The following is a 45276-nucleotide window of genomic DNA, read 5'->3' on the forward strand; positions in this document are numbered from 1 at the left end:
GCATGTGTTAAGCATACCGCCAGCGTTCATCCTGAGCCAGGATCAAACTCTCCGTTTTGATGAATCGTTTGTTTAGCTCTTAAATATGAAAGACTGATTCTTTTTACACTCCAGTCAAGTGCTTTATTTTCTTGACGCTGACCACTTGCTGTATAATGGCTTTCAAACTATAATATTTTCAAGGTTCGGCGTCCCTCCCGGCGCCGCTCTGTCGCGCTCGCCTCTTGGGCACTTATCTAATATATCGACCGCTCCTAACTTTGTCAACTCCCTTTTTCTGAAAAAGTTGGAATTTGTTTTTTGCCTGATTAAAAGCTATGCCCAGTCTGGGTTTTAGGTAAAGGCTAAAAAATAGGATCCACTAATGACAAGTAAAAGTGATCAGTCATTTGCGTCTGAGGCTTACGGGTTATTAGCTAATATTCAGTAATGGAATGGTTTGTAATTTAAACGTCTATATAGACTAGATAGAAGCGATCGCTGACTTACATAATGTTGATGATATTTATCCACCTATCACTTTTTATTGCGATAATTCCCAAGGGGACGCGTTCTCCATTGGTTTAGTTAAAGGGGGATAGATGACCATCAAGCGGTTGGTTTTAATATTCGTGCTGACACCTATAGCAATCCTGTTGTCAGTTACATCTTTATTTAATAGTTGGCAAGAACCTCAATTTCAAAGTCGTCTAGAACTTTACCAAACCAACATTGCTCTGCAAGCCCAAGCTTGGCAACCTAAGAATAACAACAATGATAATTTCCAAGCAATTCGGGCAGCAATACTTGGTGAGCAACCTCTTGAAAGTGCTATAAATCAGTATCAACAAGCGCGTAATTCGGTTCAGGCTAATTTAGATAAAGCCAAAAAAAAACTTGCACAGGCACGTTCTCAACCCAAAACTCCTCCTGTACCCCCTAAACCATTACCAGAATCTCCTCCAGTTACTAATACCTCCGATAGAGATCAGCAGCAGAAGTTGCAGCAGTCCCTAAAGCAACTGCAAAAATTGCTAGCTGAATTAGACTTGCGTTTAGGTATTTTACAAGCACAGCAAGGGCATACGGATGCAGCCCTTAAAATTTGGAACGAATTACAAAAGCGATTAGAAACAGAGAAACCTGATATAAAATCATTACCTAATACTCCTCAATACGCTAATAGCAATGAATTTGCAGGAATGGCTGCTGTATTAAGTGGACTTTGGAGTGATCCTGCTCGTATTTTACCCAATGCCCAAAAGTTGATTCAAAAAAACTTAGAAGGCTGGTTTCGCTCTAGTGCTTTGGTTCAGTTGTACCAACTTCAACAACGACAAGAAGCTCTATCAGTAGTTCAAGCTACTCAACAAGAGGCGGCTACTCAAGCTGTATTAAAATTAGCACTTATTGGAACAATCCCAACCTTTGCAGCATTAGTTGGTATGGTAGTTCTGATTTCCTTATTTGTTCAGCGCTTTTTGAAGGGAAAAACCGCTTTATTAGCTCAAAATGCTGATGTACCTTGGTCAACGCCTTGGAATAGTGAAACAATTTTACAGGTTTTCATCCTAGGCTTTTTCTTTATGGGACAAGTTTTTGTTCCTCTGATGTTGTCGATTATTCCAATTCCACGTCCTGCTGGTAATGTCAGAATTCAGGCTGTGTACGTTTTGGTTAGTTACCTATTGGTAGCTTCAGGTGCGCTTTTAGTGCTGTATTTCTCTATTAAACGCTTTTTCCCACTCCCAGAATTATGGTTCCGCTTTCGTCTGCAGGATAGATGGTTTTTATGGGGGTTAGGAGGCTATTGTGCTGCTTTACCTATCGTGGTGTTGGTGTCATTGATTAATCAACAACTATGGCAAGGACAAGGTGGTAGCAATCCTTTATTGCAATTAGCACTGGAAAGTCAAGATGAGGTAGCACTAGGTATATTTTTCTTTACAGCTGCGATCGCAGCCCCATTCTTTGAAGAACTTCTATTTCGCGGCTTCCTATTGCCTTCCCTGACTCGCTATCTTCCTGTTTGGGGAGCAATTATTGCCAGTGGTTTATTGTTTGCGATCGCTCACTTGAGTTTGTCGGAAATTTTGCCATTAACGGCTTTAGGGATTGTATTAGGAGTAGTTTACACGCGATCGCGTAACCTTTTGGCTCCTATGCTTCTGCATAGTTTATGGAATAGTGGCACCTTACTGAGCCTATTTCTACTAGGTAGTGGTAATTAATAGAACGGTATGAACACGGTTGAAAACAATATAAATATTTGCTTTCATCTGCATATTATGAAGGCGATCAGCTAGTTATTGTACTAATTCAACACTCAAGTGTATTCACAGTAAATGCAAGTATGCCAGTAGTAAAGCTAATTTTGGCAGTTCTGTTAAATAGATTACAAATCCTCTAAGCAAACATTGGGTACCATCTGAATAAATTGAATTATTGAAAAAATTTCAACTCCCGTTTTCATCTGTAGGAGCGTTAAGCAACACTTAACTAGTTAGTATTAACAAACTTAAGTTATGACTAGATAGTTTCCTTGTTGACTGGATATACTCTCTGCGATGTCAACAGGTGTTATCAATCAGAGTCAACGTATCCACGTTTTTGTTGCAACCATCTCAAAAAAGTCCGGAAATAATACTGATGGACTTGTAGAAAGTGTTGTGGTAGTAACGTTGTTAGCGACTATATTGAACAAGTAAATATATTCGCTTGTTCTCATTACAATAAAAATTTAAATTTTATACGCATTCATCTAGGAGCAATATATAGTACATGGCAAATCTTAATCCTAGCCACCCAACCAAACAACTTCTAGCTGGTTACTGTGGAATCATTTTTGGAGGGTTCGGGGTGCATAAGTTTATTCTAGGATACGCCCCAGAAGGCTTTATTATGTTGTTTATATCGGTAGTAAGTGGTTCTTTCACCTACGGTATTACTTTTTTAATTATGCAACTTGTGGGTTTAGTTGAAGGCATGATTTACTTGAATAAGTCTCCTGAAGAATTTGTAAATACCTACTTTGTGAATAAACAAGGTTGGTTCTAAAAATTTTGATCTCACAATTTAACTCCTATTTTCAGCTATAAGTCCTAAATACATACTGATATTTATTTTTACTGACATGCTAGTCATTAAACGTAAACAACTTACCTGGGTAATGTTTCTACTGGTGGGCATAGGATATTTCAGTACTATGTCTAATTTAGAGATCAACTATTTTGGAAAAAGTTTGATTGCCCTCGTGCCAATACAGATGGGAGCTATTATCTACATGACTTATCTTCGCTGGAGCCGTAGTTAAAACTCGGCTTAGTGCAATAACTTAATAAAATTAATATTATTTACGTTCTGTCATAGTTCTGGATTTCGTCTACGCTCGAAGTAGAGACGCTTTGAATCAGGCGTTGAATCTTCGTAGCGAATCCAAACACTTGCCATGCAACTTGTTCCAAAAACTAAGCTGACCCCAGAACCTGTTCCTACTTCAGAAAAAATCATTTTCGATGTTGGAGGGATGAAATGTGCTGGATGTGTGAAAGCTGTAGAGCAACAGCTAACTCAACATCCAGGAGTTAAGAATGCCTGTGTAAATCTGGCAACAGAGGTAGCAGTCGTAGAGTCAGAAGTTGGTGCCATAGATTCAGATGCACTGGCAAAGCGATTAACAGCAGCAGGATTTCCAACTCAGCCCCGGAGGGCTGGCAATATAACAGGTGAGACACTTACCTCAGAAGACCCGGTAGAACAACAGCGCCAAGAAATGCGCTCTGCATTTAGGCAGTTAGTGATCGCTGGGATGTTATTGGTATTGTCAGGAATTGGGCATTTTGGCAATATTTTTGGTACAACATTACCCGTCTTAAATAACATCTGGTTTCATTGTGGACTGGCAACAGTGACATTACTAATTCCCGGTCGTCAAATTTTAGTAGATGGCTGGTTAGGCTGGCGGCGAAACGCACCTAATATGAATACTTTAGTGGGGTTAGGGACGCTGACAGCTTACATAGCGAGTTTGATCGCGCTACTGTTTCCCCAAATGGGTTGGGAGTGTTTCTTTGACGAGCCAGTGATGATGCTGGGTTTTATTCTACTGGGTAGAACATTAGAAAAACAAGCTAGAGGAAAGGCTGCGAACGCATTTAGACAATTGCTAGCACTCCAGCCACAGATAGCACGATTGATTCCTAATCCAGACCTGGAGAAAGTCGGAGTAGGATCAAATAGTATTGAAATTCCCGTTGAACATGTACGCGTGGGTGAATGGTTACAGGTACTACCTGGGGATAAAATTCCTGTTGATGGTGAAGTTCGCTTCGGGCATACAGCAGTGAATGAATCTATGCTAACTGGGGAAGCAGTACCAGTGATTAAACAACCAGGAGATTTGGTAGCAGCAGGAACCCTCAACCAGTCAGGAGCGATCGCTATCCAGGCAACACGTATTGGTAGTGATACCACCCTAGCTCAAATTGTTGCCTTAGTAGAAGATGCCCAAACCCGTAAAGCCCCAGTGCAAAAATTAGCTGATACAGTAGCTGGTTACTTTACCTACGGTGTGTTGAGTGCTGCTGTATTAACATTTGTTTTTTGGTACTTTTTCGGTACTCGCATTTGGCCTGATGTCACAGTTTCAGGTGGTATGGAAATGATCAACCATGCTGGACATAACGCCCTACATTCTCCATTACCTACTTCTTCCTCCCCGCTTTTAATTAGCTTAAAACTAGCGATCGCAGTTATGGTTGTCGCTTGTCCCTGTGCTTTAGGACTTGCCACACCAACAGCCATTATTGTCGGAACTGGCATAGGTGCAGAAAAAGGTCTGTTAATTAAAGGTGGTGATGTACTGGAAAAAGTACACCAGCTTGACACCATAGTATTTGATAAAACTGGTACTTTGACCACAGGTAATCCCACAGTTACAGATTGTTTACCGATTGGGGAACTGGATGAGCAAAATCCCCAATCCCTTATCCAACTAGCAGCAGCAGTAGAAAGCGGTACTTACCATCCACTAGCAAAAGCAATTCAGCAAGAAGCACAGCAACAACAGTTATCTATCCCTTATGCTGTAGATTTCCATACAGAACCAGGGCTAGGTGTATCTGCGGTAATAGAGGGTAAAACTGTGCTACTGGGTAACAGGGACTGGTTGAGTTGGCACGGAATTGATATCAATGAAACTGCCCAACAGGTGGCTCAAAAACTAGCAGTAGATGGAAAAACAGTCGTTTATGTAGCAGTTGGGGGAACTTTAGCCGGACTAATTGCTGTTCAAGATACCCTTAGAACAGATGCTCAAGCCACAGTAGAGAAGCTACGCCAGATGGGTTTACGGGTACTGATGCTCAGTGGTGATCAATTAGAAGCAGCTAGTGCTGTAGCCAAACAACTAGGATTAACTAACCTAGATGTCCTAGCAGGTGTTCCTCCGAGTAAAAAGGCTGCTGTTATTCAAGAATTACAAACGAAATCTGGTTCTAAAGTCGCAATGGTTGGAGATGGAATCAATGATGCTCCGGCTTTATCGCAAGCAGATGTCGGTATTGCTTTACATTCTGGGACGGATGTAGCTATGGAAACTGCTGAAATTGTCCTTATGCGCGATCGCTTAAATGACGTTGTTGAATCAATTCGGCTAAGTCGTGCCACTTTCAACAAAATCCGTCAGAATTTATTCTGGGCTTTTGCATATAATACAATCGGTATTCCTTTAGCAGCAGGTGTTTTGTTACCAAGTTTGGGTTTTGTTCTTAGCCCATCGGGTGCTGCTGCATTAATGGCTTTTAGCTCAGTTAGTGTAGTTACTAACTCAATTTTATTAAGGCGGCTAGCTCATCGCTTGTAAAAACCTCTGAAGGAATATTGCAAATCAAATGTTGGTTTCTGCCATCTCAGGTTAAACTAAATCGAGAGTTAGGTGTTGTCTATCTCATAAATCCTTTTAAGACTCCTTATAGAGGAACAGCAGTTAAAGAGTAGAACATGGTTGTTCTACTCTTGTGAGTAAATATGCAATTTTAATATTCATCAAAATAAATACTACAGACTGTAGTGCGCGAGAATGGCAGGAAACCATACTAAAAAAATCTTATCAACAGATTCTAGTAACAATGTATCAATGGCACCAGAAATCAATGAAAGCCATCTACTAATTCTTGAAGACGATCAAGGCCGTAAGGAATTTTCTTTGGAAAATCCTGTCTATTCTATTGGTAGAGACCGTGAATGCAATATCCGCTTGGTATCCCAATTTGTCTCTCGCCGCCATGCCACATTAGTGAGATTGCCACGAGAGCATAATAGTCAGAGCTATTATTACCGAATTGTAGATGGCGATGCCAAAGGCAAGCCTAGCGCTAACGGTATGATGATTAATGGGCGTAAAATGCCAGCCCACGATTTGAAAAATGAGGACGAAATAGTTTTTGGCCCTCAGGTACGTGCCATTTATTATCTATTAAAAAACACTCAGCGATCAGGCCAAACGGATTCTAGCGAGTACGACATTACCCTCATCAACCCCAGTATGACCGAAGAGGAGGATATAGAAGATTGAAAAAAATACCAAATTCAGTTGTTTTATGACTAAAATAAAGCAATTTTCAGATTTACAGTCCACATTTAGAACCATAATTGCTGTAGTTTCTAATAAATTTTAGTTAACCACAGCCAATACTGTGGCCAAAGGCATAAATAATTATTATCCAGCAAGACTTTCAATCAAATGCCAGTGACGACTTTCTTCGATAGTCTGCTTGATAAATTCAAACATTTGCCGACAGTGATTATGAACTTGTAGTGGTAATTCCTCGTTTTTAATTACAATACTCATCCGGGTTTCTGTTTCGGTAGCTGTTGATTTATCAATCAGCACTTCCGCTTTAACCAGCTTAGAGAAAGAAACATTACCAGGAATCTCACGAGCCATAATGTAATCAGCTGTGTAGTATTGAATTTCAAAATCGCATTCTTGTAGAAGATCTACAAGTAATGGATGGAGATCGTCAACAGGAATAGAAACAACAAACGAACAGGTATAGCGAGCCATAATAGCCCCACCCCTTACAACACGTCCATCCTATAATACCGAAGCATCTAAATGGTAAGTCATTTGCAGATTCATTAAATTCAAAAACCAAACTAGGGATTGGGAACAGTTTCCCAATAACCGCTACCAAATAGGGAAGCAACGTTGGTTCAAAGATTGATAAAAAACCTTAAAATAATGGTTTGGTGGAGGTGCATTATGAAATTAGCAATCACTGGAGCAACAGGATTTGTAGGTAGTCGTTTGGTAGTACGACTCCATAAAGAGGGTAACAGAGTACTGGTGTTAACGCGTAATAGTGCTTTTGCTCAAAAAGTTTTTCCATCTGAGGCTTTTCCCAATGTAGAAATCATTACCTACACACCAACTGTATCTGGTTCTTGGCAAAATGTAATCGCTGGTTGTGATGGTGTAGTGAATCTAGCAGGAGAACCAATTGCTGAAGAACGGTGGACACCAGAACACAAAAGAAAAATCCTTAGCAGCCGTCAATTAGGTACGCAGAAAATAGTTGAAGCAATAGCTAACGCCAATCCCAAACCAAGTGTGTTAGTCAACGCTTCGGCGATTGGCTACTACGGCACTAGTGAAATTACGACCTTTGATGAAAGTAGCCCTTCTGGTAGCGACTTTCTTGCCGAAGTTTGTCAAGCTTGGGAAGCAGAAGCAAGAAAAGTCAAAGATGCTGGAGTGCGCTTAGTCATTCTGCGTTTCGGTATTGTTTTGGGGCTGGGTGGTGCTTTGGGTAAAATGATTATGCCTTTCAGACTCTTCGCTGGTGGGCCTATCGGCAGTGGCCGTCAATGGTTTTCTTGGATTCACATTGACGATTTAGTGAACTTGATTTTAGAAGCTTTAACAAAACAAGAAATAGAAGGTGTATATAATGCCACAGCTCCTAACCCCGTCCGCATGGCAGATTTGTGCCAAACATTAGGACAAGTCATGCATCGTCCTTCTTGGTTGCCTGTCCCTGCTTTTGCTCTCGAAGCTTTGTTAGGAGATGGAGCAATAGTAGTTCTGGAAGGTCAAAAAGTTCTCCCTAAGCGTACCTTAGAAAGTGGTTTTGAATATCAGTATCCTAATTTACAACCAACGCTAAAACAAATTATTAAATAAGATTACTTACCAGTAGTGAGTTAGCAAGGTCTTCTCCTAAAGGATAGGTTAGCGCCAGGGGGGTTAACCGCCCAATGCAGTAAACCCCATCAGCTATCAATGCAAACTTTCTGTTTCTCAAAGGTAGACACATTCGCTTTAGCGATAGGCACCAATTAACTAATCAGTAAGAAATTTTTTCGAAACCCAACTCACAAGACCACTGAGAATAGCACCCCCCATTAAAATACCAATAGCCGGGTTAAACACAGGTTGCCAGAGTTGATGCCATAAATCAAGACCTAGGTTAACTCCCGCAGCATCACCGATCGCAGCAATTACTAACCAGCCAAACCCTAACAAAACTAAGAATACATCAGCGACTAAAACTAAGTTCAGCCAATTTAATAATTTATCTTTCATAAGGGGCTAGGAATTGGGGACTAGAATCTAGGGATTAGAGGGACTAGGGACTATTTTTGTTTAGCTCATCAATTAGCTAATATCTAGCCTTTAGTCCCTAGCCTTTAATTCTTACTGTTCAAACAGCCAGTTTTTGACTTTTGCCAAACTCTGCCAATCTGGTTTTCTATTTAAACCGTCTTCTATACTACTTATTATTTCATCTTGCCATTCTGGATTGACAAAAATTAACTGTTTGACAAAATCAATATGTTGGCGCAAACCTTTTTGGCCTGTTTCCAACATGGCTACAGCAAGATTAATTCTGGCTTGTGGATCTTGGGGACTTAATTTAACTGCTTTTTGTGCAGCTTTATAAGCCAAATGGGCTTGGTTATCGAGCAAATATAACCAAGCTAAACAAATCCAAGCTGAACTAGTTTTAGGAGCGCGATCGCAAACCTCTTTAAATACAGGGATTAGAGAGTCCACTGCTTCACCGGCTTTATAGCGTTCCAAACCTGTATCAAACAGGGATTCAATCGTTTGAGTCATAAAAAATACGTTATATAGTCACTAGTCAGTGGTCAGTAGTCAATAGCAACTAACAACTGACAACCAACAACTGACAATATTACACCCCAAATGACTTGCCGCAACCGCAGGTTTGAGAGGCATTGGGGTTGGTGAACTGAAAACCACCACCAATCATGGCATCGTTATAATCAAGCATTAAGCCATAAAGATAAAGTAAGCTTTTGCGATCGCTCACAATTTGGAAGCCATCATAATCAAAAACTTCATCTTCAGGGGTGATCTTGCTGGCATCTTCAAAGTCCATCATATAAGACATCCCAGAACAGCCGCCTTGTCTAACTCCTACCCGTAAGCAGAAGTCTGTACCTTGCTTGTCCCGGAGGAATTTTACTTGGCGTAAAGCTGCTTCGCTCAACAGAATGCCGCGTTGTTGAGACTGAGTTGCTTGTGTCATTTGCTTTTTAAACTCCTTAAATTCTCTGAATGAGTACCCTATCTAGAGCCAACGCTAAACCTTGCCCCTGAGTTGTTCTTGGGGTTTTTATATCTATTCTAGCGACAATTGATGTTACTAATGGCCAAATTGTAAACACTCGCTTCAAAGCAGGCCAAGGTTTTTATTCTAGAATTGAGAAACTCGGTGTGTTTAGAGATTCGGTATTCTTGGAGTTCCGGCTTTGTAGAAGCCTGAGTCGCAACTACTCTTCAGGTGCAGCCAGGAAAATTCTATCCGAGGCTAGTCATTCCCAAAACTCTACTTTCAAATAGCTTCTTTTGATTAACTTACTCTATGACAAGTTTTAATCGCTCTACCAGTCGTCGGTTGAAGAAACTAACTCAAATTCCTTCTGTATGGGAGGGCGATCGCCGTCCAATGTCATCGTCACAAACGCTGCATTCAGATTCAGAGGCAAAGGGCGAATGTATTCTTTGGGTGGATGGCTCACAAGGTATCGTTCGGGGAATGGACGTGGTAGCTCCAGAAACAGGCCCAGAGGCAATTGTTCGCACTTTAATGCGAGCAATGGAACATCCCCACAGTCCGGCCAAGGCGGCTAGACCCCAAAAAATTGTGGTGAAAGACCGTGAGATCCAATTTTATCTGCGTGGCGTACTGCAAGATTTGGATATCACTATTGACTATGCACCAGAATTGCCTTTAATTGATGAACTGTTTCGCGGGTTTGCCGAAATTCTCGACAGCCAAATTCCCGATTTACCTCCACAATACGCAGAAGCCTTGCGAGACAAAGCTTATGCCATTTGGCAAGCTGCTCCTTGGGAGTTTTTGGAAGAACATCAAATTTTATCAATAGAGATCAATAAGTGGGATGTTGGTACACTTTATGCCTCGGTTATGGGAATGCTGGGGATGGAGCATGGAATTTTATTTTATCGCTCAGAAGATTCTCTCAAGCGGTTTCGAGCAGCAGTTTTACAAGATGACGAATCTCAAGGGCGTTTAGAAGAAGCTTTTCTCAAACAAGATTGCCTATTTTTGACTTTTGAGCGTGCAGATGATACCGACGAGGATGAGGATGAAGCTGGCGATTTAGCAGATTTACCCTTAGCAGAGATTGACCCAACCTTCGGTAATATCCATCCCTTAGAAGGGCTAAGATCTGTTTTATACGATGAAGAGGCGCTAGTTATCTTTGTAGCTTTAGAAAGTCTTTGCCGCTTTATCCGCGATTATCGTCGCCAGCTTTACAAAGACGCATTCCCTGGTGTTAGCCGTCGTTATCGCATTTCTTCTCCTGAATTAGATCAAACAACCAAATTGGTGTCTGTAACTGTTTCTACCATGCCAAACTTGGCAGCGGAATTAGAAGAAATGGCAGGCTTTGGTACTCAAGAGCCAGAATTGGGGGAGGAGGTTTTCCCGATATCGCGTTCCTTACGAGATGACTTGATACCAGAAGACTCTTTCCTCAGCTTAGGAGTAGTGTCTTGGGAGATGCTGGAGTACTTGCGTAAAGGAGTTTCATCTCATCAAGTCTATGAAATTAAACCAGTGGGCGACGGATTGCCAGTAATTTTGATTCAAACCTCCCGTCCTAAAGCTAAAACTGTAATTGAAAATATTGAAGCAGCTGGTGGACTCAAAGCAATTTGCTTTAATCCAGGTGCTGATCCGTTTGACGGCGATCGCTATGATCTAGGTTTATTGCAAACTCAAAACGACGAGTTGTTTCTGTTCGGCGAATTTTTAGATGATGACCCCATTCATGTAGAAGCTCGCAAAAAATGGAATCAGCGGTGTAAAAATACTAAGGGCTGCTGTGGCTTAATCATCGCTAAAGGACTAACGGGAGCTTCCCGTGGAAATCCCCAACCACGAGATATGATGGCTCTGTTTGAAGCGCGATCGCTTTCACCCAAAGATTTAGGTCTCGGTACTCTCCAACTCATGCCTCAACTTTAATTAGCATAAAATCCATCCAAAACCACAGATTTGGGTAAATCTGTGGTTTTTTAGCACTAACAGCTTGCTTAGTAGGAAATTTTGAGCATTACAATCATCATTTTATTTGTATTTTCAAATTGCTGTAATCTTTGAACACAATTCATTTCAGATCTAGAAAGAAAATAGTATTTCGGTAATGTGCATAGACGATTTGGAGTAAATTGCCTATGCATTGCCTGTGATCCCAAAATTAATTTACTGAAAGTTCATGAAGTAAGTATATTTTTTATGATTGGCTCCTAACTATTTAGTTAAACTAAGTGAATCAAAAGCAGCACAATATCTAACAAACCAGAAGTAATTAATTATTTGTTTATCTTTATTGCAATCTAACTAAGTGGAATATATTATTTTTTGATGTTTATCTGATTGTCTATTCTTTTATTTGTCAATACTTTTAACAAAAACTTTAGACAAATAATTTTATTCTTCATGTTGTTATTATAAAAGACAAAATTCTACAGGTTTAGTCTTTAAATAAAGATTACTTAAAGCTTGTATTTTTTGGCTATAATAGCTTTACGCAAGAAATTTAGGCGAATATTTATTGGGCAAATGACTATATTAGGAGACTCACAAAAATTATTTTTGGTTAATTCTACTTTACAAATTACAAACACAATAAAATTTGTTCAAAAATAATAGACACAGTATTTATACAATTTCCCGTGACTGATTGTGATAATCAAACAAACTCACGCTGAGTTTTAAATTCTATAGTGTTTGCCACAAAATAAAAAACTACTCCTAGCATTTCATAATGTCAAATAAATCAGTATAAAAAATTGATGTAAGGCTAAACTAATACTATTATAAATACATGTATCTGGCCATAAATTGAGTGGATAAAAATAATTTAAAATAAGCACATAAACCTTGCAATATAAATAAAATAGCTATTATCCAGTTCTAAGTTAGGTAAGTATTACAGATATCCAAATGGTTAAAAGAAATACTCATTTTTAATCTGGGACGGAAACTCATGCATTTAGAAAGTTCTAATTTACATCAGTAGCGAGATTAAAAGTTCAGACTATTTTTGTTTTTTTAGAAAATTTTATTAAGAGACTTTAATAGTTGCAATATGGAGGTTGATGTATTTATTACCGAAAGTTAACTATTTTTACTGCCACAATAGCAATCCCTTTCTTATATTTAGTAAAAAATGATTAACAATTTGACAAATCAGGCATTTTTAGTATCAGTGGCATTACTTGTGTTATTGACACAAACTCTGATAATCTTATCGTCTTAATGTTGAGTTAATTGTTTTTTTGATAGTGTTAACATACAGCAAATAGCATAATAATGACTAATAAAAAGTGGGCCGTAAAACGTATCACTGTGAATTTAGCAGCACAGGAAGCAGAAAAACTGGATAAATATTGTCAGCAAACAGGTAGACCTGCAACTGATGTTATTCGTGAGCTAATTAGAGGATTACCTGTATCTGACGATAATAAGGAAGGAGATAGATAGAGAAGTAATTTTTACAGCGTCACGGTTCATGGTTTTTTTAACCAAGAAATATTTATGATGCTTTTTGAGTGTAGTTTAGCTGACTAGAGGTTGTGTCTCAATACACAAATTTGTTGCTAGTCAGCTGATTCAGTCATCAGGATTAAAAGGAGTCATAAAAGCAAATTTATAACCAGAAAACATACCACTTTTGTGAATCTACATATTTGTAGACTTAATTATGAGTAGCAAATTCCGACACTAACCCAGTTACAATCTGTAAAGAAACTGAAAAGGAAAGACGGAATGCGTGTTGCAATCGTGGGGGCGGGATTGGCTGGGCTAGCAACCGCTGTAGATTTAGCTGATGCTGGCTGTGAAGTCCACATTTTTGAGTCCCGTCCATTTGTAGGTGGTAAAGTCGGCAGTTGGATTGATGGAGATGGCAACCACATTGAAATGGGGTTGCACGTATTTTTTGGGTGCTACTACCAACTGTTTGACTTAATGGATAAAGTGGGGGCATTGTCGAATTTACGCCTTAAAGAACATACCCACACTTTTGTTAACAAAGGGGGGCGTACTGGTGCTTTAGATTTCCGCTTCTTCACAGGAGCGCCTTTTAATGGGTTAAAAGCATTTTTTACTACTTCTCAACTTTCTTTGCAAGATAAAATTCAAAATGCGATCGCCTTGGGTACTAGTCCCATAGTTCGAGGGTTGGTAGATTTCAAAGGCGCAATGAAAACTATTCGCGATTTAGATAAAATTAGCTTTGCTGATTGGTTTCGCAGTCATGGCGGTAGCGATGGTAGCATTAAACGCTTATGGAACCCCATTGCTTACGCTTTAGGATTTATCGATTGCGACAATATTTCTGCCCGTTGTATGTTGACAATATTTCAGTTTTTTGCGGTTAGAACTGAAGCTTCTATACTGCGAATGCTGGAAGGTTCCCCTGATGTATATTTACATAAGCCCATCCTGCAATATCTAGAAGCACGGGGCACTAAAATTTACACTCGCCGACAAGTGCGAGAAATTCAGTTTACTGAAGAAGGCGAAAAAACTCACGTGACTGGTATAGTAGTTGCGGAAGGTGACACGACAGAGATTATCACTGCTGATGCTTATGTATGCGCCTGTGATATCCCAGGAATCCAGCGTGTTTTACCCCAAGAATGGCGTAAGTGGTCAGAATTTGACAATATTTACAAGTTAGATGCCGTTCCAGTCGCTACAGTACAGTTGAGATTTGATGGTTGGGTGACGGAACTGCAAGATGGAGAGAAGCGCAAACAACTTGATCATGCGGTGGGAATAGATAATTTGCTGTATACCGCGGATGCAGACTTCTCTTGTTTTGCTGATCTGGCTTTGACTAGCCCCAGTAATTTTTATCGCCAAGGACAAGGCTCTTTGTTGCAATTGGTGTTGACACCAGGAGATCCATTTATTAAACAAAGTAATGAAGCGATCGCCCAGCATGTCCTCAAGCAAGTACATGAACTGTTCCCCTCATCGCGAGAACTGAATATGACTTGGTACAACGTGGTGAAATTAGCTCAGTCTCTCTACCGAGAAGCACCGGGAATGGATGTATACCGTCCTAATCAAAAAACACCAGTACCTAATTTCTTCTTAGCAGGTAGTTATACTCAGCAAGACTATATTGATAGTATGGAAGGGGCAACAATTTCGGGACGGCGTGCAGCAAAAGTCATCCTAGAGAATATCAAGCAATAGCACTAAAGGCTGCGATCGTTTATCCATACAATCTCAAATTTAAAATAGAATGGCAGACTGGTTAGAGCATAGTGTGCAGGTAGAAGTAGAAGCTCCTATAGAGTTAGTATGGAGCCTCTGGTCTGACTTGGAGCAAATGCCCCGTTGGATGAAGTGGATCGATTCAGTGAAGATTCCACCAGATAATCCAGAAATTTCTCTTTGGAAACTTAGTACTGGTGGGCTAGATTTTACCTGGAAATCTCGCATCCTCAAAGTTATTCCCAATCAAATTATTCAATGGAAATCGGTTGATGGTTTGCCAAATCAGGGAGCGATTCGCTTCTATGATCGCCACGGTAGTAGTATTGTCAAAATGACTATTTCTTATGCTATCCCTGGCTTTATTGGCAAACTCATGGATAACTTGTTTTTGGGACGGGTGGTGGAATCAACTCTTCTGGCTGACTTGGAAAGGTTTAAAGAATACGCTTTGAATATCAAGTCTAATAGCTAAGGCAGTTGTTTAACTACCGTCGGCAAGTTGGCATGACAAAAAAATTGAACTTATGCGGCGTTACACACTGTAAATTCGAGGAGTGGATCGCCTGCAAATTCATAAGCAATAATTATAGATTTAAGGCTTCAAATACTAGGTTTATCTCAACTAATTATTATTTTGCCTTGAGAAAGCTAATCAGCTGTTTTTAAAGTAATTAATGGATTCGCTTGCGATCGCTATTTTATCCTTTGATTTAGCGAGGCTACCCTTATATACATTAATTAGCATACTTGTCAAGTAAAAGTGGCAAGCTAATAATTAAAGCTATCAGCTATCAGCTGTCAGTTAAAAATTTTCAAGCTGACAACTGAACGCTGATAGCTACTTAGGCCATTTGATTTTCAATCGCCCACCGAGCTAATTCAGTGCGGTTGTGGAGATTGGTTTTGCCCAACATGTTGGACACATGGCTTTCAACTGTACGCTGACTGACATTTAATTCTTCAGCAATTTCTCGGTTAGCTAAACCCCTAGCTACAAACTGCACTACTTTCAGTTCGGTTGGGGTTAACTGCACATCAAAGGGTACTTGAATGCGGGAACCGTTTTCTCCTCCTTTAGCTTGGTGTTCTTTCCAGCGGATAGTTTGCTTCAGCGAAGATTCTACTTGTGCTACGAGTTCTTCAGGTTCAAAGGGCTTGACCATATATACATCAGCACCTTTATTCAGACCTTTAACTCGGTCTGCACTTTGTCCTTTGGCTGAAAGGAAGAGAACGGGAATCCAGCCGGTACGTTCGTTTTGCCGGACTTGTTCTACAAAAGTGTATCCGTCCATTTCCGGCATCATCACGTCACAGATGATCATGTCTGGAACGTCTTGTTCTAAAACTTCCAGAGCTTCTCGTCCATTTTCCGCAGTGATGACTTCATATCCTCTGAATTCTAAGTAGTCCTTCACCAGCAAGATGAGGTTAGGGTCATCATCAATCAATAGAAGTCGTTTGTGATCTTTCATGCTGGGCTCTTTCATAGCAGTGGCACTTGTCGCGCTTCGGTCCATCAAAGTCTTGAATGGTTATCCTTTATGGTGGATTATTGAGATGTTGTCCTTTTCCCCACTTAACTTGCCTTTGCGTCCTCGAAGTCTCAAAAGTGGTTATTACTTTCTATGAGACTACCAGATCATCGGCAAAAGTCCAGTAAGGATACGTAGAGCAGTAGTATTTACAATGCGTTATTATATATCCCTTTGAAAGTGTCGGGTGAAAAAACACTGATTAAATAATAATCCTTCTAGCTCACAAGTAAGTATTGGCTCAAGATGACCCTAGCTGCAAAACAACCCACACTTTCATTGGCTTACTGCTTTACCATATCCTTTGAATGTTAAGCCTCTAGCAAAGTTCACAAGCAAGTAAGGGAGTTTCCGGCAAAAGATGGGTAAAAATATGTATTCTTTAACCATCATTATGCCTATCAAGGTTCTTGGATAATCCGCTCAGTAACTTCCGGTTTTGCTTGGCGATACCAGACACCATCCGGGTAAACAACTATTATCGTTCCAGAACCACAAACTCGCAAGTAATTGGCTTGTTTCTCGGAATGCAAAGGGGAAAGCTGGCTTGCAGCTGACCGAGATCTAGCTTTTTCAGGATTCCCAGGATTCTAGACTAGCTTGCTTTAAACAGTTGTTAGTAAATGTCTGGTCAGGACAAATAAAAAGCAAGTTGCTGAATTTTTGCAATTCCTAAAGTTTCTACGCAATTACTTCAAGGCTTTGTCATTTAGGGATTTAGTAGTTTTAGGGATTTGACGGCTGCACTGGATCACTGTATTGTTACTCATCGAGCGGCTCCCTGATTACAGTTCTATAACAATTTCCCCGCTTTGCAAATAAAGTTGACCATATAAAAATATTCGTAACTTACGGAACAGAACCCGAAAATTATCAATAATTAAGTATTTGTACTTAAGTAGACCTGCGATCGCCTAGTTCGGGAACCCGTACACAAGCAATTATTGCTATTACATGCTGCTGTTAGGTAAATTAGCACTCAGGAGTTGAGAGTGCTAACTCTGGAGAAAAATTTTTATGGCAGCTGTATCTCTAAGCGTTTCTACAGTTAAACCTTTGGGCGATCGCGTTTTCGTGAAAGTGAGCGCCTCTGAGGAAAAGACCGCAGGTGGTTTGTATTTACCCGACACCGCTAAGGAAAAGCCCCAGGTAGGGGAAGTAGTCGCCCTTGGCCCTGGCAGACGTAACGACGACGGTAGCCGTCAGGAATTGGAAATTAAAGTCGGCGATAAGGTGTTGTACTCCAAGTACGCTGGCACCGACATTAAGCTCGGCACGGAAGAATATGTACTGCTTTCTGAAAAAGACATTTTGGCAGTCGTCATCTAATAGGGACTAGGGACTAGGGACTAGAAAAAAATTTCCCAATTTTCAATGCCCAATGCCCAATGCCCAATGCCCAATTCAAAACAAAATTGACTTACTCTCTGAATTAAGACACCTATGGCAAAGCGCATTATCTACAACGAAAACGCCCGTCGTGCTTTGGAACGAGGCATGGACATATTGGCTGAGGCTGTAGCTGTTACCCTTGGCCCTAAAGGTCGTAACGTAGTTCTAGAAAAGAAATTTGGCGCACCACAGATTGTGAATGATGGTGTAACCATTGCCAAAGAAATTGAATTAGAAGACCACATTGAAAACACTGGCGTAGCTCTGATTCGTCAAGCTGCTTCTAAGACTAATGATGCTGCGGGTGATGGTACTACAACTGCCACAGTTTTAGCTCACGCGATCGTCAAAGAAGGTTTACGGAACGTTGCAGCAGGTGCTAACGCAATTTCGCTGAAACGCGGTATTGATAAAGCCGCTAACTTCTTGGTAGACAAAATTGCTCAACACGCTCGCCCCGTAGAAGATTCTAAAGCTATTGCCCAAGTTGGTGCTATCTCAGCTGGTAACGACGAAGAAGTCGGTCAGATGATTGCTCAAGCAATGGATAAGGTAGGCAAGGAAGGCGTAATTTCCCTAGAAGAAGGGAAATCTATGTTTACCGAGTTAGAAATCACTGAAGGGATGCGCTTTGATAAAGGCTATATCTCTCCTTACTTCGCAACTGATCCTGAACGGATGGAAGCGGTTTTTGATGAGCCTTATCTGCTGCTGACCGATAAAAAAATTGCTTTAGTACAAGACCTAGTACCAGTGCTAGAACAAGTTGCTCGTGCTGGTCGTCCTTTGGTAATTATTGCCGAAGATATTGAAAAAGAAGCTTTAGCAACCTTAGTAGTGAACCGTTTGCGCGGTGTACTGAACGTTGCTGCTGTGAAAGCTCCTGGCTTTGGCGATCGCCGCAAAGCTATGCTAGAAGATATTGCCGTCTTGACTGGTGGTCAATTGATCACCGAAGACGCTGGTCTAAAGCTAGATAATACCAAGTTGGAAAGCTTGGGCAAAGCCCGTCGCATCACCATTACCAAAGACAACACCACAATTGTTGCTGAAGGTAACGAAGCTGGCGTTAAGGCTCGTGTCGAGCAAATTCGTCGTCAAATCGAAGAAACCGAATCTTCTTACGACAAAGAAAAACTTCAAGAGCGTCTTGCTAAACTTTCTGGTGGTGTCGCTGTAGTGAAAGTCGGTGCAGCGACCGAAACTGAAATGAAAGACAAGAAACTGCGCTTAGAAGACGCAATCAACGCTACTAAAGCTGCTGTGGAAGAAGGTATTGTTCCTGGCGGTGGTACAACTCTGGCTCACCTAGCTCCCGATTTGGAAGAATGGGCAAAGAGCAACCTCAAGGATGAAGAATTGATTGGTGCTTTGATTGTTGTTCGCGCCTTACCTGCACCTCTGAAGCGGATTGCTGAAAACGCTGGTCAGAATGGTGCTGTTATCGCTGAACGCGTTAAAGAGAAGGATTTCAACATTGGCTACAACGCTGCAACCAACGAATTTGTTGATTTGTTAGCTGCTGGTATTGTTGACCCTGCCAAAGTGACTCGTTCTGCTCTGCAAAACGCTGCCTCCATTGCTGGTATGGTGTTGACAACCGAATGTATCATAGTTGACAAGCCTGAACCTAAAGATGCTGCTCCTGCTGCTGGCGGTGGCATGGGTGGCGGCGACTTCGATTACTAATATTCTGTAGTCAGATAAGTTTTAAAAACAGCTGCCTTCCTTGTGGAAGCAGCTGTTTTTTTGTGGGAACCGGGAATATTGCAAAGGTATGAAAATAAAAGTCCTAGATTTGCTTGCGCTTACAATAATCCCTCAGTCCGAGTTCTGTACATATACCAACTATGATTGCTAGTTCTTCAGACAAAGGCTCAGGTAAATGAGATTTTGTTAAATAATTAGCTATGAGTCCTAAAGTAGAAGGTAAAGCCATTCTCAGGAATTCATTATCACATACAATTTTTTGATATTGCTCATCTACCAAATTTAAAACTAAAGTTGAATCTTGCCCACAACGATCCGCTAACTTTGTAATCGCCGCTTCTAAATTTCCTCCACACGACTCAAGAACATTAAGGACATCTAAAACACCAGGGTAATTTGAGTATTCACAGCGAAATTTTTTTATTTCTGCAACTGCGACTATAGTCATAGATTAATTTTTGACAAAGAGTTACTATGAAAGTCTAAATTGTATTTTTACAATCAACTTCAGCAATATCCCTTATTTATGTTTTTAAAATATTTTTACAAATGCACTGCATTAACTGTAAATTCTCCATTTTGGCGATCTTGATTTTCAACATTGGTTAAGAAAATCATCCGGCTGAATACCAGCTTGCTTTAAAATTGCACGTAATGTTCCCTCTGGCATATCACCAGAATGATTGGGAATAGTAGTATAACGATTAGTCTCAGGATTAAACCAGATTTCATGACTTCCTGCGGCTTGGCGATGAAAAACAAAGCCAAAGGTTTTTAAGATTTTAATAATCTGTCTGTAGCTAAATCCAGCGAGCCGACCCATGAATATACTACTGACCTACAACTAAAGGATAGTTAAATTGTTCAGCTATTGGTTGCAAATAATCTAGTTCTTGCTCCTGAGATTGTGCTTCGATTAACTTACATGCTACATCGCGCGCAATTTCTAAAGTTTCAGCAACAGTCTGTCCTTGAGCTACTAAACCTTGAAGTTCATCAGATGTTGCCAAATAAACGCCTTCTGGTAATTTTTCAATGTGGATGTTTAATAATCTTTCCATTTGCTATACAAAGTTGAAACATATTTAATTACTTTAATATTTATCATAACTCTTTTCTAAACTTAGGTTATCGCACCATTTTATCCTTCCATCTATCAAAAGTTTTTCTTTGCGTCTCTGCGCCTTTGCGTGAGATTATTATCCATTAGTTAAGTTAGCAAAAAAATAATGTTGACTTTATAAATGACCTGCAACTCTCAAACAGCAGAAGGCTGGCATGGCAAACTTAATTTAGTCTACGCCGATCGCCTAAATACCACCCAATTAATTTACAATCACCATCAAGCACCGCTAAAGGTACAACGCCCATTTTATCCAGAAGGTCGAAAAATTTGTCACAGCGTAATTTTACATACAGCTGGGGGAGTTGTGGGAGGCGATCGCCTATCCTCTAACATTCACCTCCAACCCGATGCACAAGCCTTAATCACCACAGCCACCGCCAGTAAAATATATCGCAGTAATGGTTTGCAAGCTAGACAAACCATCGAAATACAAGTTGATGCTGGTGCTTGTTTAGAATGGTTGCCACAGGAAACAATTTTATTTAATGGTGCGATTTATCGGCAAGATTTACGGGTAGAATTAGCAACCGGAGCTAATTATTTAGGCTGGGAAATTACTCGGTTTGGTCGCAGTGCTAGAGGAGAAAAATTCTTGCAGGGAGAATGGCGATCGCATACCGAAATTTGGCAGCAAGGCGTTCCCTTGTGGATAGATCGGCAATGGCTACCGGGTGGCGAAGATATTTTCCATAGTCCCCACGGTTTATTTAGAAAACCAATAGTGGGTAGCCTAGTTTGGGTTGGAAGTCCTGTTTCAGCAGAAATCATCGAAAAAACACGAAATTTGTGGAATGGTGAAGGCGAAGCAGGGGTTAGCCAATTACAAAATGGATTTTTGTGTCGATATCGTGGTTCTTCTACAAGTGAAGTGAGAAACTGGTTTATTGATGTTTGGCAAATGCTGCGAGTTGATTTTTTGAGTCGTGGTAATTGCATACCAAGAGTTTGGCAGGTTTGAACCGCAGAGGCGCAGCGAAAAGTTGTCAGTAGGAGCCACTGCTTTGGGCGGGTTCCCCGACTTGTAGCAAGTGGCGTTGGTTTCCCTCCGTAACAAACTTTTCAAGACAGAGAACACAGAGAAGGAGAGAATAATGCAACTTACGCCCCAGGAAAAAGATAAGCTGCTGATTTTTACTGCTGCACTATTAGCAGAAAGACGTAAAGAAAGAGGTTTGAAACTGAATTATCCAGAAGCAATTGCTTATATTTCTGCTGGTATTTTAGAAGGTGCAAGAGATGGGCAAACTGTAGCAGAATTGATGAATTACGGTACAACGTTATTAACACGCGATGATGTAATGGAAGGAATACCAGAAATGGTGCATGAAGTACAGGTAGAAGCAACTTTTCCTGATGGCACAAAGTTGGTAACAGTACATAATCCAATTCGTTAATTTGGAAATTTTTAATTTATTATGATTCCTGGGGAAATTATTACACCAACTGGTGAAATTGAATTAAATGTTGATCGTCCAACTATCAAATTACAAGTATCTAATACAGGCGATCGCCCGATTCAAGTCGGTTCTCATTTTCACTTTTATGAAGTCAACGCTGCTTTAAATTTTGATAGAGAACAAGCACGAGGAATGCGTCTTGATATCCCCGCCGGAACCGCAGTCCGTTTTGAACCAGGCGACGAAAAAGAAGTGACATTAGTTGCTTTAGTTGGTAGTCGTCAAGTCTATGGTTTCAACGGTAAAATTAATGGTTCTCTATAGCTATGGAAATGGAATGGTACAATGAACCACCTGTTTGGGAAGTAATAGATGAAGCGATCGCTATCACTTCTGGTGCAAAAACAGATTTTTGGCGGGAAACCCACTATGGCTTCATTAGAGATAATGGTCACTTTTTTTATCAACAAGTTCAAGGTGAGTTTATTGTTGAAGTAAAGGTCAGTGGTGAGTATCAAGAGTTGTACGATCAAGCTGGATTAATGGTACGTTTAGATGAATTTAATTGGTTAAAATGTGGAATTGAATTTGTCAATAATGTGCAACAAGTTAGCGCTGTGGTAACACGCGACTATTCAGATTGGTCTGTTGTACCGATGCCACATAATCCGCCTGCGATTTGGATGCGTGTAACTCGATGTGATACGGCTGTAGAGGTGCAATACTCTTTAGATGGCACTGATTACCAAATGCTGCGGCTAGCGTATCTAACTCCAGTGAAAACCGTAAGTGTAGGCATAATGTGTGCCTCACCTGAAGGAAATGGCTTTCCGATGAGGTTTGAAAAATTCCAAATTCGCAGTTTGTAAGGAGTAGTTATGAGTTACAGAATGGATCGCCGTGCCTATGCCGAAACCTATGGGCCAACAGTAGGCGATCGCGTCCGGCTTGCAGATACAGAATTATTTATAGAAGTTGAACAAGACTTTACTACCTACGGCGATGAAGTGAAATTTGGCGGCGGTAAAGTTATTAGGGATGGAATGGGACAATCACCTATTTCTAATGCTGATGGGGCGGTAGATTTAGTTATTACTAATGCCTTAATTCTTGATTGGTGGGGTGTTGTCAAAGCAGATATTGGCATTAAAGATGGCAAAATTTTCAAAATTGGTAAAGCTGGAAATCCTTATATTCAAAATAATGTAGATATTATTATTGGCCCTGGAACTGAAGCCTTAGCAGGAGAAGGAATGATTCTCACGGCTGGCGGAATTGATAGCCACATTCATTTTATTTGTCCCCAACAAATTGAAGTGGCGATCGCTTCTGGTATTACTACGATGATTGGCGGTGGTACTGGCCCCGCTACAGGTACAAATGCCACTACCTGCACTCCTGGCCCTTGGAATATTTACCGGATGTTACAAGCTGCGGATGCTTTTCCTGTGAACATAGGGTTTTTGGGCAAAGGCAATACTAGTCAACCCCAAGGACTTGTAGAACAAGTGCAAGCTGGTGCAATGGGTTTAAAATTGCATGAAGACTGGGGAACTACATCCGCAACAATTGATACTTGTCTTAGTGTTGCCGATGAGTATGATGTACAGGTAGCGATTCATACAGACACCCTCAACGAAGCTGGATTTGTGGAAAATACGATCGCCGCTTTCAAAAATCGTGCCATCCACACTTACCATACTGAAGGTGCAGGCGGCGGACACGCGCCAGACATTATCAAAGTTTGCAGCCAAACTAACGTTTTGCCATCTTCCACCAACCCCACGCGCCCTTATACTGTCAACACTTTAGAAGAACACCTGGATATGTTGATGGTATGCCATCACCTCGATTCGGGGATTCCTGAAGATGTCGCCTTTGCCGAATCCCGTATCCGCCGGGAAACCATTGCCGCCGAAGACATTTTGCACGACTTAGGCGCATTTAGTATGATTGCTTCTGATTCTCAAGCAATGGGACGAGTAGGTGAGGTGATAATTCGTACTTGGCAGACATCCCACAAAATGAAGATACAACGGGGAACTCTTAACCCACAAGGAACAGACGAAAAAGCAGACAATTTTAGGGCAAAAAGATATGTAGCTAAGTACACTATTAATCCTGCAATTACTCATGGAATTGCCCAGTATGTAGGTTCAGTAGAAGAAGGCAAACTTGCAGATTTATGTTTGTGGCGACCAGCGTTTTTTGGTGTGAAGCCAGAGATAGTAATTAAAGGCGGCATGATTGCATGGTCACAGATGGGTGATGCCAACGCCAGTATTCCCACACCGCAACCAGTGCAGATGCGACCGATGTTTGGCAGTTTTGCCGGGGCGCGTCACGCCACATCCTTAACCTTTGTTTCGCAAACAGCTTTAGAAAGAGACATTGCTGCACAATTGGGTTTGCAAAAAGCAGTAGTTGCGGTTTCCGGGACACGCCAATTGAGTAAACGGGATATGAAGCTAAATGATGCTTTACCTCACATTGAAGTAGATCCCGAAACATATCAAGTTAGGGCAGATGGAGAGTTGCTAGTTTGTGAACCCGCAACATTTTTGCCAATGGCGCAAAGGTATTTCTTGTTTTAAGGATAATTACCCAAAAAACAAAGCATCAAGGCGATAATATTACAGTTTTGCTCTGTATATTTCTTACTTCATGCTTTGTCTTGCCTAGGAGTATTTTACTGTTAGTGCATTTCGTCGTATTGCGGGGTTTCAACTCTTCTTGCTTCTACATGAGAAGGGGGCAGAAACTCAGTGCGACGTACAGGGGCTAAAGGTGGCGTGTGGCTTTGGTATGGGTGAATTACTTGCACTGTACGGCTAGGACGCTGCCGTGGCGAGAATAAAGCCAGTACACCAGCAACAACAACGCCACCACCAATAGTTAGAGTCGCGCCTCCCACTGCCCAGACAATCGGTGAAGACCACCAAGGAGTTTGAGGTTGTAGGGCTTCTGGTAAAGCTTTCGGCTGGGCGAGTTGTGCCTGTTGCTGATTGATGTAAGTCTGTAATTGACTCTGAAATTGTTGATTTTGCGCTCTCAGCTGCTCGTTGTCGGTTTTTAAACGCTCCAACTGCATGGTTACACGTTCCATTTCCACGCGTTGTTCAGGATTAGGAGCAGCAGGGGGCTGAGGCTGGGGATTAGGATAATATGGTGATTGCCCGTAAGGATACATTGGTTGCTGCATTTGGGGCGCTACCATCGTCGCTGGTATTTGCGGAGAAACAGCGAAGTTAGATTGCAGGGGAGTATTTGTCCCCTTAAGTAAAACAAGAGCCGCCAGCCCAGCTACGGCGACTCCGCCGATGAACGCCATACTTTCACTCATCGCTTTTGTCCCTCAAGCGCGACGTAACTATAATTAATTTGTGACTGACTCACTCTCACACTCATCTTTTTTCGCCTACTCAACTTCACATATAACTCAAACTATAAGCGACCGTATCAGCTAGTTTTTTTACAGCCTTATATCTGCTGTTAATATTCAAGACTATATCCGTCAAATTGTCCACCAACCAAGGGTAAAAAAACTGCGCTGTTATACTTTTTTAATCTACTTTTTCTCAATCATCAAGAGGAGTATTCTTGCTACCGTCCGTTTTTTTGATGGCTGCTTTGAGACTTTGACAAAATTCAGCGATCGCATTTAGTCCCTGTTCTGGTGTTCCTGTGGCTAACCGCTTTACAAAAGCACTACCGACGATCGCCGCATCTGCTCCCCATTCTCTCATTTGCTGGGCTTGCGATGCTTCGGAAATTCCAAAGCCGACTCCGATGGGTTTATCAGTAACGCCACGAATTTTTTGTAATAAATCTGGCACCCGTGCTTCTATCTGCGATCGCATCCCAGTGACACCTGTAACACTAACCAAATAGATAAATCCTTGAGAAGCACGAGCAATCGCTTCTATTCTTTGGGCAGAACTGGTGGGAGCAACCAACAAAGTCAAATCAATTCCTATTTTACTGGCTGGTTGTAGCAAGCCTGCGGCTTCTTCTAAAGGTAAATCAGGTACTACTAATCCAGCGACCCCAGCGGCGGCGATTTGCTGAAGAAATTTGTCAATTCCTCGATGCAAAATTGGGTTGTAGTAGTTAAACAGAATAATAGGCGATCGCAACTTGGGAGTAGTTGCTTGGAGCATTTCCAGTACTTGATCCAAGTTTGTACCTCGTTGCAAGGCGCGGGTAGCAGCGGCTTGAATCACTGGGCCATCCGCCAGAGGATCAGAGTAAGGAACACCAAGTTCAATGATGTCGGCTCCATTGCGATCTAGAATTTGCAACGCTGCTGCTGTTGTTGCTAAATCTGGATCGCCAGCGGTAATAAATGGAATCAAAGCGCATTCTTGATTCCTTCGTAGGGTTTCAAAGCGATCGGAAATTGCAGTCATTTGTTAGTGGTCAGTGGTCAGTGGTCAGTGGTCAGTGGTCAACAACTCCTATATTCTTGACTCTTGACTTTTGACTCATAGATGATCACTTTACAACTTCTTAAGCAGAAAGCCTACTAGTACAGTGCAGCATCATTACGAATTACGAATTACGAATTACGAATTACGAATTACGAATTACGAATTATGAATTATTTTAGTCCTCCAATCCGCTAAATAATTTTGCCAACACAACATTAGAAAATAAAAATCCCTCTGGGTCACTCAACCGCAACCTACCGCCGATAATTTTTACCCAACCTTTTTCAAAGTAAGGCTCTAAAAGCTTCTGAATCTTCTTTACTTTCTCTTCTCCAAACTCCTCAGCCAAAATGGATAAACTCACACCTTCCGCTAAACGCAACCCCAACATTAAGGTTTCTAACAAAATCTCATCTGGTGGTGTCACTTCACAATTAATTACGCCACCATTAGTAATCAAATCTTGCACCCACTGGTAATATTCTTTAGTTTTACGTGGGCGAGTAAAGCGTTTACCCTGGACATAACTGGCTGCACCCATACCAAAGCCGTAATAAGGTTGATTTTCCCAATAAACTCGATTATGCCGACATTGATGGCCAGGTTGAGCATAATTAGAAATTTCATAATGCTCATAACCTGCATTGGTCAAAACCCGCTGCCCCATTTGATACATTTTGACTGTGGTTAAATCTGTGGGCAAAGGACTGTCACCAGGTTTGTAGTAACGACCAAAAGCTGTCCCAGGCTCAATAGTGAGGTCATATATGGATATATGAGTCGGTGCAATTGTCACTGCTTTGTCTAGGGAATCTTGCCATTGATCTAAAGACTGATGCGGCAACCCAGAAATTAGGTCTATGCTAAATTCGGGAATCTCGACTTGGTGGATTAGTTCCACAGATGCAAGAATATCTACCACTGAGTGCGATCGCCCAGCAACTTGCAATAATTCTTCCTGAAAGGCTTGTACACCTAAACTTACCCGGTTCACACCTACGCTACGGTAGCCTGTTATATGTGCTAAATCAAATGTGCCTGGGTCTATTTCCATTGAAATTTCTACTCTAGGAGCAATCCCAAAACGCTTTTCTAGCGCTCCCACTATACGTTGCAACTGCTCTATTGATAGCAGCGATGGAGTACCACCACCAAAAAAAATTGTCTTCAGTGGTTGACCACAGGCTGGTGTGATCGCAATTTCCTCACATAGCACATCAACATATTGAGAGATAGTACCAGATGTTTCACCACGTGAGCGATCGCCCACTATAAACACGGGAAAATCACAATAAAAGCACCGCCGTCTGCAAAAAGGAATATGTATATAAGCAGAACTTGCAACGCTAGAAACATTAACTTTTTGAGTCATTGTAAAAAAGAAGGAAATTAATCCAACGAAAGAATTAAAAATAAGGAAAATAAATAGTTTTTTACAAGTTTTTATCGTTTTGCAACAAAATTAGGAAAAATATGAAGAGAAAACACTTTGGTTATAATATTTGCAGATATTCCCTGCTTAAAAGCCTAGTGTAAGTCAATATTGATTAATCTCTATATACAGGTTAAATGAAAAATACTTGACTTTATCGGGTAAAACAGTCGCAGGAAAACAAGACAACCATGCTTGACGCTATTATCATTATCTCATTTATCCTTGCAGCATCGGGAATAGGGTTCTACAGCATCGAACTACTACCCAATGGCTCGCTAGATCGGGTAACAAACATAGAAGCTTTACGCTTAGTTGTTGCCGTTTTTGCCGCTATTATTGGTGGTGCGATCGGGCTAAGTTTTCAAACGACATACCGTCGCCTAGAAGCACAAGTCCGAGATATGCCGCTGGAAATGATCTTAACTCGCGCCATTGGCTTAGTAATTGGGCTATTGCTAGCTAACTTAATGCTAGCTCCACTATTTCTCCTACCCATCCCGCCAGATTTTGGATTTATTAAGCCTCTAGTGGCAGTTGTCGGCAGTATTATACTTGCTGTCACTGGCATGAATTTAGCAGATACTCATGGGCGAGGCTTATTGCGGTTTATTAATCCCAATACCGTGGAGACAATGGTAGCGGAAGGGACATTAAAACCCGCCAATACCAAAGTTTTAGACACTAGCTGTATTATTGATGGTCGTATTGAAGCACTCCTAGAAACAGGTTTTCTAGAAGGAGTGATTATTGTGCCACAATTCGTATTGCAAGAATTGCAACAAGTAGCTGATGCGAGTAAAGACCAAAAGCGGGTGCGGGGAAGGCGTGGGCTAGAGATTCTTAACCGTGTTAAAGAAGCTTACAGCGATCGCATCTTGATCAACCCTGTTGATTACGAAGATATTGCCACAGTAGATGCCAAATTAGTACGCTTTGCCCAAGAGATCAATGGTACATTGCTAACCAATGATTACAACTTGTCTAAAGTAGCCAGCGTACAAAAAGTACCTGTTTTGAATGTTAATGACCTCGTGAATGCCGTTCGTCCTAGTTATCTACCGGGCGACAACTTGGATTTAAAGGTTCTCAAAGAAGGTAAAGAACCTAGTCAGGGTATTGGCTACCTGGATGATGGTACTATGGTCGTTGTTGAAGAAGGCAGTAGCTATGTAGGTGCTGAAGTGCGAGTAGTAGTCACCAGCGCTTTACAAACCTCAGCAGGACGAATGATTTTTGCCAAACCCCAAGCTTCAGCATTGGCATGAGGGAAAATGTCAAGTGCAATTCAAATTAAATTGTGCGATCAATCGGTGCAGGTTTACTGCACCGATTATTTTTTGAGGTTTAAGAGAATTAGTCAAGCAAGCGCAGACAAAATTCATTAGCCTTAATCGCTTCCTAATTCTGCTTGTAACTGCTCCATTGATAATCCTGTAATTGTCGCTATCTGTTCTAGTGGCATACCCGTATTAATGAGATTTTTTGCCACTCCAAGTAAAGCTTCGGCTTTACCTTCGGCTTTACCTTCAGCTTTACCTTCGGCTTTACCTTCAGCTTTACCTTCGGCTTTACCTTCAGCTTTACCTTCGGCTTTGCCTTCTTCTAAAATTTCTTGATAAATTACTGATTCACGCATAATGTCTGATCTGATAATTTTTCTAATGACCTCTTTATCTAATACTAAACCAGCTAGAATTGCTGTGGAAGCAGCCAGATTACTTTGAGTTCTTAATTCTGTCATATTATTAATTTGTCGGACTACATTGGTAAGTACAGATTCTGGCTCAACTGTGCTACTCAATACTGCAAGCGGTAAAAGTCCGGGCGTTCTTAAAAATATCTCTGTTGGTTGTTCCCAAAGCCTTATAACTTGAAATTCATGGCGTGTCTGAGGAATAGTAAATGTATTTTGCCGAACCAAGTCTGAATTTGTTGACTTAAGATAAATCACAACTTGATGCATTGCCTTTTGAGGGAAGCGACGATAAACGCGAACGCGATAATCTAGCATCCGAAAGGGGATTTCAGCATTAGCCTGAGTTTGAAACTCTAAATGCAATACATTTTGTGCTGACTGTAGTAAAAGTAATGCATCGGCACGTATGGGTTCAAGGGACAACTCTTGGGGACTTAGTTCAGTTAAGGTGATGGGTTCTCCTAACAACCAAGTGGCGAAGTCAGTAGAGAAGTTTTCAGCCAAAAATTTGCAGATGTTGTCAAACATTCTGTGATTTTATCATAAGCAATACAGCATAGAAACCATAATCTAAAAGGGCTAGAGCTAATATTTGAAAATTTAATGCAGACTTTTTAAACTGTTTAGGAACAGCAGAATCAATCTAGGAACTTCTCAAAATGATAAAAATATTTTTCGAGGCTAAGGCTGCCTGTAGAGAAGTTAAATTAGACTTTATATCTGTTGGAGGAGCTAGAGGATCTGCTGGAGTTATACTCGGATCAACTGGAACTGATTTTTTATCAGGCTTGGTAGGCGGACTAGGTACATTCAGTAATTGATCTGAGGAAAGCTCCCACTGACCATTACGTAAAACAAAAGTGAACAGATGATCTGTGTAATATTCTGTTGTATTAGGAGTATCAAGAGGCATAATGGACAAGTCATAATCGTGAACAGTTTTTTCTGTTGCCTCTAAAGTTGCTGTATCTCCATTTATTTAAATATTTTCTACCTCCAGCATTGTCTGAAAGCCTCTAAAACCAATTTTACGAGCAGTTAAAAATTTTCGACGCTCCAATATTCTTTCAAAGTGTTTGATGAGCGCTTCTCTTACCCTTAAGGCGCGGGGATTGCGACTTAAAGCAGTTTCAATATTACCATTAACCAAAATATCATTCTCTACCTTTAAAGTAGCTTCGGCAATACTGATCAGTTCGGTTTCTGTCTTTTTGCGTGATGCCAATGTCTGTACATTATTATTCTGATTATTTTGGGCTTGTACTATTTTTGTTACTATAATTACGCTGGTTAATAATAGACTAGCTGTCAGTAAAATAACTTTAGGTTTCAATATTTTTCCTGTTTAAAAAATACATCTTATTTAGATTATACAAACAGTTATTTTTTCTATATAAACATAAATACTAGTATTTTAAATTATGAGACTTATTATGCCTTTATGTTCTTGCAAAAAACAATTACCTCTGCAAAGAAGCAGACATTTTAATAACAGGCGGACAATACACTCCTTTGACCAGCTATTCTTGTAAAACTGTCTTTGATACAATCCTAGTTTTCTTCAAATCTGCTTGTGAAAGTTGTTCTCCAGCTTGTAGGCGAGTGACGGAAGATTGCAAAACTGTAGCTGCACCAGTATCTCCGATTTGTAAGGCAGTTTTAGCAGCTGTTTGCAACATAGTAACTGCACCAGTGCGATCGCCTTGTTGTAATTTCGCTTCAGCTAACTGAGTTTGACGATACTTTGCTAATGCCAAAATAGATTGTTGCACCTGTGCATTCACAGCAGGTTGATATGCCCTTACCACATTTGCATAGACAGGAACCATCGGGGAAACTAGACCCTGCTTATTTACTGCTGGGTCATCGTAGCGGATTTGCAAATGTCCAATGACCTGTTGTCCTTCTGGTAGCTGTCCCAGATAAATATTAGCTAAAACTACCCGTTCCACATCTTGCATCAAATCTCCCAAGCGCACAATAAAACCTCCATGCGCTTCTTGTTGCACTGATAACTCAATCGTATCTGGGTAAACTTGAGCAATGGGTTTGAGTTCTGCTAATCGCACATTAGGCACTAAAGACAACAGCAAATAGGCGTTAGTTAGCCCCACCGATTGAATGCGCCTAAACAAACGGCTAAATTCATCCACTGCTTGTTCAGGACGCTCAATATGAGCTAAAGTCCCACCACCAGCATCGGCAATTTTTTCTAAAAGATCCTGGTTCCAGTCATTACCAAAGCCGAGAGTGTTAATAGTCAGATTGATTTTAGCTGCCTTATGAGCAAGTTCGAGACAGCGCTTATCGTCGTCTTTGCCTAGTTCCCACTTCCAAATCCGCAAACTACTTTCACCATGACCATCTGTGAGCAGGAATGCTTGGGAAACTGCGCCTTTCGTCCCCTTCATCAATTCTGTAATTCCCTGTTGCAAACCTTCAGCAATTACCGTACCACCACTAGCCTTGAGTTTCTTTTTAATTTGAGATTTGATGCTTTCGAGATCGTTGATGATTTGGTTGGGGATAATGACTTGTGCAGCACCAGCAAAGGCGACAACAGAAATGCGATCGCCTGGCTGCAATCTATCCAATAATTGTTCCACTGCCTGAATCACAGTTGATATTGGTTTTCCATGCATGGAACCACTTTGATCAAGAATCAAGCATAAATTTAGTGGCAAATGCTGATCAAGTTCACCAGCGTTAGCCGAAATTGTGATCGCTAATTGACGTTGATTACTCAATTGAGCCACATCAACATTAGTATCATTTAGTGTCGATAGCAGTTGAACTTTCATTGAGGAGGGGTATCTTGCAACACGGTTTTTGAGACAATTCGGGTTTTCTTGCGATCGCTTTCGGATAAATCTCCACCAGATTGGAGTTGAGTAGCAGAAGTTTGTAACACCGTCGCTGCACCAGTATCTCCCATTTGCAGAGCTGTTTTGGCAGCAGTTTGCAACATTGTGGCAGCACCAAAACGATCTCCTTGTTGCAATTTCGTCTCCGCTAACTGGGTTTGTCGATATTTGGCTAATGCTAAAATAGACTGCTGCACCTGGGAATTGATATCTGGTCGGTAATCCCTAACTACATTGGCGTATACAGGGATATTGGGCGTGAATAACCCACTTTGATTTAGGGTAGGGTCATCGTAGCGGACTTGGACATTGGCGATCGCTTGTTTACCTGCTGGCAACTGTCCTAAATAAATATTAGCTAAAATCACCCGTTCCACATCTTTCATTAAATCTCCCAGACGGACAGCGAAACGTCCATCAGCTTCTTGCTGTACTGGTAGCTCAATTGTATCTGGAGCAACTTGAGCAATAGGTTTGAGTTCTGCTAGGCGGATATTGGGCATCAAAGAGAGCAGTAAATAACCATTATTCAACCCCACCGTTTGCATTCGGTTGAACAAGCGACTAAATTCATCCACTGCTCGTTCTGGTTTTTGAATATAAGATAAAGTACCCAGACCGGCATCAGCTATTTGTTCTAAAACATCTTGGTTCCAATTGTCACCAAAACCCAAAGTGTTCAAAGTCAAATTATAGCCAGCAGCCAGTTGGGCAAATTTCAAACATCGATTGTTATCACCATGTTCATTTTCCCCATCAGTTAACAAAAATGCATGGGAAATTGTTTCTTTTTTTCCCTTTGCTAACTCTTCAATACCTAAGCGTAAACCTTCATCAATCGCAGTCCCACCATCGGCCGCCAGACGGTTGATTTGCTTTTTGATTTTCTCTGGTTCTTCAATAATTTGATTAGGTACTAAGACTTTGGCTCTGTGATCAAAAACTACAATACTCAAGCGATCGCCAGGTCTAAGTCTGTCAACTAATTGGTTCGCCGCTTTTTTGACAGTTTCTAGCGGTCGTCCATTCATAGAACCACTGTGGTCGAGAATTAAGCATAAATTAAGTGGTACATTCCGGTCGAGATTTTCGGCGATCGCAGAAACCGAAATTGCCAACTGACGTTGACTACTCGGTTGGTTCGCGTCCAAATTACCATCATTCAGGACAGGCTGCAAGTTAACTTTCATAACCCAAATTTCCTAGTTAAGATATACATATTTCTAAATAACTTCAAACCGCAACATCAGCGCTACGGAAAACCTAGCCAATACAGAATCCATTAATAATTTTCGGATAATATATTCAGAATATCTTAGTAGCTACTTATTGGCAGATCCTCAGCCCCCTAGAGTATTAGAGAGAAATCCGCACTTGAAGAGAGCTAGCATCACGCTAGGATGTATTACAGTTAACGGCATAGTTTCAGGCGATCAGTTGCTATGGACATTTCCCCCATCAAGGCTGTTCAAGCCCCTTATTACGGTGATAACTTTTACCGGACACCGCCGCCAGATTTGCCTTCCTTACTATTAAAGGAAAGAATTGTCTATCTTGGAATGCCACTGGTGCCAGCTGTCACGGAATTGATCGTGGCCGAACTACTGTATTTACAGTCCGACGACCCCGAAAAGCCAATTAAAATCTATATCAACTCGACCGGAACCTCCGGTTATAGTGGCGATCCCATTGGCTTTGAAACAGAAGCTTTCGCCATATTCGACACCATGAAATACATCAAGCCTCCCATCCACACTATCTGTGTTGGTTCGGCGATGGGTATGGCAGCGATGCTCCTCAGTGCTGGCACAAAAGGTTGTCGCGCCAGTTTGCCCCACTCCAACATTATCCTGCACCAGCCCAAAAGCTACGCCCAAGGTCAAGCAACGGATATTCAAATTCGGGCTAAGGAAGTTCTGGTAAACAAAACCGCGATGGTCGATATTTTACATCGCACCACCGGACAGCCTCCAGAAAAAATTACCAAAGATATGGATCGGCTGTTATACATGACACCCCACGAAGCTAAGGAATACGGTTTGATTGACCGAGTTTTTGAAAAAGAAGAACTCGCCAATCCACCCCTACCTGCTAGTGTCCTTTAATTTGTTAGTTGTTAGTTGTTAGTTGTCAGTTGTTTTTTACTATTAACCACTAACTAATGACTACTGACTAATGACTACTGACTATTAACTAATTGCTAATTATCAAACGGAGTCACGAAAATGCCTATAGGCGTTCCTAAAGTTCCTTACCGGATGCCCGGAGGGCAGTATACAGACTGGATTAGCATCTATGATCGCCTTTACCGAGAACGGATTATTTTCTTGGGTAAAGATATTGATGATGAGATTGCCAACCAAATTATTGCTGTAATGCTGTATCTGGATTCAGACGATCCAGGTAAGGATATTTACTTATATATCAATTCCCCTGGTGGTATGGTTACGTCTGGCTTGGCAATTTTTGACACCATGCAACACATCAAATCAGATGTGGTGACAATTTGCGTTGGTTTAGCCGCCTCAATGGGATCTTTCCTATTGACAGCTGGCACTAAGGGCAAACGCATGGCATTACCTCACTCACGGATTATGATTCACCAGCCTTCCGGTGGTACCCGTGGACAAGCAACTGATATCGAAATTGAAGCTAAAGAGATTCTGCGGATTCGTCACCAGCTCAATGAGATTTATGCTCAAAATACTGGTCAGGCTATAGCCAAGATTGAAAAAGACATGGATCGTGACTTTTTCATGTCTGCTGCTGAGGCTAAAGAATACGGTTTAATTGACCGTGTAATTGAAGAGCGCCCGTAGGATTAGGGACTAGGAACTAGGGATTAGGGATTAGGGATTAGGAGTTAGGAGTTAGGGATTAGGGATTGAAAGAATTTGTAATTAAATCTCTTTCGTAGTCCTTAATACTCGATAAACCCAAAAATGACAGCTAAATATCCCTTTCCTACTCTCTAGTCTCTAGCCCCTAACCCCTAGCCCCTAGAAAAAACTGCCAAATGTGAACTATAAAATAGAAGATTAGTCTTTATAATTAAAACCTTAAGGCCGGAAGCGAATAGCCGAAAGCTGCATATTTCGATCGCTATATAGATCAAGATGGATCTTGGAGATTGCTACCGCTTATTGGGTTTAAGGTCGGGAGCCTCTTTTACCGACATCAAAGCGTCTTACAGACGTTTAGCTCAGCAATATCATCCCGATATTAACCCAAATGACAAAAGAGCTAAAGATAAATTTATTGCCTTGACAGAGGCTTACAGACTCCTTTTAACTGTAGTGCCTCCAGAGGAAACAGTCTCACAGCCACGTCAGCCGTCCACATCTGGGCGTGATGCTTCTAAAGCTACGCGCCAAGGAAAAGCACCAACAGCCACGGTGACAACCGAAAAGCCGCCAACGCCAAAGCCGCCCAATTTGGTGGAAATAGAACAACGGCTGAAGTGGAAAACTTATGAGCAACTACAACGGTTTTTGAAAGAAAGACGATTTCCCCAAGCGATCGCCCTGGCGGAAGCTTTAGCAGAACGTTTACCAGGGGACACAGAAGTACGCCAATGGCAGGCCGTTGCTTATCAAATTTGGGGACGAGCGTTAATTACCGAAAACCAATTACTTAAAGCCAGAATTTATCTCAAAAAGGCCTTGAAAACAGACCCTAATAATAAGGCCCTGTGGCTTGAGGTGCAACGCGACTTCCAGCGCTTAGAGCAGATTTTTTAATGTATAATAAATTCCAGGAATTATACCAATTCTCTACTTCTTTAATTACGAATTATGAATTACGAATTGGTATTACCAAAGCATGTTATATGTCTAAATCTGCGATCACAGTTACTGTCAAACTATTTGCTGCTTATCAAGAAGCTTACGGGGTTTCGGAACTAGCGCTGGAATTTCCTCATGGTACAACAGTCAAAGCAGTGTGCGATCGCCTTATAGCTGAACACCCAGAACTTACCAAATGGCGTAACATCACCCGCTTTGGAATTAATTTAATATTTGTCGAACCAGATACTCTCCTGCAAGAGGGCGATGAAGTGGTGTTAATTCCCCCTGTGAGTGGTGGGTGAATTTATTTCACCTTAGCTCTAAAGCGAACAAAGCCATAAGAATTGGCAGGTGTACCAGCTCCAGTTGCTTTTGGTAGATTAGGCAAATCTGGACTTCGTGTAATATTAACTATCACAGCCCCGTTGAGATTAGTCCCATTAATGTTAGCCCCACAAGCTAATGGTGTAGCTGAATCGTTAGCTGGATAAAAACGCCCACGATCTGCATCTGCAACATTACTCAAATATATCGTAGGTGTAGTAGAACCAACAGCCAAGGCAATACCTTGATCTACTCCTGACAAGCCACCATCATTAGGAGTCATACCATTAAAAGCACTAGAAATAAAATTAACATTAGTTGGAACTAAATCACAGAATTTAACATTAGTTGCATTACCCAAACCATTGGAAAGAAAATAGATGGTGTATTCTAATTCATCTCCCGGTTTGACAATGCCAGCATTAATCAATCCTCGCAAGTAGCCAACAGGCCATTTAGGATCGCTATCATCAGTAGCATAGGGTTCTGGTACATAGTTGTTGGCATTACTAGCAACATCACTACGACCATCCACAATATCAGTTAAATCTTGGTTATTGATGCGGGTAATGCGTTTAGTTAACAACAACTTAGGATTAGAACTAATAATATTTGATACTGTAAATAAAGTGGGATCATCATCTGCCGTACTAGCAGGATTATTACCAGTGTTTATACCATCATCAGTAATTTGCAAGAACGAATTACCGAGAGTGGGTGGGTTATTGGTAGCGCCATTCGAGTCTGCATCTGTAAACACTGTACCAACAGTTCCCGTAGAATTATCAGGTGTGTTGAAAGTAGCGTTTGCTTGGTTACTAATTGAGTTACCACCATTGACACTGTTAATTGTGGCAGTAATTTTAATGGTGATAGTATCACCTACGCGCAGAGTTCCAGAATTTGTCACAGCAACAACACTAGTACCGTTGTAACTGGGATTGAGTGTGATGTTATTCCCCGAAGTTGCAATAATGGCTGCACTCACAAAGGTTAACTGTGAGCGTAATAAATCGTTAACAACAAAGTTGATGGCATCGCTATTACCTGGATTCAAATTGGAGTAAGTGATGGTATATTCAATGCGATCGCCTACAGTTACTGTTCCAGTATTATCATTATCTGTGAGGAAGCGAACAGATTTGGTTCCTTTGACATTTGCTTGAGTAGTAGTAGTAATTACCAAGGAAGTAGTGATTGCTTGACTAGGAAAATATGTCCAAGTATCTATCCCCTTAAAGTCACCATAATTATTACTAAATTCATGCTCTCCTAACGCACTATTAATACCTCTCGCAGCATTACGCGGGCTAGTAGCTACTTGACTACCTGTGGGATTTAAGTTAATCGCTGTACCATTCGCAGTAGTATAGTTGTTGTCGTTGTAATAAATGGTAGTCGAGCCAATCTGCTGTCCATTTTGATCTACAAGATTAGGAAAAGCAGTAGGAGCGTTTTCCATAGTTATCTTAAATCCTGAAAGGTTATTTTCAGCATCTAGTAAGGGGAAATGATATTCACCCCCTCTAGTCGTAATTTGGGCATTGTATGGCTGATTCCCTGTTCTAGGTTGTAGATTTACCCCATTAGCATCCTTCCCATTCCACTGGGTCACATTTTGCCCAGCAGACATCACATTTTGTAGTACTCTATCTACACTAGGATCAAAAATACCGTCTGTGTTGGTGTCAATAATAATTTGATAACTACCGCTAGAAGCCGCATTAAAACTAAAATTACCCCCCACACCAACAAAAGTCTGATTACCGCTACCACCAGTCCCACCAGTAAAGAGGAAATTTTGAGGTATAGCTGGTGGTGTTGCTGCTAAAGGAATTCCCAAAGCAACCAGTGTTTCTGTTACAGGGCGATTAAAGAAAACTAAATGGGTGATATCAGTAGCTGTATCAGCAACGCTGGGATCTTGAACACGTACATTCCCAGCAAATAACAGATTATTATTAGTAGCGCCACCGGCACTATGGTAAAGAGTACTATTGTTAGTTTTATCAATATATCCCCGGCTATTAGCAAAAAATATGAAGCCAAAGGGATCGATTCCATTCATGTCAGTTTCGTATCGATACCCATCTTTAGTTTGAATATAAAGCTTAGATTTCAGTGCTATGGGAGTGCTACCATTGGCATTTGCCCCCATATTCATAGCGATGTAGTTAGTAAATATTCGCCCTGTTTTAGTAACATTATTACTATCTCGAACTGTAATATCCCAAGCAGCTACCCCTGAAAGTTGAGTATTATTTGTAGAAAATGCTGCCGTCGTGGCTATTGGCGGCGGATTACCTGAACCACTTGTATTCGGAGAACGAAATTCAACTTCGTAAATACCAGTTTCTGTAGCGACAAACTTACAAGGGGTATAGCCACCACTATTAGGTGAAGGGCCAGCCGTTTCTTTGGCAAGGGTGTCAATGAAACCAAAACCAGTAGCCAGAACATCACAAGAGCCATTTTGACCACCAAAAGGACTGCGGTAAACGATATCTTGTGGGTTTGAGAAACTAGTATGCACACTAGAGCCAAGATTAACTGTTTCTCCTGCTTCCACATAAACTTTCAGTGTGGTTCTGCGAATAATACCTGCTATTGTTAAATCTGACCATTCTACGTAAGGTCTGTATCCGCCATTAGAAATTAACTCTTTGCTGCCTTCAGCCCAGCTAGGTTGGATATTATTTCCTAAAATACACAAAAAAAAGCCCAGGCTACTCAGCCATAGTTTTTTGGGGCTAATTGTTAATGGCTTTTTCATAGTTTTTTGATTAGGTTGCCCAAAGTAACGTATTTGCAATCATTATTCACTTTGAAATTTAATTTCCCAGTTAAATTACATAAATGCTTTTGTATAAATAAACTCATATTCTTAACTTTCCTACTTCTCTTGTTTGATCAACTAAAGGCTGCACCACAGATTCTTGTTGTTGGGGTGGGGTAACTTTTTGTTGTCCAAAACCTTCAAATAACTCATTTAGCTTGAGAGTAATACCCAAATAAGGGCCGCCTGCGGAACGCGTACCTGAGAAGTCCCGGTCATCGACTTTACCAAATACATAGCCAGCAGCAAGACGCAGATTAGGACTCAAATAGTAACCTGTCTCTACCACAAAGCCTGTCTCTGTGTAGTTAGATTGACCAATCCAACGAGCCTCACCCACCAAATCCATGCTGTATCCGAGGCGGTAGGTAGCCCGAATTTGGGCTAGATTCACTGTGCTAGTACCAGCTAAATCACTAGCAATATAAGAAGTGCTGTTACGCAGGGCATATTTACCGTAAAATTCCCATTGCCAGTTAGGAGCATAAATAGTTTCCAAGGCGAAGGTATGATCCTCGGAACCTGTACCACTACCTAAAAGAATAGTGTCAGGAATCAACGCCGGATTTTTGCGATATTCATAACGCAACAAAGCATTAAATTTATCGTTTTTGGGGTCGCGGTAGGCTAAACCTAGCTTGAGGTTAGCTGTATCCCCCAATCCAGTCAGCTTTTGATTGGAAGACCCAGCTTGTTGATAACGCACCAGAGCCGTTAAAGCCGGGGAAATCTTACCGGTAGCTGCGGCTGAAATGACAGTGTTAGAACCGCTAGAAGAAGTACGATACTCATAACGAGCGCTGGCTTGAAACTGGGGATTATCACTATATTCCAGCCCCACACTATAGCTATCTCCACCGTTAAATCCGATAGAAGAGGCACTCTGACCAAAGGCGAAGGGTTGGGCGTATTGTTGGCCTGTTGCGGTGCGTCCAAAGAAGTTACCAAATACGTGTTCATAAGCAAGATTTAGCCGTAAACCAGGAGCAATAGACCAGCGGTTATTTAGACCAATTGCTCCTTGTGTAGTAACTTCGTTAGCACCACCTAAAATCGAGTAACGACCAGTTAAGGTAGTATCTGAGCTAAGTTTGTGTTCGCCGTTGACACTGAGGCTAGTGATAGAGTTACCCGAAAATTGACCACTAGTGTAAAACTGTTGAGCAAGACTAACATTGACACCAGGCATTGCAGCCCAATTTAGACCCAAGATGGTACGGTCTAGGTAAACAGTATCTTGATCAGAAGATAAGGTCAGTTCATTTTGCGCTTGAAAAGTTAGATTTTTAGCGATAGGAACTGAAAAACGCGATCGCAACTGATCAGAATTACTGCTCAATGCACTATTGGGGATACGGTCTTCTCGATTGCGGTGAATCCAATCCACATCAAAAATAGCTTTACCTAAGCGTTGTTGAATACCGGCGGAAATTGTCGTCAAAGAATTATTAACTTTACTACCAGGAATCGCTTCTAAACGTGGTGAAAATAATTCTTCAAAGGTATCTAGTGGTTGGGGTGCAATGCCAAAATTGTCTTCGTGGTCGTATTGCATCCTGACGTTAGTACTTGAGGTTAATTTGGCTGTAAGCTTTGCCCCATAACGAGTTTGACCGGGTACAAAACTAATGGTGGCATTATTAGCAAAGCCTGTATCGGCATAGCGATAATAAGCACGACCTTGAATTGCATTGGTAATTTTTCCTTCTGCTTCCAAACGATAAGCTTCACCACGTACCCGTCCCATCAGGTGAGAATCATTTGTGGAATGGGCATATTCTGCCGTTAATTTGCCCTGGGAACCCAGAGAAATCATGGCATCTGCGCCATAAAGTTCAAAATCACGCACACCCTGATTTTCTCTAACGTAAGTTGCACCCAACCAACTTTCATTATTCAGACTACGAGAAAGGTTATATTGCAAGCGACCAGCATAGATATTGCTATCAGAATCTTGACTGTCGTATTGATAGCTCACAACAATCCGACGTACTAATACTTGTCCAGTTCCATCAATATCGGTGCGAAGGATGGGTTCGCGGAATAATAGAGTACCGCGATCGTAATCGATTTCGTAGTCTGGGCCTCTGTTCAACTGTTCGCGTTGCAATACAGTACCAGGACGATTCAGTTCTTCTAATTCAATAAAGACATTTTCACTACCTGGAACGAGAATCCGACGAGAAAGGAAGTAATAGCCACTAGTACCATCAGGAGCAATACTATCTCGTTGGAATCCTTCTAAATGGTTGCCATAGAAGCCTGTTATTTGAAAATTTCCTAAGTTGTAGTTAGCTTTAAAGCCGTGGAGTTGGCGAGTAATTGCCGTAAATTGCTGTGATGAACGAGCAAACTCTTCGGTGTTGTAGTCACCCCACATTGCATAATCGGGTGTAGTTCCAGGAATACCAGTTGAACGCTCAAACCGGAGATATACGCTATCAATTGAAGGTGTGATCACATCAACCTGAGAGCTATCACCATAGACAGGATAGTTTTGTTCACTAAATTGATAGTTTCTAAACAAGCGATTATTACAATCACAATCTTCGTTGAGGCTGCGAGAACTGTTATATGCACCTGTAAACAACCACTCGCCGATCGCACCAGTGGCAAATACCGCTGAATTAAAATCTAATTGGATGCCGATGTCTTTGTCAGGACGCAAAAAATCACGAAAACTGCCGTAATAATTTGTACCTCTAGCCCCCAAACGTAGATCTACAACCCCACTCACCAAACTGGGACGTAGTGCCGTTTCAAATTGCAGTTGAGTAAAGGCTTCTAAGTTATTAGTGGTTGCCCGAATTGTGACAGTTTCGGCCTTGAGATGCGATCGCAAACTAGCTGTGAATTGCCCCGCCTTCGCCTCCACCTGAAATCCCGGTTGATCAGGCTTGAAGTCTGCCCCTACAAACTCCCCAGCCGTGGCTGTAAGAGTCACAACAGCATCTCGATTAGAGTGATTACCATTTGCATCAATGAGTTGACCCTTGATGGTAGCTATAGAACGTCCATCAGCAGGGATACGAGACTCAACTGTGGCTAATTTGAGTTGTTGTGGCGCTCCTCGTACTACTACCTGCATTGTTATAGGCAATTCTGTACTTCCTATAATTTGTGCAGCAATGGTATTTACTCCTTCTTTTAAGGAGACACCATACCATGTCTGCGTTATCAAGTTGGTAGTAACATCAGTTTCCGTTCGTCCAACCAAGGAAGGATCTACTAAAGTGCCATTTATTCGCAATTCCACCTGACTACCAGCAAGAAATTGCAACATCACCGTCATCGCTGGAATATCCACAACAGTGTTAGGCGTTGGTGTGAGGATTTTGATTGCTGGGAAAGTGGAGGGAATTGTTTCTTTGTCTTCGGCTATTTGTGCTACTTTGCGTAAGCCTCTAGGTAATTGAATAGAAGTTGCTGGTTGAAATGGTTGTATTTCTGTTTTAGTTGGCTGGATATTTGGAGTTGAAGAAGTTGCGGGAAATTCAAGAGGTGGAAATTGTTGCTGGGAACTTTCCAAAAGATGGGAAGAATTTGAATCTATGCTACTTTCAGCAAGTTTGTTTTCTTGTTCTTGAGCCTCGATGGTTGTGTTTGCTGGCAAAGGTTCGCTCTGAGAATCAAGGTATTTACTAGTGAATTCCGCCTTGACTGTCGCAGGATACAAAACAAGACCGAGAGCTACTGGCATTGCCCCCAACAATTTCAGATTAAAAGTAGTTGCATGGTGCAGCCTAGGGTTCATTTAACTTGCTCCTGGAAGGTGGGTGTAACTGCGAAGTTCATGCGTACTAATCCACCAGGCTCTAAACGCACTAAGCGAGATTGGCTATTGCGTTCGCGGAATTTGCGATTGGGAGCTAGGGTATAACCGGGAAGACTGCTGAGATCTAATACACCTGTATGATTTCCAGGTAAGACATTGGCTAAGGAGAACAAACCATTAGGATCTGTGGTAATGCGGTTGCCGTCTTCGGTGTAAATTACTGCATTGGGAACCCCAGGCTCACCAGATTGCTGTTCACCGTCAAAGTTTTTATCAACAAACACACGACCAATAATTATGCCGCAGTCAGAAACAATTCCTGGTCGAATTTTTAACTGGTGAGTTGCAGGGCCATCCTTGATACTAAAGCCGTTATCAGCCCGTAGTACATTAGCGATCGCACTGTTGCGACCAGTACCCCGCAAAGCATCGGCTGTGAGTTGAGCAGCGTAGGCAATATTTAAGACTTTCTCTGTTGGGATGGTGATATCTGTGCGGAATGTCAAAGTAGAACCATTGCGTTCTGAAGTGATAGCGACTGGCTGACCATCTAACTCTCCCCGTACAGTTTTAGGTAAAAAGTTGAATCCTAAAGGAAGATTGTCGGTAATTACTACATTGTTCAAACCAACATCAGCTAGATTTCTCATTGACAAGCGATAGATGACCGTATCTCCAGGTTCCGCAGCAGCGCGATCGCCTGTTTTGATAATCTGCAACTGATTCCCTTGACACATATTTGTAGTAAATTCAAAGGCTAATAAGTCCAGCCCTACAACTTCGGCATTAGGAATCAAGACAACTGAACTTTCTACTCTGGTTTCACCTGTAAGATTAATTGGCTGACCATCTAAAGAAATAGCTACATACCGGACGATATTATTACCTTGTGTGCCAGTGCTATCAAGAATTTGAATTTTAATACGTCGTTGTTTATAAATAGAATTTGACGTTGGATTAACTACAAAAATGTAGGTTTTACCGGGATTGATTTGACCTTTACTCGGATCGAGTAAAAAATTGTAGACTCCCGCAGGATTATTTGTTAGGAAGTAAGGGTTACTATTTTCAATATTTGGCGCTTTACCACCAGGAACATTATTGTTAGGAATATCAGGTAACTCTGTCCGTGTCAGGGAAACTAATTGTCCTAATTCTGTTCCTGTTGGATCATTAGGGTTAGGTTCATAGACACTGACTGAAAAACCTGTATAGTCAGGTAAAAGTGTCCCGGCACAACCTAATATCCGTCCTAATGGATCAATCAATGGGTTATGATTAAAATTTATTTGAGAAGAAATTCCTTGATATTTATATGTAGTAGCAGGATCTATATAGGTATAACTAGCTTGATTGGTTATAGGTGTAGACACACCCTGATTATTAATTTGTTGCGCTTTTATTGGTGTATTTATATGTAATAAACTTCCGATAATAACAGCTGCTGTGAACCAATTATTCCAGGCAATGCGAGAAGTTATCTGCTTTTGTTTTTGAGGACGTAACACTAAATTAATCTCCTCTAAGATGCCTTGCTTTTTGTTAATCAAGGCATTTTTCTGTATAAATACATAATTTAAATTGCCCTGTTCTCCCTTTCCAACTCAGAAAAGGGAGTTTAGTATTAAGTTGATATTTCGTGTGCAGACTGACGATGTAAATCACCGCACTTGGGTTTGATAAGTTGCTTTGACTGTGGTCTTAGCTGCGACAGATGGAATCAGTAAGCGAATGTGGGTGTAAGCTGTTGCTGGCGCTGGTTTAGTTTCTACTTTGCCGTTAGGGAGGGTAACTTTAATAGTGGGATTCTCTACAAAGCTACGTCCACTATCAATGCTGTAAGTAATTTTGGCGTTGTTTGTGACATTAGTAGACTTCAGCACGTACATCATGCCTTTGGGAATGGGTTGATTAAGAGTCAAATTTTTAATTAGGCGATCGCTTTTGTTTTCACCACTCAGGGTATAACGCAACATATCTCCTGGCTGCACTACAGCTTGACCTTTTAAAGGTTCCCACTTCTTGCTTTGTTTACCCTGCTGATCTGTTGCCAACACTTGCTTTTCAGCATCTAGACGCAATTGTATTTGCCCTTGAGTTTTAACATTTTGAGCGTTTACAATTCCCGATTGCCATATGCCTTTGGGAATGGGTTGATTAAGAGTCAAATTTTTAATTAGGCGATCGCTTT

At 41.2% G+C, this 45276-nt stretch carries 41 protein-coding genes; 21 read left to right on the top strand and 20 right to left on the bottom strand.

Annotated elements, in window-relative coordinates; all coding sequences use genetic code 11:
- Positions 1-581 precede the first annotated feature (581 nt).
- From I8751_RS25475 to I8751_RS25490, 4 genes are all read left to right on the top strand, one after another.
- Positions 582-2210, top strand: a complete 1629-nt coding sequence (locus I8751_RS25475; protein WP_214441883.1) for a CPBP family intramembrane glutamic endopeptidase — start codon at positions 582-584, stop codon at positions 2208-2210.
- 550 nt (positions 2211-2760) lie between these two features.
- Positions 2761-3036 (top strand): TM2 domain-containing protein, encoded by a 276-nt coding sequence (locus tag I8751_RS25480; protein ID WP_214441884.1) that lies wholly within the window; start codon positions 2761-2763, stop codon positions 3034-3036.
- A 391-nt stretch (positions 3037-3427) separates the two neighbouring features.
- Positions 3428-5842 carry a heavy metal translocating P-type ATPase gene (locus tag I8751_RS25485; RefSeq protein WP_214441885.1) on the top strand — a complete coding sequence of 805 codons (2415 nt, stop codon included), beginning with the start codon at positions 3428-3430 and terminating at the stop codon, positions 5840-5842.
- A 216-nt stretch (positions 5843-6058) separates the two neighbouring features.
- On the top strand, positions 6059-6553 hold the full coding sequence (locus tag I8751_RS25490) for an FHA domain-containing protein (protein ID WP_214441886.1): 495 nt from the start codon (positions 6059-6061) through the stop codon (positions 6551-6553).
- A gap of 144 nt (positions 6554-6697) precedes the next feature.
- On the opposite strand, the gene I8751_RS25495 is transcribed toward I8751_RS25490, so the two are convergent.
- Entirely contained in the window at positions 6698-7045 is a 348-nt protein-coding gene (locus I8751_RS25495; protein ID WP_214441887.1) for a hypothetical protein, read from the bottom strand.
- Positions 7046-7243: 198 nt separating this feature from the next.
- Here I8751_RS25495 and thyD point away from each other — a divergent pair, with 198 nt between their 5' ends.
- Entirely contained in the window at positions 7244-8164 is a 921-nt protein-coding gene (gene thyD, locus I8751_RS25500; protein WP_214441888.1) for a thylakoid membrane protein ThyD, read from the top strand.
- Positions 8165-8323: 159 nt separating this feature from the next.
- Here thyD and I8751_RS25505 read toward each other — a convergent pair whose 3' ends face one another.
- From I8751_RS25505 to I8751_RS25515, 3 genes are all read right to left on the bottom strand, one after another.
- The gene (locus I8751_RS25505; RefSeq protein ID WP_214441889.1) at positions 8324-8566 is read right to left on the bottom strand and encodes a hypothetical protein; all 243 of its coding nucleotides are present in this window, start codon (positions 8564-8566) and stop codon (positions 8324-8326) included.
- 111 nt (positions 8567-8677) lie between these two features.
- Complete coding sequence (locus tag I8751_RS25510; protein WP_214441890.1) at positions 8678-9100, bottom strand: tetratricopeptide repeat protein; 423 nt, start codon at positions 9098-9100, stop codon at positions 8678-8680.
- Positions 9101-9179: 79 nt separating this feature from the next.
- Positions 9180-9536: an iron-sulfur cluster assembly accessory protein gene (locus I8751_RS25515; RefSeq protein WP_214441891.1), complete on the bottom strand. Its 357-nt coding sequence runs from the start codon at positions 9534-9536 to the stop codon at positions 9180-9182.
- A gap of 336 nt (positions 9537-9872) precedes the next feature.
- On the opposite strand from I8751_RS25515, the gene I8751_RS25520 reads away from it, so the two are divergent.
- From I8751_RS25520 to I8751_RS25535, 4 genes are all read left to right on the top strand, one after another.
- Positions 9873-11507 (top strand): DUF6930 domain-containing protein, encoded by a 1635-nt coding sequence (locus I8751_RS25520; protein ID WP_214441892.1) that lies wholly within the window; start codon positions 9873-9875, stop codon positions 11505-11507.
- Positions 11508-12851: 1344 nt separating this feature from the next.
- A complete protein-coding gene (locus I8751_RS25525) occupies positions 12852-13028 on the top strand; it encodes a ribbon-helix-helix protein, CopG family (protein ID WP_214442013.1) in 177 nt (58 codons plus the stop codon).
- Positions 13029-13313: 285 nt separating this feature from the next.
- Positions 13314-14753: a 9,9'-di-cis-zeta-carotene desaturase gene (gene zds / locus I8751_RS25530; RefSeq protein ID WP_214441893.1), complete on the top strand. Its 1440-nt coding sequence runs from the start codon at positions 13314-13316 to the stop codon at positions 14751-14753.
- A 49-nt stretch (positions 14754-14802) separates the two neighbouring features.
- Positions 14803-15249, top strand: coding sequence for an SRPBCC family protein (locus I8751_RS25535; protein WP_214441894.1), 447 nt, complete (start codon positions 14803-14805; stop codon positions 15247-15249).
- 370 nt (positions 15250-15619) lie between these two features.
- Here I8751_RS25535 and I8751_RS25540 read toward each other — a convergent pair whose 3' ends face one another.
- Positions 15620-16297, bottom strand: coding sequence for a response regulator transcription factor (locus tag I8751_RS25540; protein ID WP_214441895.1), 678 nt, complete (start codon positions 16295-16297; stop codon positions 15620-15622).
- Between the two features lie 1032 nt (positions 16298-17329).
- Here I8751_RS25540 and groES point away from each other — a divergent pair.
- Together groES and groL are read left to right on the top strand one after the other, a co-directional pair.
- On the top strand, positions 17330-17641 hold the full coding sequence (gene groES, locus I8751_RS25545; protein ID WP_214441896.1) for a co-chaperone GroES: 312 nt from the start codon (positions 17330-17332) through the stop codon (positions 17639-17641).
- A 114-nt stretch (positions 17642-17755) separates the two neighbouring features.
- Positions 17756-19393: a chaperonin GroEL gene (gene groL / locus I8751_RS25550; RefSeq protein ID WP_214441897.1), complete on the top strand. Its 1638-nt coding sequence runs from the start codon at positions 17756-17758 to the stop codon at positions 19391-19393.
- A 103-nt stretch (positions 19394-19496) separates the two neighbouring features.
- Here the strand turns inward: groL and I8751_RS25555 are convergent, their stop codons facing one another.
- The 3 genes from I8751_RS25555 to I8751_RS25565 all read right to left on the bottom strand — a co-directional run bounded on the left by I8751_RS25555 (position 19497) and on the right by I8751_RS25565 (position 20475).
- Positions 19497-19862, bottom strand: coding sequence for a hypothetical protein (locus I8751_RS25555; RefSeq protein WP_214441898.1), 366 nt, complete (start codon positions 19860-19862; stop codon positions 19497-19499).
- A gap of 147 nt (positions 19863-20009) precedes the next feature.
- Positions 20010-20237: a type II toxin-antitoxin system HicA family toxin gene (locus tag I8751_RS25560; RefSeq protein WP_214441899.1), complete on the bottom strand. Its 228-nt coding sequence runs from the start codon at positions 20235-20237 to the stop codon at positions 20010-20012.
- A gap of 7 nt (positions 20238-20244) precedes the next feature.
- Positions 20245-20475: a type II toxin-antitoxin system HicB family antitoxin gene (locus tag I8751_RS25565; protein WP_214441900.1), complete on the bottom strand. Its 231-nt coding sequence runs from the start codon at positions 20473-20475 to the stop codon at positions 20245-20247.
- Between the two features lie 183 nt (positions 20476-20658).
- On the opposite strand from I8751_RS25565, the gene I8751_RS25570 reads away from it, so the two are divergent.
- The 5 genes from I8751_RS25570 to ureC all read left to right on the top strand — a co-directional run bounded on the left by I8751_RS25570 (position 20659) and on the right by ureC (position 24531).
- Positions 20659-21498: an urease accessory protein UreD gene (locus I8751_RS25570; RefSeq protein WP_214441901.1), complete on the top strand. Its 840-nt coding sequence runs from the start codon at positions 20659-20661 to the stop codon at positions 21496-21498.
- Positions 21499-21631: 133 nt separating this feature from the next.
- A complete protein-coding gene (ureA, locus tag I8751_RS25575; protein WP_214441902.1) occupies positions 21632-21934 on the top strand; it encodes an urease subunit gamma in 303 nt (100 codons plus the stop codon).
- 21 nt (positions 21935-21955) lie between these two features.
- Complete coding sequence (locus I8751_RS25580; protein WP_214441903.1) at positions 21956-22261, top strand: urease subunit beta; 306 nt, start codon at positions 21956-21958, stop codon at positions 22259-22261.
- Between the two features lie 8 nt (positions 22262-22269).
- Positions 22270-22806, top strand: coding sequence for a DUF1349 domain-containing protein (locus tag I8751_RS25585; protein ID WP_214441904.1), 537 nt, complete (start codon positions 22270-22272; stop codon positions 22804-22806).
- A gap of 9 nt (positions 22807-22815) precedes the next feature.
- Entirely contained in the window at positions 22816-24531 is a 1716-nt protein-coding gene (gene ureC, locus I8751_RS25590; RefSeq protein WP_214441905.1) for an urease subunit alpha, read from the top strand.
- Positions 24532-24632: 101 nt separating this feature from the next.
- Here ureC and I8751_RS25595 read toward each other — a convergent pair whose 3' ends face one another.
- The 3 genes from I8751_RS25595 to hemW all read right to left on the bottom strand — a co-directional run bounded on the left by I8751_RS25595 (position 24633) and on the right by hemW (position 27739).
- The gene (locus I8751_RS25595) at positions 24633-25280 is read right to left on the bottom strand and encodes a heterocyst differentiation related protein (RefSeq protein ID WP_214441906.1); all 648 of its coding nucleotides are present in this window, start codon (positions 25278-25280) and stop codon (positions 24633-24635) included.
- Between the two features lie 235 nt (positions 25281-25515).
- Positions 25516-26346: a tryptophan synthase subunit alpha gene (gene trpA / locus I8751_RS25600; RefSeq protein ID WP_214441907.1), complete on the bottom strand. Its 831-nt coding sequence runs from the start codon at positions 26344-26346 to the stop codon at positions 25516-25518.
- 196 nt (positions 26347-26542) lie between these two features.
- Positions 26543-27739 carry a radical SAM family heme chaperone HemW gene (gene hemW, locus I8751_RS25605; RefSeq protein WP_214441908.1) on the bottom strand — a complete coding sequence of 399 codons (1197 nt, stop codon included), beginning with the start codon at positions 27737-27739 and terminating at the stop codon, positions 26543-26545.
- A gap of 251 nt (positions 27740-27990) precedes the next feature.
- Here hemW and I8751_RS25610 point away from each other — a divergent pair, with 251 nt between their 5' ends.
- On the top strand, positions 27991-29067 hold the full coding sequence (locus tag I8751_RS25610) for a PIN/TRAM domain-containing protein (protein ID WP_214441909.1): 1077 nt from the start codon (positions 27991-27993) through the stop codon (positions 29065-29067).
- Positions 29068-29189: 122 nt separating this feature from the next.
- On the opposite strand, the gene I8751_RS25615 is transcribed toward I8751_RS25610, so the two are convergent.
- From I8751_RS25615 to I8751_RS25635, 5 genes are all read right to left on the bottom strand, one after another.
- Complete coding sequence (locus I8751_RS25615; RefSeq protein WP_214441910.1) at positions 29190-30026, bottom strand: Rpn family recombination-promoting nuclease/putative transposase; 837 nt, start codon at positions 30024-30026, stop codon at positions 29190-29192.
- 115 nt (positions 30027-30141) lie between these two features.
- Positions 30142-30411: a hypothetical protein gene (locus tag I8751_RS25620; RefSeq protein ID WP_214441911.1), complete on the bottom strand. Its 270-nt coding sequence runs from the start codon at positions 30409-30411 to the stop codon at positions 30142-30144.
- Between the two features lie 66 nt (positions 30412-30477).
- Positions 30478-30831: a hypothetical protein gene (locus I8751_RS25625; protein WP_214441912.1), complete on the bottom strand. Its 354-nt coding sequence runs from the start codon at positions 30829-30831 to the stop codon at positions 30478-30480.
- A gap of 187 nt (positions 30832-31018) precedes the next feature.
- The gene (locus I8751_RS25630) at positions 31019-32299 is read right to left on the bottom strand and encodes a vWA domain-containing protein (RefSeq protein ID WP_214441913.1); all 1281 of its coding nucleotides are present in this window, start codon (positions 32297-32299) and stop codon (positions 31019-31021) included.
- Complete coding sequence (locus I8751_RS25635) at positions 32296-33552, bottom strand: vWA domain-containing protein (protein ID WP_214441914.1); 1257 nt, start codon at positions 33550-33552, stop codon at positions 32296-32298. Before I8751_RS25635 ends, I8751_RS25630 begins: the two co-directional genes overlap by 4 nt.
- Before the next feature lie 252 nt (positions 33553-33804).
- On the opposite strand from I8751_RS25635, the gene I8751_RS25640 reads away from it, so the two are divergent.
- The 4 genes from I8751_RS25640 to I8751_RS25655 all read left to right on the top strand — a co-directional run bounded on the left by I8751_RS25640 (position 33805) and on the right by I8751_RS25655 (position 36452).
- Positions 33805-34467, top strand: coding sequence for an ATP-dependent Clp protease proteolytic subunit (locus I8751_RS25640; RefSeq protein WP_214441915.1), 663 nt, complete (start codon positions 33805-33807; stop codon positions 34465-34467).
- Positions 34468-34587: 120 nt separating this feature from the next.
- Entirely contained in the window at positions 34588-35181 is a 594-nt protein-coding gene (locus tag I8751_RS25645) for an ATP-dependent Clp protease proteolytic subunit (protein WP_214441916.1), read from the top strand.
- A 297-nt stretch (positions 35182-35478) separates the two neighbouring features.
- Positions 35479-36102, top strand: coding sequence for a J domain-containing protein (locus tag I8751_RS25650; protein WP_214441917.1), 624 nt, complete (start codon positions 35479-35481; stop codon positions 36100-36102).
- 89 nt (positions 36103-36191) lie between these two features.
- Positions 36192-36452, top strand: coding sequence for a MoaD/ThiS family protein (locus I8751_RS25655; RefSeq protein WP_214442014.1), 261 nt, complete (start codon positions 36192-36194; stop codon positions 36450-36452).
- Between the two features lie 2 nt (positions 36453-36454).
- Here I8751_RS25655 and I8751_RS25660 read toward each other — a convergent pair whose 3' ends face one another.
- From I8751_RS25660 to I8751_RS25675, 4 genes are all read right to left on the bottom strand, one after another.
- Positions 36455-39247: a DUF11 domain-containing protein gene (locus tag I8751_RS25660; protein ID WP_214441918.1), complete on the bottom strand. Its 2793-nt coding sequence runs from the start codon at positions 39245-39247 to the stop codon at positions 36455-36457.
- Between the two features lie 103 nt (positions 39248-39350).
- Positions 39351-43064 carry an Ig-like domain-containing protein gene (locus I8751_RS25665; RefSeq protein ID WP_214441919.1) on the bottom strand — a complete coding sequence of 1238 codons (3714 nt, stop codon included), beginning with the start codon at positions 43062-43064 and terminating at the stop codon, positions 39351-39353.
- Complete coding sequence (locus I8751_RS25670) at positions 43061-44635, bottom strand: DUF11 domain-containing protein (protein WP_225894417.1); 1575 nt, start codon at positions 44633-44635, stop codon at positions 43061-43063. The genes I8751_RS25665 and I8751_RS25670 overlap by 4 nt, the downstream gene beginning before the upstream one ends.
- Before the next feature lie 111 nt (positions 44636-44746).
- Entirely contained in the window at positions 44747-45235 is a 489-nt protein-coding gene (locus I8751_RS25675; RefSeq protein WP_404800454.1) for a hypothetical protein, read from the bottom strand.
- Positions 45236-45276: the final 41 nt, after the last annotated feature.

The sequence above is a fragment of the Atlanticothrix silvestris CENA357 genome (assembly GCF_016056295.1).
GTDB classification, from domain to species: Bacteria; Cyanobacteriota; Cyanobacteriia; order Cyanobacteriales; family Nostocaceae; genus Atlanticothrix; species Atlanticothrix silvestris.

Coding starts and splice junctions, on each gene's coding strand:
- hemW (WP_214441908.1), bottom strand. CDS start 27,739: ATGACTCAAAAAGTTAATGTTTCTAGCGTTGCAAGTTCTGCTTATATA.
- I8751_RS25520 (WP_214441892.1), top strand. CDS start 9,873: ATGACAAGTTTTAATCGCTCTACCAGTCGTCGGTTGAAGAAACTAACT.
- I8751_RS25540 (WP_214441895.1), bottom strand. CDS start 16,297: ATGGACCGAAGCGCGACAAGTGCCACTGCTATGAAAGAGCCCAGCATG.
- thyD (WP_214441888.1), top strand. CDS start 7,244: ATGAAATTAGCAATCACTGGAGCAACAGGATTTGTAGGTAGTCGTTTG.
- I8751_RS25650 (WP_214441917.1), top strand. CDS start 35,479: ATGGATCTTGGAGATTGCTACCGCTTATTGGGTTTAAGGTCGGGAGCC.
- I8751_RS25510 (WP_214441890.1), bottom strand. CDS start 9,100: ATGACTCAAACGATTGAATCCCTGTTTGATACAGGTTTGGAACGCTAT.
- I8751_RS25560 (WP_214441899.1), bottom strand. CDS start 20,237: ATGGGTCGGCTCGCTGGATTTAGCTACAGACAGATTATTAAAATCTTA.
- I8751_RS25555 (WP_214441898.1), bottom strand. CDS start 19,862: ATGACTATAGTCGCAGTTGCAGAAATAAAAAAATTTCGCTGTGAATAC.
- I8751_RS25505 (WP_214441889.1), bottom strand. CDS start 8,566: ATGAAAGATAAATTATTAAATTGGCTGAACTTAGTTTTAGTCGCTGAT.
- I8751_RS25620 (WP_214441911.1), bottom strand. CDS start 30,411: ATGCCTCTTGATACTCCTAATACAACAGAATATTACACAGATCATCTG.
- I8751_RS25660 (WP_214441918.1), bottom strand. CDS start 39,247: ATGAAAAAGCCATTAACAATTAGCCCCAAAAAACTATGGCTGAGTAGC.
- I8751_RS25645 (WP_214441916.1), top strand. CDS start 34,588: ATGCCTATAGGCGTTCCTAAAGTTCCTTACCGGATGCCCGGAGGGCAG.
- I8751_RS25585 (WP_214441904.1), top strand. CDS start 22,270: ATGGAATGGTACAATGAACCACCTGTTTGGGAAGTAATAGATGAAGCG.
- I8751_RS25475 (WP_214441883.1), top strand. CDS start 582: ATGACCATCAAGCGGTTGGTTTTAATATTCGTGCTGACACCTATAGCA.
- I8751_RS25495 (WP_214441887.1), bottom strand. CDS start 7,045: ATGGCTCGCTATACCTGTTCGTTTGTTGTTTCTATTCCTGTTGACGAT.
- I8751_RS25635 (WP_214441914.1), bottom strand. CDS start 33,552: ATGAAAGTTAACTTGCAGCCTGTCCTGAATGATGGTAATTTGGACGCG.
- I8751_RS25640 (WP_214441915.1), top strand. CDS start 33,805: ATGGACATTTCCCCCATCAAGGCTGTTCAAGCCCCTTATTACGGTGAT.
- I8751_RS25535 (WP_214441894.1), top strand. CDS start 14,803: ATGGCAGACTGGTTAGAGCATAGTGTGCAGGTAGAAGTAGAAGCTCCT.
- I8751_RS25480 (WP_214441884.1), top strand. CDS start 2,761: ATGGCAAATCTTAATCCTAGCCACCCAACCAAACAACTTCTAGCTGGT.
- ureC (WP_214441905.1), top strand. CDS start 22,816: ATGAGTTACAGAATGGATCGCCGTGCCTATGCCGAAACCTATGGGCCA.
- groES (WP_214441896.1), top strand. CDS start 17,330: ATGGCAGCTGTATCTCTAAGCGTTTCTACAGTTAAACCTTTGGGCGAT.
- I8751_RS25515 (WP_214441891.1), bottom strand. CDS start 9,536: ATGACACAAGCAACTCAGTCTCAACAACGCGGCATTCTGTTGAGCGAA.
- I8751_RS25490 (WP_214441886.1), top strand. CDS start 6,059: ATGGCAGGAAACCATACTAAAAAAATCTTATCAACAGATTCTAGTAAC.
- I8751_RS25485 (WP_214441885.1), top strand. CDS start 3,428: ATGCAACTTGTTCCAAAAACTAAGCTGACCCCAGAACCTGTTCCTACT.
- I8751_RS25610 (WP_214441909.1), top strand. CDS start 27,991: ATGCTTGACGCTATTATCATTATCTCATTTATCCTTGCAGCATCGGGA.
- I8751_RS25615 (WP_214441910.1), bottom strand. CDS start 30,026: ATGTTTGACAACATCTGCAAATTTTTGGCTGAAAACTTCTCTACTGAC.
- I8751_RS25665 (WP_214441919.1), bottom strand. CDS start 43,064: ATGAACCCTAGGCTGCACCATGCAACTACTTTTAATCTGAAATTGTTG.
- I8751_RS25655 (WP_214442014.1), top strand. CDS start 36,192: ATGTCTAAATCTGCGATCACAGTTACTGTCAAACTATTTGCTGCTTAT.
- ureA (WP_214441902.1), top strand. CDS start 21,632: ATGCAACTTACGCCCCAGGAAAAAGATAAGCTGCTGATTTTTACTGCT.
- groL (WP_214441897.1), top strand. CDS start 17,756: ATGGCAAAGCGCATTATCTACAACGAAAACGCCCGTCGTGCTTTGGAA.
- trpA (WP_214441907.1), bottom strand. CDS start 26,346: ATGACTGCAATTTCCGATCGCTTTGAAACCCTACGAAGGAATCAAGAA.
- I8751_RS25565 (WP_214441900.1), bottom strand. CDS start 20,475: ATGGAAAGATTATTAAACATCCACATTGAAAAATTACCAGAAGGCGTT.
- I8751_RS25570 (WP_214441901.1), top strand. CDS start 20,659: ATGACCTGCAACTCTCAAACAGCAGAAGGCTGGCATGGCAAACTTAAT.
- zds (WP_214441893.1), top strand. CDS start 13,314: ATGCGTGTTGCAATCGTGGGGGCGGGATTGGCTGGGCTAGCAACCGCT.
- I8751_RS25630 (WP_214441913.1), bottom strand. CDS start 32,299: ATGAAAGTTCAACTGCTATCGACACTAAATGATACTAATGTTGATGTG.
- I8751_RS25595 (WP_214441906.1), bottom strand. CDS start 25,280: ATGAGTGAAAGTATGGCGTTCATCGGCGGAGTCGCCGTAGCTGGGCTG.
- I8751_RS25580 (WP_214441903.1), top strand. CDS start 21,956: ATGATTCCTGGGGAAATTATTACACCAACTGGTGAAATTGAATTAAAT.